The sequence below is a fragment of the Georgenia sp. genome (assembly GCF_054605595.1).
This window is the reverse complement of sequence record NZ_JBTSDU010000001.1, coordinates 1-57671: the sequence shown is the minus strand read 5'-3', so window position 1 is coordinate 57671 and position 57671 is coordinate 1. Positions and strand designations below refer to the sequence as shown.

Below are 57671 nucleotides of genomic sequence, written 5' to 3'. Positions count from 1 at the left end.
GGGTTCCCCGTTCCGCCGCTGCCCGGGCAGACCCTGCCGCCGTCGCCGCGGCGCCAGCGCGAGACCGCCGCCGCCGTCCCGTCCACCACCCCCAAGGAGGGTCAGGATGTCTGAGGAGAAGACCCCTCGCGACCAGGAGCTCGGGCGCGCCCGCAAGCACCGCGGGGAGGTCGCCGCGTTCGACCCCGCCGCGCTCGGCCCTGCCAAGAGGGGCCCGATCGGTTCGCTGTTCGCCCCGGTCGCCGGCTTCGGCGTGACCATCTCCTCGATGTTCCGCCCGGTCGTCACCGAGCAGTACCCGTTCGAGAAGCTGCCGACGCAGCCGCGCTTCCACGGCCGACACCAGCTCAACCGCTACGCGGACGGGCTCGAGAAGTGCATCGGCTGCGAGCTGTGCGCCTGGGCCTGCCCGGCGGACGCGATCTTCGTCGAGGCCGGCAACAACTCCCCGGAGGGCCAGTACGCCCCGGGCGAGCGGTACGGGCGCGTCTACCAGATCAACTACCTGCGCTGCATCCTGTGCGGTCTGTGCATCGAGGCGTGCCCCACCCGGGCGCTGACGATGACCAACGAGTACGAGCTCGCCGGCCCGACCCGGGAGGGCCTCATCTACGAGAAGCAGGACCTGCTCGCCCCGTTGCTCGAGGGCATGCTCGCCGCCCCGCACCCGATGGTCGAGGGCACCACCGACAGCGACTACTACCGAGGCGAGGTCACCGGCCCCACCCAGGGCCAGGTCGACTGGGTGCGCGAGCACCGCCCCGAGGACCCGACGCTGCCGTCCGCCCGCCCGGTCGCGGCCGCTGGGGGGAACGCCCGATGAACGCTCTCCCCCTCGCCGCGACGCTCGGGACCGCGGTCACGTTCTCCACGGGTGAGGCCGTGCTGTTCTGGGTGCTCGCACCCGTCATGGTGCTCGCCGCGCTCGGTCTGTTGTTCCTGCGCAAGTCCGTGTACGCCGCGATGTGCGTCGTCCTGATCATGCTGAGCCTGGCCGCGCTGTACGTCGCGCAGGGGGCACCGTTCCTCGGCGTGGCACAGGTCGTCGTCTACACGGGCGCGATCATGATGCTGTTCCTATTCGTGCTCATGCTCGTCGGCGTCGACGCGTCCGACTCGCTGACCGAGACCATCAGGGGCCAGCGCGGTGTCGCGGTGCTCGGCGGGCTCGGCCTCGTGCTGGTGCTCGTCGGCGTCGTCGCCACCGCGGTCATGCCCGACCCGGTCGGCGTGGACGCCGCGAACGCGGACACCAACCCCGTCGGGGTGGCCCGCCTGATCTTCTCCGACCACGTGTTCACGATGGAGATCACCGGCGCCCTGCTGATCGTGGCTGCGCTCGGCGCCGTCACGCTCACGCACGGCGAGCGGCTGCACAAGAAGCTCTCCCAGGCCGACACCGCCGAGGCGAAGATGCGGGCCTACGGCGAGGGCCGGGGCGGCATCCGCATGCTCCCGGCGCCCGGCGTCTACGCCCGGTCCAACTCCGCCGCCGTCGCGGCCCTGTCCGGTACCGGCGAACCCATCCAGGACTCGGTGCCGCGCGTGCTGCGCATCCGTGGCCAGGAGCGCCCCATCGGCGACGTCGCCCCCGAGGCCGTCGAGGCCGTGGCCCGGTCCCGGGCGGGGGACGAGGCGGCCGGCCTGTTCGGCGCCGCGGCGTCCCGGGGCGTGCGGCAGTCCGGCCTGCCCGGCATGCGCGGCGAACCCGCGCCCACCCCGGGCGTGCCCGGCGATCCCGTGGCCACCATCGAGCCCGGCGAGACCGCGGCCGAGATCACCGAAGGCGAGGAGGGCCGATGAGCCTGGTCAACTACCTGGTGCTGGCGGCGATCCTGTTCGCCATCGGCGCCACGGCCGTCCTGGTGCGCCGCAACGCGATCGTCGCCCTCCTCGGCGTCGAGATCATGCTGAACTCCTCGAACCTGGTGCTCGTGACGTTCGCCAGGCTGCACGGTGACCTCACCGGCCAGGTCATGGCGTTCTTCGTCATGGTCGTCGCGGCCGCCGAGGTCGTCGTGGGGCTGGCGATCATCGTGTCCATCTTCCGAACCCGCAGGTCAGCGTCGGTCGACGACGTCAACCTGCTGAAGCACTGACGGGGGCTGGCGTGAGCGCCACCATGTCTGGTTCTGTATTCCTGCCCGCGGGCCTCGACGCGGCCGCCCCGGCCGTCGCGGCCGACGGCACCGGCTCGGCGTCACTGATCTGGCTGGCTGTCGCGATCCCGATGGTCAGTGCCGGGCTGCTGCTCGTGCTCGGGCGCCGGGCCGATGCCTGGGGCCACTGGCTCGGCGTGCTCGCCACGACGGCGGGCTTCGTCGTCGGGCTGGCCACCACGATCCAGCTCGCCGGGCTCGAGCCCGCGCAACGGGTCATGGACGTCCACCTGTTCAGCTGGATCCCGGCGGGCGGGCTGAACGTCGACGCCGGCATGCGGGTCGACCCCCTGTCGATGACCTTCGTCCTGCTCGTGACGTTCGTCGGCACGCTGATCCACATCTACTCCGTCGCCTACATGGCGCACGACGGCGACCGGCGCCGGTTCTTCGCCTACCTGAACCTCTTCGTCGCCGCGATGCTGACCCTGGTCCTGGCCGACAGCTACGCGCTGGCCTTCCTCGGCTGGGAGGGTGTGGGCCTGGCGTCCTACCTGCTCATCGGGTTCTGGAACCAGAACCCCGACTACGCCACGGCCGCCAAGAAGGCGTTCGTGATGAACCGCGTCGGTGACATGGGCCTCCTGCTCGCGATGGGTGGCATGTTCGCCGCCTTCGGCGCGCTGGACTTCACCTCCGTGTTCGGCGCCGCCGCCGGCGCGAACGAGGGCGTGCTCACCACGATCGGGCTGCTGCTGCTGCTGGCCGCCACCGGCAAGTCCGCGCAGGTGCCGCTGCAGGCCTGGCTCGGGGACGCGATGGCGGGCCCGACCCCGGTCTCCGCCCTCATCCACGCCGCCACCATGGTCACCGCCGGCGTCTACCTCCTGGTGCGCTCCGGCCCCATCCTCAACGGCGCACCGACCGCGCAGCTCGTCGTCGCCGTCGTCGGTGCGGTCACGCTCCTGTTCGGGGCGATCGTCGGGTCGGCCAAGGACGACATGAAGAAGGTGCTCGCCGCCTCCACCATGTCCCAGATCGGGTACATGATGCTCGGCGCCGGGCTCGGCCCGATCGGCTACGCCTTCGCGATCTTCCACCTCATCACGCACGGCTTCTTCAAGGCCGGCCTGTTCCTCGGGGCCGGCTCGGTCATGCACGGCATGAACGACGACGTCGACATGCGCCGCCTCGGCGGGCTGGCGAAGTACATGAAGATCACCTGGGTGACCATGGGCCTGGGCTGGCTCGCGATCATCGGCATCCCGCCGTTCTCCGGCTTCTGGTCCAAGGACAAGATCATCGAGGCGGCGTTCGTCGGCGAGGGCTGGCAGCCGTGGGTCTTCGGCACCGCCGCCCTGCTGGGCGCCGGGATCACCGCCTTCTACATGTCCCGCCTGTTCTTCATGATCTTCCACGGCAAGGAGCGCTGGCGTGAGCTGCCCGAGGCCGAGCGGCCGCACCCGCACGAGTCCCCGGCCCTCATGACGATCCCGATGATCGTGCTCGCCGCCGGCTCCCTGGGCCTGGGCTTCGTGATGAACCTGGGTGGCGGCTTCGTGGACTGGCTCGCGCCGGTGACCGGGCAGGTCGAGCAGCACGAGCCCGTGCTGTCGGTGCCGGTGATCACGGTGGCCACCCTGGTGCTGGTGCTCGTCGGTGCGCTGCTCGCGTGGCGCATGTACGGCGCCTCGCCGGTCCCCGCGACCGCCCCGGCAGGAAACGCCCTCACCCGTGCGGCGCGGCAGGACCTGTACCAGGACGCCTTCAACGAAGGTGTGTTCATGCGCCCCGGTCAGTACTCGACCCGGGCCCTGGTCTACGCCGACTCCGCCGTGGTCGACGGTGCGGTCATGGGCGTGGCCCGTTCGACGTCCGGCCTCGGCACGGTCATCGGCAAGCTTCAGAACGGCTACGTCCGTTCCTACGCCGCCACCATGCTCGTCGGTGTCGTCGTCGCCCTTGTCGTCGTCCTCGCCTCGCGCGTGTAGAGCCCAGAGGAAGAGGTAGAGGAAAGTCATGCAGAACGTGAACGAGGCAACCTTCCCGTGGTTGACCGTGCTCATCGTGGTCCCGCTCGTCGCGGCCGCGGTGCTGTGGCTGGTCAAGCCGCTGCACAAGGTCGCCCGCCCCTTCGGGCTGGGTGTGTCCCTCATCGTGCTCGCCGGCGGCGTCGCGATGGCCACCCAGTTCGACGTCTCCGCTGCCGGAGAGCAGCAGTTCGGTGAGATCCACGGCTGGATCCCGCAGCTCGGTGTCTCCTACGCCGTCGGCGTCAACGGTCTCGGGCTGGCGATGATCCTCCTCGCCGTGCTCCTGGTGCCGTTGGTGCTGCTCGGTGCCTGGCGCGAGCAGGAGGTCGTGCCACCGGGTGCGATCCTGGAACGTCGGCAGATGGGCTTCGTCGCCCTGGTGCTCGCGCTCGAGGCCGTCATGGTGGCGGTCTTCGCCGCCCGTGACGTGTTCCTCTTCTACGTCATCTTCGAGGCCATGCTGCTGCCGGTGTACTTCCTCATCGGCAACTACGGCGGGCCGAAGCGGCGCACCGCTGCGCTGAAGTTCCTGCTGTACTCCCTCGCCGGCGGTCTCATCATGCTGGTGGGCGTCATCGCCCTGTACCTGCAGGGACCGGGCGGCGAGCAGGGCTTCCTCGTCGACAGCCTCGTCGGCAACCTCGAGATGACGGCGACGACGGAGCGGCTGATCTTCCTCTCCTTCTTCATCGCGTTCGCCATCAAGGCGCCCATGTTCCCGGTGCACACCTGGCTGCCCGACGCCACCCAGCAGGCCACGCCGGGCACCTCGGCGCTCCTGGTCGGCGTGCTGGACAAGGTCGGCACGTTCGGGATGATCACGCTGATCCTGCCGCTGTTCCCGGCGGCTTCGGAATGGGCCGCGCCGGTCGTCATCGTGCTCGCGATCGTCTCGATCCTCTACGGCGGCATGCTCGCCATCGGCCAGCGCGACATCATGCGCCTGATCGCGTTCACGTCCGTGAGCCACTTCGGCTTCATCGTCCTGGGCATCTTCGTGCGCGAGCAGGTCGCCCTGACCGGTGCGATGGTGTACATGGTCGCCCACGGTGTCTCCACCGCCGCGCTGTTCCTCATCTCCGGGTTCCTGACCCAACGGGGCGGCACGCAGGAGATCCCCGCGTACCGAGGCATGCAGCGGATCACCCCGGTGCTGGCGGGCACCTGGCTCGTCGCGGGCCTCGCCCACCTGGCGCTGCCCGGCCTGAGCGGCTTCGTGCCGGAGTTCCTGGTGCTGCAGGGCACGTTCCGCTACTCGATCGTCGCCGCCGCCTTCGCGGTGCTGGGCATCGTCCTGGCGGCGTTGTACATCCTGCTGCCCTACCAGCGCATCTTCACCGGCCCCAAGCTCGAGCGGCTCGAGGGGGCGCCGGACCTCGGCGCCCGCGAGAAGGGGATCGTCGCGGCCCTGGTCGTCGCGATGCTCGCGCTCGGCTTCTACCCGGCGCCCGTGGTCGACGCCGTCACCCCGGTGGCGACGTCCGTCGCCCTGGAGCGGCCCAGCGCGCTGGACGCCACCGCCGCGCCGGGCCCCGGCACGACCGACGTCGGTGAGCCGGGCAGCGGGGCCGACGGCGCCGCCGTCGCCCAGAGTGTGCCGACCGCCCGCACGGAAGAGGGAACAGCCAAGTGAACACGTTCGTCGCTCCCACCGTCGACTGGGCGGCGCTGACCCCGCTGCTGCTCGTCCTGGGCGCAGCCGTCCTCGGGGTGCTGGTCGAGGCCTTCGCACCGCGGACGGCGCGCCGGCCGATCCAGCTCGTGCTGAGCCTGCTCGCCACCGCCGCTGCCCTGGTCGCCGTCGTCTGGCGCTGGACCGTCATCCAGGACGCCGGTCCCGCCGAGCTCGTCGGCGGCGCGTTCATCCAGGACGGCCCCGCGCTCGCCGCACAGGGCCTGCTCGCCCTCTTCGGCCTCCTCGGCATCCTGGTGATCGCGGACCGCACCGAGACCGGCGAGGGCGCGTTCGCCGCCCAGTCCGCCACCCGCCCGGGCTCGCCCGAGGAGGCGGACTACTCCCGCGCCGGCTACGCACAGACCGAGGTCTTCCCCCTGACGCTGTTCGCGCTGGGCGGCATGATGCTCTTCGCCGGTGCGGGCGACCTGCTGACGCTGTTCGTCGCCCTCGAGGTCCTCTCCCTGCCGCTGTACGTGCTCTCCGGCATGGCCCGCCGTCGTCGCCTGCTCTCGCAGGAGGCGTCACTGAAGTACTTCCTGCTCGGCGCGTTCGCGTCCGCGTTCGTGATCTTCGGCATCGCCCTGCTCTACGGCTACTCCGGCAGCGTGCGTTTGGACGAGATCGCCCAGGCCGTCCCGGTCACCACCGGCATGGACTGGATGCTGCTGGCCGGCTCGCTGCTCGTCATCGTCGGCCTGCTGTTCAAGGTCGGTGCCGTGCCGTTCCACGCCTGGACGCCCGACGTCTACCAGGGCGCCCCGACCCCTATCACCGGCTTCATGGCCGCCGGTACCAAGCTCGCCGCCTTCGTGGCGCTGATGCGGTTCGTCTACGTGGTCCTGCCGGACATGTCCTGGGACCTCGAGCCGGTCCTCTGGGGCATCATCATCCTGACGATGCTCGTCGGCACCGTGCTCGGGATCATCCAGACGGACGTCAAGCGCATGCTGGCGTACTCCTCGATCGCCCACGCCGGCTTCGTCCTCATCGGCGTCATCTCGTTGAGCAGCAAGGGCATCGCCGCGGTGCTGTTCTACCTCCTCGCCTACGGTGTGGCCTCCATCGGCGCCTTCGGCCTGGTCACCCTGGTGCGCGAGCGCGACGGCGAGGGCAACGTCACGGGCGAGGCGACGCACCTGTCGCAGTGGGCCGGCCTCGGCCGGCGCAGCCCCGCGATCGCCCTGGCGATGGTCGTCTTCCTGTTCTCCTTCGCGGGTATCCCGCTGACGGCCGGCTTCATCGGGAAGTTCGCCGTGTTCTCCGCGGCGGTCGACGCCGGGGGGACGGTCCTCGTGGTCCTGGCGGTGCTCGCCTCGGCCGCCACGGCGTTCTTCTACGTACGCCTCGTCGTGCTCATGTTCTTCACCGAGCCCGACGGCGAACGCACCGCCGTGGTGTCCTCCGAGGGGATGACCGCCGTGGCCGTCCTGGTCTGCGCCGTCCTCACCGTGCTGCTCGGCGTCCTGCCCGGCCCGGTGCTCGACCTCGCGGCCCAGGCGGCGGTGTTCCTTCCTTGAGTACCCTTCCTCCCGTGACCGCGATCCTGCCGCTCGGCGACCCCGAGCTGGAGGCCCGGCTCGGGCCGCTCATGTCCGACGTCGAGTCCCGGCTGCTCGCCGGCGTCGTGGGCGCGGACGAGCTGGTGGACGCACCCGCCGTCCACCTCGCCCGCGCGGGCGGGAAGCGGTTGCGCCCCCTCCTGACGCTGCTCACCGCCCAGCTCGGCGGGGGCAGCAACGCGGAGGTCCTCACGGCCGCCGTGGCCGTCGAGCTGACGCACCTGGCGACGCTGTACCACGACGACGTCATGGACTCCGCGACGATGCGCCGTGGCGCTCCCGCGGCCCACGAGGTGTGGGGCAACTCGGTGGCCATCCTCACCGGCGACCTGCTCTTCGCCCGGGCGTCGCAGCTCGTCGCCTCGCTCGGGGCGGACGCGGTGCTCGTGCACGCGGAGACCTTCGAGCGGCTCTGCCTGGGCCAGCTGCACGAGACGCTCGGCCCCGCCGCGAGCGCCGACCCGGTGGCGCACTACCTGGGCGTCCTCGCCGACAAGACCGGCTCGCTCATCGCCGCGGCCGCCCGCTACGGCGCGACGTTCTCGGGCGCCGGCCCCGAGGTCGCGGACCTCGTGACGCGTTACGGCGAGAAGGTCGGCGTGGCCTTCCAGCTCGCCGACGACGTCATCGACCTCTCGGCCGACGCCGCCGCCACCGGCAAGACCCCCGGCACCGACCTGCGCGAGGGCGTCGACACCATGCCGGTGCTGCTGCTGCGCGAACGGGCCGCCGCCGGCACCATCGACCCCGCGGGCGCCGCGGTGCTCACGCGCCTGGGCGAGGACCTCGAGTCGGACGAGGCGCTGCGGGCCGTCGTCGCCGACCTGCGCCGCCACGCCGTCGTCGACCAGGCCCGCGAGCTCGCCACCACCTGGGCCCGCGACGCCGTCGCCGAGCTCGAGCCGCTGGCCGACGGCGCCGTGAAGCGGGCGCTGGCGTCCTTCGCCGGCATCATGGTGGACCGGCTCGCCTAGCGCCCCGGCCGGCGCGGTCGGGCCGGTGCGGTCGGGCCGGTGTGCTCCGGTCGAGGGAGTTAGGCCGTCCGGGCCCGGCGACGCAGGCCGTCGGCGGTGACGAGCGCGATCGCCACCCACACCAGGACGAACCCGGCCCACCGCTCGGGCGGCATGGGCTCGTGGAACACGGCCAGCGCGACGACCATCTGCAGCACCGGGGTGAGGTACTGCAGCATCCCCACCACGCTCAGCGGCAACCGCCGCGCGGCAGCGCCGAAGAGCAGGAGCGGCACGGCCGTGAGGGGCCCGGCGAGCAGCAGCAGCAGCGTGTGCTCGGGGCCCTGGGAGCCGAACGTGGCCGCGCCCGTGGCGGTCAGCCACACGAGGTAGCCGACGGCGACGGGGAGCAGCGCCGCCGTCTCCACCGCCAGGCCCGGCAGGGCGGCGACGGTGCGCCCCGCCCGGTTCTTCGTCAGCCCGTACAGGCCGAAGGACGCCGCGAGCGTCAGCGAGATCCAGGGCAGCTGCCCGTACCCGACGGCGATGACCACCACCGCCGCCGCACCCACCCCGACGGCGGCCCACTGCAGCGGGCGGAGCCGTTCCCCGAGGACGACGACCGCGAGCAGCACCGTGACGATCGGGTTGATGAAGTACCCCAGGGCGGCGTCCAGCGTGCGCCCCGTGTTCACCCCGTACACGTACACGAGCCAGTTGACGGCGACCAGGGCGGCCGCGAGGGCGAGGGTGGCCACCGCCCTGCGGTCCGCCAGCGCGGCCCGCAGCGTGGCGAAGGTGCGGGTCAGCGCCAGCACGAGCAGGCAGAACGCCAGGCTCCACACCGCCCGGTGGGCGACGATCTCCACCGCCCCGGCGCGCTCGAGCAGCCGGAAGTACAGCGGGAAGCCGCCCCACAGCAAGTAGCCGGCGAGCCCGAACGCAAGACCGGCGCGGTCCACGCCCGGCGGCCCGGCGGCGTCGGGAAGTGTCTGGGGGCGGGCCACCCGCCCACTCTGGCACGCCCTAGACTGGCTCCTGGACTTTCTCCGGGTGGTTGCCCCGCGCGGCCACCACCCCGACACACCCTGACGAGAGGTACCCGTGAGCAGTTCCCGCCCGCTGAGCGTCGCGCTCGTCGGTGCCGGCCCCGCCGGCATCTACGCCGCCGACATCCTGTCGAAGTCCGGGCTGGCGGTGAGCATCGACCTGTTCGAGCGCCTCCCCGCGCCGTACGGGCTGGTGCGCTACGGCGTCGCCCCCGACCATCCGCGCATCAAGCAGATCATCGTGGCGCTGTACAAGATCCTCCAGCGCGGTGACATCCGGCTCATCGGGAACGTCGAGGTCGGCCAGGACGTCAGCGTCGAGGAGCTGCGCCGCCACTACGACGCCGTGATCTTCTCCACCGGGTCCGACCGGGACGCCCCGCTGAGCATCCCCGGCGCCGACCTGCCCGGCAGCCACGGCGCCGCGGAGTTCGTCTCCTGGTACGACGGGCACCCGGACGTGCCGCGCACGTGGCCGCTGGACGCGCGGGAGGTCGCCGTGCTCGGCGTCGGGAACGTCGCGCTGGACGTCGCCCGGATCCTGGCCAAGCACGTCGAGGACCTCATGGTCACCGAGATCCCGGCGAACGTCGCCGAGAGCCTGGCCGCCAGCCCCGTGACCGACGTCCACCTGTTCGGGCGTCGCGGCCCCGCCCAGGCGAAGTTCACCCCGCTCGAGCTGCGGGAGCTGGGCAAGGTGCCGGACGTCGACGTCATCGTCTACGACGAGGACTTCCAGTTCGACGAGGGTTCGGAGGAGGCCATCCGCTCCTCCAACCAGACCAAGCAGGTCGTCAAGACGCTCATGGACTGGACCCTGAAGGATCCGGCGGAGCGCAGGGCGTCGCGGCGCATCCACCTGCACTTCCTGCACCGCCCGGTCGAGATCCTCGGCGACGGGCGCGTGGGGGCGATCCGCACCGAGCGCACCGAGCTCACCGGGGACGGCAGCGTGCGCGGCACCGGTGAGCTCGTCGACACCCCGGTCCAGGCCGTCTACCGCGCCGTGGGCTACTTCGGCTCCCCGGTGGCGGGCCTGCCGTTCGACGAGAGCGGCGGCGTCGTCCCCAACACCGAGGGCCGCGTCCTCGGCGACGACGGGGAGTACGTGCCCGGCGTCTACGTGACCGGCTGGATCAAGCGCGGACCGGTGGGTCTCATCGGCTCCACGAAGTCCGACGCCCAGCAGACGATCGCGCACCTCGTCGAGGACGCCGGGGCGGGGCTGCTGCGCGCCCGCACCGACGACGCCGCCGAGGTCGGCCACGACGCCATGCTCGGCGCGCTCGACGCCGCGGGCGTGCGGTACACGACGTGGCAGGGCTGGGAGCTGCTCGACCAGTTCGAACGCGCCCTCGGGCAGGCGTTCGAGGGTGTCGAGCGGGAGCGGGTCAAGGTCGTCCACCGCGAGACCATGACGGCGATCTCGCGGGGCGAGGAGCACGACGGCCGCCTGCTCTGACGGCCCGCCGACCGGGTCGCGGACGCGGCCACCCGGGCCTGGCTCCGGCGGGGTGTGGCGCCGGACCCCCTGGTCCGGGGCGGGGGCGTCAGGAACCCGGGCGGGTCGGCGAGCGTTGGAGCGGTAGGAGCACGGGACAGGAGCGCACATGACCGATCGTCACCACAACGGGCTGAAGACCACCCTGCTGCTCGGCGGCATGTGGGCCGTCCTGCTCGTCATCGGTGCGCTGATCGCCTCGAACACCGGCCGCTCGATGTTCTTGTGGCTGTTCGCGGGCCTCGGCGTCGCCACCACGTTCTACAGCTACTGGAACTCCGACAAGCTCGCGATCCGGGCCATGGCCGCCAGGCCGGTGAGCGAGGCGGAGGCACCTGGCTTCTACGCCATCGTGCGCGAGCTCGCGACGGCGGCCCGCCAGCCCATGCCGCGGCTGTACATCGCACCCATGGACCAGCCGAACGCGTTCGCCACGGGCCGCAACCCCCGCAACGCCGCCGTCTGCTGCACCGAGGGCATCCTGCGGCTCCTCGAGCCCCGGGAGCTGCGGGGCGTGCTCGGCCACGAGCTGATGCACGTGTACAACCGCGACATCCTCACCTCCTCCGTGGCGGCGGCGCTGGCCGGGGTCATCACCGCCATCGCCCAGTTCCTCATCTTCTTCGGCGGCAACCGCGGCCGGGGCGGCAATCCGATCGCCATGCTCGCGACGGCGCTGCTCGCCCCGATCGCCGCCTCACTCATCCAGCTCGCCGTCTCCCGCACGCGCGAGTACGACGCGGACGAGGACGGCGCCCGGCTCACCGGTGACCCGCTCGCGCTCGCCTCGGCGCTGCGCAAGATCGAGCGCGGTGCCGCGGCCCGGCCACTCGCCCCGACCAACCGCGTGGAGAACGTCAGCCACATGATGATCGCGAACCCGTTCCGCGCGGGCGGGGTCAGCCGGCTCTTCGCCACGCACCCGCCGATGGACGAGCGCATCGCCCGGCTGGAGCGCATGGCGGGCTACTGAGCCCGCGGCCCGTCCCGGCCGACGCCCCTGGCGCCAGGACGAGCGCCGGCCGATCTTCGGCCACCGGTCAGGTCCGGGATGGCACGATGGATCCAGGTCCCGAACACGTCGATCGGGACCGATCCATGGCGAGGGAGCTATGAGCCTGCTGGAGCGGGAGGCGCGCCGCGTGGCCACCGACGCGGCGGTGGGCCCACCCCGCGGCGGCGCCGGATTCACAGTCGGTCCTACCGATGCTCGAATCTAGGACGCCTGGCGCGAGCGCGCGGGCGCAGCTGGCTCGGCTCCGACGCACCCGACGCACCCGCCGGTGGGCGGCCGGACTGACCGTGGTGCTGGCGGTGGTGACGGTGGGCTCCGCGCTGTCCCGCCCGCTACGCGGACGGCTGGAGGTGCTGCTGGAGGTGCTGCCGTTCCCCCTCCTGCACGCGTCGGCGACCACCACGGTGTTCGCCGGTGTCGCCTTGGCGCTGGCCGCCCGGGGGTTGCGGTTCGGGCATCGGCTCGCCTGGGTCGCGACCGTCGCCCTGCTGGCCACCACGGCCGTGCTCAACATCGTCAAGGGCCTGGATGTGGAGGAGGCCCTGATCAGCGTGGCCCTGGCGGCGTGGTTGGTGGCCCGGCGGGACGCGTTCGGTGTCCTGCCGACCCAGGCCCAGGCTCGGCGGGCGCTGGTCGGTGCTGCCACCGTCACTGCCGTCGCCATCGTCACGGCGACCGTGCTGACGTTGACCTTGGGCCGCCACCACCACCCCAGGCCCGGCGAGACGGTCCGGGCGGTTGCCGAACGGCTCGGCGGGGACACGGCGCTGCCCCTGTCGTCGACTCCCACGGCCGGGCCGGTCCTCACCGCGGTGGGGCTCGGTGTCGTCGTCGTCGGCCTGTGGTTGCTGCTGTCGCCGCGGCGGGCGCCGACCAGTACGCGCGCTGATCGCGAGCGCGCTCGGGCGATCGTCTCCCGGTACGGCGGGGGCACGTTGGACTACTTCGCGCTGCGTGACGACAAGGACTGGTTCTTCACCGGTGACGCGGTGGTGGCCTACGCCGTGAGCGGGCGGGCGTGCCTGGTCTCTCCCGACCCGATCGGGCCCGCCCGGGACCGATACCAGACCTGGGCGGACTTCATGGACTTCGCCACGTCCCACGGATGGGCCGTGGCGGTGGTGGCGGCCGCCGCGGACTGGCGCCCGGTGTACGAGCACGCCGGGTTGCATTGCAGCTACCTCGGTGACGAGGCGGTGGTCGACGTGGCCTCGTTCACGTTGGTGGGTGCGGCGATGAAGAGCCTGCGCCACGCGGTGGGCCGGGTCGAGCGCGCCGGGGTGGTCGCCGAGTTCATCGATCCGTCCGCCGCACCGGCGCAGGTGCGTGCGGGGGTGCTCGCGATCGCGGAGATGTCCCGCCGTGGCCACGACGAGCGGGGCTTCTCGATGACCCTGTCCCGGTTGTTCGACCCGGCCGACACCGGCCTGCTGCTGGTGAGGGCGGTTGATGCGACCGGTCGGGTCCTCGCGTTCATCCAGTGGGTGCCGGCCGCGGACCTTCCCGGATGGTCCTTGGACGTGATGCGCCGGGACACGGGTGCAGACGTCCCGAACGGGGTGACGGATTTCCTGATCGTCAAGACCCTCGAACACGCGGTCGCCCAGGGTGCGCGGGGCATCGGCCTGAACTTCGCGGTACTGCGCCAGACGATGATCCGCACCCCCGAGGGGGCGACCGAGCGTGTCCGGCACCGCGTCCTGGGCGTCGTGGCCCGGCACTCCCAACTGGAGTCGCTGGGCACGTTCAACGAGAAGTACCGTCCGGTGTGGGTGCCCCGGTACGTGGCGCGTGGGACGGGTGACGAGCTGGCCGCGGAAGCGATGACGGCCGCCCGGGCCGAAGGGCTCGTGAACGTCCCGGTCCTGGGCCGCAGGCACTGATGGGCGTCTCGCTGGCCGCTGCGCTGCTGGCCGCGCTGGCCATGGGGGCCGGCGCGGTGGCCCAGGCCGTGGCGGCACGCCGGGCCACGGGAGTCAGGGTGCTGGTCCATCCGGCATATCTGGTCGGCACGGGGCTCGACCTAGGCGGGTGGGCGCTGTCCGTCCTGGCCATGCGACACCTGCCGCTGCTGGCCGTGCAGACCGTCCTGGCCGGGTCCTTGGCCGTCACCGTCGTCCTCGGGGTGCCGGTGCTGGGGGTACGACCGTTGCGCCGCGTCTGGACGGCGGTGCTCGTGGTGTGCCTGGCCGGTGCGGTGGTGGTGGTCGCGGCGCAGCCGGGCCCGCCGAGCCCCGCCCCGCCCGGGTTCACTCCCGCGCTGGTGGGGGCGCTCCTGGTCGTCGGCGCCGTCGCCGTCTCCCGGTACCGGCACTCGACCACGGTCGGGTTCGCGGTGCTGGCCGGCGTGGGGTACTCGGGAGCAGCGGTGGCGGCACGGGCGGTGCACGGAGCCCCGGTCCAGGTCCTGGCCGGGGAACCGTTGGTGTGGTTGGTGGGCGGGTTCGCCCTGTTCGGTGCGGTGATGTTCGCCCGGGCCCTGGAGACCCGGGACGACGCGGTCAACCTGGCCTCCGCCTGGCTGTGGGTGGTCGAGATCGTCGTCCCGTCCTCGGTCGGCGTGCTCGTCCTGGGGGACCGTGTGCGGCCGGGGTGGTCGGTCCCGGCGCTGCTGGCGGTCGCGGCGACGGTCGCTGCCACGACGCGGATCTCCGGGGGAGTGACCCGGTGAACCCACAGCCCACGCCCGATCCGACCACCACGCTCCCGCCGGACGTGCTCCGCGCGCTGGCCGCCCAGTCCGGGTGGTTCGACTCCTGGTGGCTGGTGGCCGTGCTGGCGCTCGTCGCGCTCGCGCTCGTCGCGCTCGTGGTGCGTGCAGCGCGCCGACGACTCCGACGGGTCTGGATCTACGCCACCGTGGCACTCGTGGTGCTGGTGGTGACGGCCGCCGCGGCTGCCAACGCGTACTCGGGGTACGTTCCCGACCTGTGGGCAGCCCGCTTGCTGCTGGTCGGTCAGGGCACCGCGCCCGACTCCCGGACGCCTGCTCGTTCGGGCTCACCCACCGAAGGAACGTTGCGCGGCGTCTCGGTCCCGGTACCTGCCGCACTGGCCATGCCGGCGTCGACCACCTGGGTCTACACCCCGCCGGGCTACGACCCCACCGGGGCGCGTTACCCGGTCGTGTACCTGATCCACGGAGAGCCGAGCACGTCGGTCTCGTGGTTCGCGGCCGGTCAGGCGGCCCGCGTCCTGGACACCCTGATCGTCGCGGGCACCATCCGTCCGATGATCGTGGTGGCCCCGGACGTCAACGGGCGAGACCGCGGGGACACCGAGTGCCTGAACTCCACCAACGGTGGGTCCCAGGTGGAGACCTACCTGCACACGGTCGTGGCCTGGGTGGACCAGCACCTGGCAACCGTGCCGGACCCGGGTCACCGGGCCATCGGCGGGATGTCCTCCGGGGGGTACTGCGCCCTCGACCAGGGCCTTCGTCACCAGGACGTCTACGGCACGATCCTGGCGATCGAGCCCTACACCGACCCCGGTGGCGGCGGCCGGGCGATGCTCAGCAGTCGGGCGGAGTTCGCGGCCCACGACGTGCTCGCCTACCTCCCCACGACCAGCTTCCCGCGGACCCTGAACGTGTTCGTCGCCGTACCGGGCGAACAGGTGAGGTCCGCCGAGGCCGTCGGTGCCGCCAAGGCGGTCGACCTGCTGCGCGTCGCCGGTCAGCGCGTCGAGTACCGGGTGGAGCCGGGGGCCGGCCACACATGGCGGATGGCCCGTGCGGCGCTGCCCTATGCCCTGGTGTTCGCCTCCACGAACATGCCGGCCGGTCGAGTGGGGGCTCAGGTCACCGACCTCCCGCTCGGGGCGGAGGACGGGAAGCCCGCTTGGTAGGCGCAGCCCCGGTTCGGCGGCTCGGCTCAGCGGTAGTTGACGTATGGGGACACGAGCGTCGGTCGTTGACTTCGGTCGATCGAGAGTGCGGCCGACCTGCTGGGACAGGTAGGCCTTGGCGACCCGCTCGAGGAGCCGCAAGAACTCCTCGTGGCGGTGCCGGTCATGGCAGGCGTCGGTGACCTTCCCGGTGGAAACTTCCAGCGCGGCGCACAGCGTGGTCGTGCCGTGCCGGACGTAGTCGTGGGTGCGCGAGGCCGGCAGGCCGGACCGGATCGGCAGGATCGGGGCGGTGCGGTCCGGGGCTTGGATCTGGGACTTCGTGCGCCGCGAGGCGCCGCGTTACCGAGCGGAGGTGGAGGGACTCCACCGCCGGGCCGTCGCAGCGGCTTGGTGAAGCTGAGGGCAGCCTGACCCGGGAGACGCCGGTGAGGGTGGCAGCAGCCCTGACAACGACGGGACGTCGTCGGCTGATCGGGCCGGGGCGTGGCGGTGTCGTCGTGATGGTCCGAGGCCGGGAGAGCCGGTCAGACGGCGAAGGGCGGCAGCGAGTTCGCAATGTAGGTACTGGGATGGCAGGAGATCGACGGTGAATACCCACGCGCTGTGGCCCGAGCTCGACTGGGCCGAGGGACAGGTACTGCGAATCCAGACCAAGTTGCGCCAATGGGCGACCAACGATCCTGATCATTGCTTCGATGACCTGTTCAACGTTGTCTACGACCCAGCCGTCCTCGTCATTGCGTGGGCGCGGGTGCGGGTGCGGGGCAATCGTGCCCGCTCCGGGGTCCCCAGGGCTCGGACCGGCCGTGTGCCGCACTCGAACCGGGCCGTGCCCCCTCCGGGCAGCACCCGGCCACCGGTGTGCCGGGTGACGGATCGTCAGTCGCTCACGTCACACCTGTGTCTCGCTGATCTCTGCAGCGATGGACTTGGCGGCCTGCTCGAGCACGGGGACCGCGCGAGCCACCGCCGCGGCCGTCATCGGGACTGCGGGCCAGAGATGGACATCGCAAGTCGGACGGGACCCGGCACGGGCACGGCAACGCAGCTGACCCCGAGCTCCTGCTCCTCCTCGTCCAGGGCGTAGCCCCGGCGGCGGACCAGGTCCATCTCCGCGACCATCACGGAGATGTCGGTGATGGTCCGAGGGGTGACGGAGTGCATGCCGGTCCGCGCGAGCACCGACCGGACCTCGTCGTCCGACATCGTGGACAGGATGGCCTTGCCCACGCCGGTGGCGTGAAGGTCCGCCTCGTTGCCGACCTGGTTGAACATGCGCATGGAGCGGGTCGACGGCACGTGGCCGATATAGCGAGCGCGGTCCCGATCCATCATGGCGATGCTCGCCGACTCGTGCAGGTCGTCGACTCGTGCAGCTCGCCGACTCGTGCAGCTCGTCGACGACTGCGAGCTGCGTGCGTCCGTTCGTCCCGAGCGAGGTGCCGGCGCTTCGGCTCAAGGGGATCAGGGGGGCTCCAAGGCCGTACCGGCGGCGCGGGGTGCACCTCTCCGTGGATCGAGGGCGGCCGGCGGTGGTGGGCGGCGCGGGGCCAGAGCGTGCAGTTCAAGCCGCCACAAGCAGTCGAACTCCACGCCGTTAGGGGGCTGTTCCCGTTGAGATCGCCCGTCGCGACTCTCCCGAGCCGCTCAGGCGGGCTCCCCAGCATACGAGAGGAACTTCCAATGGCCGGAAGCACTCTTCCACTATCGCAGCCACGGGTGTTACCGTACGTGTGGGTTGACGCTGGAGGCTGACGGTCCTGGTCCAGCTCATCGACGAGCGTGGGCTCATGTCTTCAAAGGAGAGGGTTCGCCGTGGAGGACGGCTCCGAACTGGTGGTCGTGCGCGGCGGATGGTCACCACGGAGGGTGAGGTCTCCGGCAAGCCGGGCCGGACGCAGTGGGAGGGACGGGCCAGCAGAGGGGATCCCCTACGTAGTATTCCCGGGAAGTATTGGCGATGACACGTCGCTGACCGTGGTCATGCAGAAACTGCAGGGTTCCGTGGAGTAGAGCACACGGGTTTGGATGAACCTCAAGAGTTCACCGCTCTCGCGGGAATCCGCTTTCCTTGAAGAGAGGCGCTTTCTAAAGGCGCTCCCAACTAGATGTTTCAACCCACAACCTGGAGGTAGATACAATCATGAGCGGCTATAACGTGACGAGTGCAAGAAACACGGAGACTGCTCCGAGAAGTCCAGTACATGCACAAACTGTAGCCTTCTCGCATTATAACAATCTTTCCGCTCAACTTCCGATCGACCCGAAATCTGGGGACATCGTCGTCGGCGGTGTGAAAGAGCAGGCGGGACAGTGCCTCGACAATATCAAGGCAATCCTGGAAAGTATCGACCATGTCATGGACGATGTCGTGAGGATCACCGTATTCCTCAAGAACATCGCCGATGTTGATGCTGTAGACCAAGTTTGCGCAACGTACTTCCCGAACTATGTGCCTACCCGGACAACAGTTGCAGTTGCAGCTTTGCCCATGAATGCTCTGGTGCAGATCGAGGCACTCGTCTCGCACGGTGAGGGTTCGATTCCGGGAGCTCCACAGGCAGGCGACCTGATCAAAATTGCCAGAAACGTAGAGGGTGCGCCAAAGAGCTCAGCATCTACACAAACTGTAGCCTTCTCTCATTACAACAACCTTTCCGCTCAGCTTCCGATCGATCCGGAGTCCGGGGACATCGTCGCCGGCGATGTAAAAGAGCAGGCAGGGCAGTGCCTCGACAACATCAAGGCAATCCTGGAAGGCATCGACCATGTCATGGACGATGTCGTGAGGATCACCGTATTCCTTAAGGACATTGCTGATGTTGATGCTGTAGACGAAGTTTACGCAACATACTTCCCAGGCTACAAGCCTGCACGGACAACAGTTGCAGCAGCAGCTTTGCCCATGGATGCTTTGGTGCAGATTGAAGCAGTCGTGTCACACGGAGACGGGACCCCCCCGCAACTTCCTGAAGACACGCGCAACCTCGTCATTGAAGCGAACAATACGGCAAACGCACCGAAGAACTCAAGCTCCACACAGACCGTAGCGTTCTCTCACTACAATCACATCTCAGCTCAGTTGCCCTTGGACCCAAAGACCGGTCAGATGGTATCCGGCGGAGTAAAAGTTCAGGCCGAACAGTGCTTGAGTAATATCAAGGCAATTGTTGAATCCGTCGATCACCTCATGGATGATGTTGTGAAGATCAACATCTACCTTAAGGACGTCGGAGATGTTGACGCTGTAGACGAAGTTTACACAACATTCTTCCCCAGCTATGTGCCTGCAAGGAGAATAGTTGGCGTATCAGCTCTACCGAAGGATGCTCTCATCCAGATCGATGCAGTCGTGTCAAACGCTGAAGGAACACCTCCAGAAGCATGACCGCACGGGTGTCCCGCCTGTAGCAACAGTGCTGGCCGGTGGGGGGTTGTTGGTGGGGCGCAGGATGGTGACGGCGACGGATGGGTGGAGATCGGGATTCGTGCCGGCCGGCGGCAGAACGGTCAGCTACGCGGCGATCTACCGGTTCATTCACGCCCTGCCAGGGGCGAGGTCGCCGCGCACGCCGGTCATGCTGTGTTCCAAGCGCACCCGGCGGCGTCCGCCCAAGCCGCTGGGCCGGCGTGGCGCCCCTGGTCGTGGGGATGGTCTCCATCGACGACCGGGGTGACCTGGGCGAGCGGCGCGTGCCCGGACACTTAAGGAAGGTGATCTGATCATCGGCGCCCACGCCCCGCTCCGCTGCCGCGACCCTGGTCGAGCGGACCCGCGAGGTTGACCACGATCCTCGCGCTGCCTGCGGGCAAGGACAGCGGGCACCTCGCCGACGCCCTGATCGACGCAACCGACGAATTGCCCGGCATGACGGGCAAGGCTTGACCTGGGACCAGGGCTTCGAGATGGCCAGACACGCCGCCCAGACGCTGGCCACGAAGATCCCGGTCTATGTCGCCCACACCCGCACTCCCTGTGGGAGTGCGGCACCAACGAGAACACCAACGGCCTCATCCGCGAGTACCTGCCCAAGGCCACCGCCATCCCGGACCACCATCCCTACCTGACCTCGATCGCCGAAGGGCTCAACGAACGCCTCCTGACCGACAGCGTTGCCCCGACGGGTTGACACCGCCCACGTCACCAACGAGCAAATCGTTCACCGTCACGGAGGTACCCACGACATCAAGCGTGAACCGCACCCACCGTGCCAGGCCAGCCCTCCACTCGGCGGTCAGAGGCGAAGCCTCGCTGGAAGAGACATGTTGCTCTCCCTTCTCGCACCTGCCACTTGTTACGAGATTGTTACGGCAAGCCCTGCGTACGTTGGCACGCGCGCGTAGTTTCGAATTGTCCTCTGTTCCTCCAGCAGGGAGGACTGCGGTCGGGAGGGCAAACGCTAGGGAGACCGACATGAGTGCTCATTCTTGCCGGCTGATGGCGACAGCCGCCTTCGCGGTAGCGGCACTGGTCCTGTCTGGGTGTACTGGCGGAGGTGATAGCGGGGACGGCGCCAGCAGCAGCGACGGCGGCGACGCCACTGCCCCCCTCATCGTATGGACCCTGGAGGCGCTGCCCGAGCGCATCATCGTCCAACAGACGATCATCGACGCGTTCACCGCCAAGACCGGCATCAAGGTCGACCTTGTCGGCGCCGACGAGGACCAGGTGAACAGCCTGGTGCAGTCGGCTGCGATCTCTCAGGATCTGCCGGACGTCATCGGTGCTCTCACGCTTCCCTTGGTGCGGCAGTACGATAGCCTCGAGTTGGTCGACGCCGATGCCGCGGCAGCGGTCGTCGACACGCTCGGCGAGGACACCTGGGCCCCGGCGGCGCTTGCCCTCACTCGCGACGGGGACCGGCAGCTGTCGGTTCCCTCAGACGGTTGGGGCCAGATCATCCTCTACCGCACGGACCTCTTCAAGGCTGCGGGGCTCAAGCCGCCCACCACGTACGAGGCCCTGGAGACGGCCGCTCGGACGCTGACCAAGGACGGCATGTTCGGCATTACACTGGCGACCGACGCGGCCGCGGTCTTCACCGCTCAGACGTTCGAGAGCATCGCCCTGGGCAACAACTGCCAGCTCGTGGACGAGGGTGGGGAGATCCTCCTCGATTCGCCCGAGTGCATCGAGACCTTCGACCTGTACGGGGCTCTCGCCAAGGACTACTCGCCGGCCGGCACACAGACGGTCGAGTCCACCCGGGCGACGTATTTCGCGGGGCAGGCGGCGATGGCGATGTGGTCGACCTTCATCCTCGACGAGCTCGCCGGCCTCCGTGACAACGCGGCGCCGTCGTGCCCTGAGTGCGTGGCGGACCCCGGCTTCCTCGCGACCAACACCGGGATCGTCTCGGGCATCTCCGGCCCGATGGGCGAGAGGGCCACATTCGGTGAGATCACGTCGTGGACGATCTTGGACGGCGCTCCCTCGAGCGCCCGGACCTTCGTCGAATACATGATGAGCGACGGGTACGTCGATTTCCTGAGCATGGCCCCCGAGGGCAAGTTCCCGGTCCGGGAAGGCGATGGGACGAACCCCAGCGCATACACCGACGCTTGGGCAACGCTCGAGACCGGTGTCGACCGGAGGGCGAAGCTCTCCGACTTCTATGACCAGAGCACGATGGACGCCATCACCGGCGTGGCAACCTCGATCGACAGGTGGGCCATCCCCCAGGGCCAGGGCGCGCTCCTCGGCCCGGTGATCGCCGAGCTGCCCATCCCGAAGGTCATCGCCGAGATGAGCACCGGGGGCCTCGACGGCGCCGGAGCCGCTCGGAGGGCCGCGACGGACGTCAAAGAGATCGCATCCCGCTGATGTCGAGTGAGACCGCTCTACCGGCGGAGCCGCGCGCCGCGCGGCTCCGCCGGCCTCGGGTGTCGAAGGGGCAGCGCAGGGAGTCGAGGTTCGCCTGGTGGGCCGTCTCGCCAGCGACGATCATCATTATCGCGGTGATCATCGTTCCGGTCGCGTGGAACGCTGTGCTCACCTTCCAGGACGTCACGTTCCGTGATCTCGCCGATGGCCGCATGACGGGCCCTCTCACGCTGGAGAAGTTCCTCGACACCCTGACCAGCGGTGGCTTCTGGCGGACCCTCTGGGTCACCGTCGGGTACTCGGTGGCCTCGACCTTCGGTTCCATCCTCGTCGGCCTGCTAGCCGCCCTGGTGTTCCGCAGGGCCTTCCCCGGCCGCGGGGTATTCCGGGCCATCATGCTCCTGCCGTACGTGGCCCCCGTCGTGGCCGTCACGTTCGTGTGGACCACGATGCTCAACCCGCAGTTCGGCATCGTGAACTACTACGGCACGCGGTGGCTCGGATGGGACCAGGCGATCGACTTCCTCGGACGCTCTCCCTATGCCCTGCTGACCGTGATCGGGTTCGAGATCTGGCGCTACTCCCCGTTCGCGTTCATGTTCCTCACCGCGCGCGTCGGCGCGCTCCCTGCGGACATCGAGGAAGCGGCACTGGTGGACGGGGTGACACCGACCCAGAACTTCCGGCACATCGTCCTTCCGCAGCTCATGCCGACGATCGCGCTGCTGACAGTACTGCGGCTGATCATGACGTTCAACAAGTTCGACGACGTCTTCCTGCTCACCGGTGGCTCGGCGGGCACGGAGGTCGCCGCAGTCCGCGTCTACACCAGACTGATGGGCAGCTTCGACATCGGCGGGGCAGCGGCCACGGCGCTTGTCATGGCCATGATCCTGGGCATGTTCCTCATGATCTACACGCGACTGACGAGCAAGAAGGAGGCGTAGCCATGGATCGCCTCAAGGTCGAGACGAGGGTTCTCAAGGCCCTGAGATGGCCAGTCATCATCATCCTGGCCTTGGTGTCGCTCCTCCCCTTCTACTACATGCTGATGCTGAGCTTCATCCCCACGCAGGCGCTTCTCATCAATCCTGGGCGCTTCTTCGTGCCGCCGGACCTGTTCACGTTAGATACATACGCTGACGTCCTGGCTCCGCTGGACCAGGGTGGCCAGGGCTTCGGCGGGTTCATGCGAAACTCGGCGATCGTCTCCCTGGCGACGACCCTCCTCACCCTCCTCGTCGTCGTTCCCGCCGCATACGCGGTCTCCAGGGTCGACTTCCCGGGAAGGGAGAAGGTCGCCTCGCTGTACTTCGCGGTCTACCTGTTCCCGGCGATCATCCTCGCGATCCCGCTGTTCGTCGCGTTCTCGAGGCTGGGGATCCGTCAGTCCTACATCGGGCTGATCCTCGTCTACATCGCCCTCACGGTGCCCGTGTCGATGCACATGCTGCGCAACTACTTCGACACGGTCCCGATATCCATCGAGGAATCGGCGCGGGTCGATGGGTGCTCGCGCTTCCAGATCATGATGAAGATCACGCTCCCGCTCTCACGGCCGACCATCATGTCGACGGCGCTGTACATCTTCATGATCGCGTGGAACGAGTTCCTCTTCGCGCTCCTGTTCCTCACGGCAAAGGACAACCTGTGGACGGTCTCGCTCGGGCTCGCGCAGCTCTCCGGCGGGATCGAGGTCTCCAAGACCATCCTCATGGCCGGATCGGTGCTGCTGACCGTGCCGATCATCCTGCTCTACAGCGTGGCGGAGCGGTTCCTCGCTGAGGGGCTTACCAGCGGCGCCGAGAAGGGCTAGCTCGGCCCCCGCGCCGCCGCGCGGGGGCAGTCACCCGGGGCCGGCTTGCCAGCGGCAGGTGTCGTCATGACCACATCAGGAGTGGCGTCGGGCCCCAGGGCAGCGAGCAGGCCCCGGGGCCCTTCGCGAGACGAGGAGAGAGCATGGACCGCGCCGAGTTCGAGAGCACGATCACACCCTTGCTCGAACTGATCTACCCGGAAGCCTGGGACACCGCGAAGGAGAGGCTGCTCGAGCTCACCGATGGGTTCGTCACGGCTTCGGGGCAGGGGGCCGTCGAGGTCCCGAGCGAGAAGACGTCGGTCCTGATCACCTACGGGGACGCGATCCGGCGCGACGGCGAGGCACCGTTGGCCACCCTCCGGCAGGTCCTGCACGACACGATCGGGCAGGTCGTCCCGAACGTGCACATCCTGCCGATGTTTCCGTACACCTCCGACCCCGGCTCCGCCGTCGTCGACTACCGCGTCGTCAACCCGGACCTGGGCGGCTGGTCCGACATCGAGGCCCTCAGCCAGGACTACGCGCTCATGTTCGACTTCGTGGCGAACCACGTCTCGGCCAGCTGCCCGTGGTTCACCGAGTGGCTTGCGGGCAACCACCGCTTCGACGGGTACTTCATCGAGTACAACCCGGAGTTCGACGCCTCGATCGTGACCCGGCCCCGGACGTCGCCCCTCTTCCACGAGTACCCACGGGCGGACGGCTCGACGGCGAGAGTCTGGACCACGTTCAGCGGTGACCAGATCGACATCAACGTCGCCAGCATCCCCACACTGATCGAGATGACCGACATCCTGCTGCTCTACCTGGCCAGAGGCTCGACGATGATCCGGCTGGATGCCATCGGCTTCCTCTGGAAGGAGTCAGGCACCACGTGCATGCACCTGCCGCGGACCCACGCGGTCGTCAAGCTGTGGCGCGCCGTCGTCGATTACGTGCGCCCGGGCGCGCAGATCGTCACGGAGACGAACGTCCCCCACCGCGAGAACGTCTCGTATTTCGGAGACGGCCAGGACGAGGCCCATCAGGTCTACCAGTTCGCGCTCCCCCCGCTGGTCATGCTCGCGTTCGTCCAGGGCGATGCCTCGGCGCTCAGCGAATGGGCGAGCACGGTCACGCCCGTGAGCGACTCCGGGACGTACTTCAACTTCCTCGCCAGCCACGACGGCGTCGGGATGCGCGGGTCAGAGGGCCTCCTGACGGATGCCGACCGCGAGGCCATCGCCGAGCGCGTGATCGCCAACGGCGGTCGGGCCTCGATGAAGAGCAACCCGGATGGGACACAGTCCGTCTACGAGCTCAACATCAACTACCTCGATGCCCTTGTGACGACCGACGAACTCGCCGTCCCCGAGTTGGTCGCGGCCAAGGGGCTCGCGGCGCACAGCATCCTCTGTTCGATGATGGGCGTCCCAGCGATCTACTACCACTCGCTCTTCGGCTCGGGCAGCGACATCCCGGGCATGGAGGCGAGCGGCATCAACCGGCGTATCAACCGCGAGATCCTCGACGCGGACGTCCTCACGGCGGAGCTGGCGAGCGACCGTCGCCGCAAACTCGTCCTCGAGGGGATCAAGCACCTGCTGGCGAAACGCTCGGAGCACCCGGCGTTCAACCCGTACCAGGCCCAACAGGTACTCAGGCTCGACCCGCGGGTGTTCGCCGTTCGTCGCGGTCAGGGCACGGACGACGAGCTGCTGAGCCTCACGAACGTCACCAGCCAGGAGGTGGCGGTGGAAGACGTCTCGGGCACCGACGTCCTGACCGGCGCGACGCGGGACCGCCTCGTGCTGGCGCCGTTCGAGTACGTCTGGCTGAAGTGACGTGGGCATCAAGGTCGTCGCGGCCATCGACTCGTTCAAGGGCTCGGTGAGCAGCAAGGGGGCTGGGGAACTCGCGTGTGCGGGGGTGCTGCGAGCCGACCCGACGGCAAACGTGGGGGTCGCCGAGGTCGCGGACGGGGGAGAGGGCGCGCTGGCGGGCCCTCCTGAGCGCGAACGTCGGCGAGGCGGTCGACGTTGCCGCGTGCGACGCGCTCAACCGGGCGCGGCAGGCGCAGATCGGGGCGTTCCAGCAGATCGGGGCGTTCCACAGGGAGGGCAACCGGCGGGCAGTCGTCGAGTCGGCGCGGACGGTCGGGATCGACCTCGTCGTCGTGGACGACAGCCTGCCGCGCCTGGGCAACTCCTACGGCCTCGGCATGCAACTCGTCGCGGCGTGTGACACGAACGTGGATGAGGTGCTCGTCGCCCTCGGTGGATCGGCCACTACCGATGGCGGAACGGGCATCTTCCTGGCGCTGGGAGCCAAGATCTTCGACGCTGTTGGGGACCGGATCGGGCCGGACGAGAACCCGCTCTGGCGGTTCGCGGAGGCCCTGAGCGCGACCCGTGGCCGGGACGTCTCCGACGTTCCCGGCGCGGGTGCCGCGGGCGGGGTTGGCGGCGCGCTCCTGGCACTCGGGGGCCGAATGGAGTCTGGCTTCGGGCGGGCCGCGGCCGAGATCCGGCTCGCGAGCCGGATGCGCGGGGCGGACCTCGTCCTCGCCGGCGAGGGACGCCTCGACTCGCAGGCCGCGCACGGAAAGGTCCCGTCCGGCGTCGCGGCGCTCGCCCGGTCGGCGGGGGCGCTGGTCGTGGGACTCGCTGACCTGGTGACCAGAACGACAAGAGCCGGATGAACTGAGAGGTTCACGTCCGGATCTGTGGGAGCCGGGGGGTGCGATTCCCCCTGGCTACCCGGCTACACAGCACACACTTGACCTTGTGAACTGTCAGAGTACTCTGAACTATGTGACTCCTACAAGAGATGGCGACCCGCGATGGGACGGGTCCTCCCGTGTCCCGACACCGAGCGATGCGGACCGCGACCCGGAGGTTGCCGAGCGTCTGGCTGACTTCGTCGAGGAGTTCGGGATCGGCCTGGAGGCGTCGGGGCTGCCCCGGGCGGCGGGCCGGATGCTGGCGTGGTTGATGGTCTGCAGCCCCACTGAGCAGACAGCTGACGACCTTGCGACCGCCTTGCAGGCCAGTGCCGGCGGAGTGAGCACGAACGTGCGGTTGCTGATGCAGATGCAGCTGGTCGAGCGTGTGGGCAGGGCGGGGGTGCGCCGCTCGTACTACCGCGTGGCGCCGCGAGCATGGGATCAGGCGATGGCCGCCCAGGAGAAGCCGACGGCCCGATTACGGCAGGTCGCCGACAAGGGCCTGGAGGTCCTGGCCGACGCCGAACCGGACCGACGCCGGCGTCTGGTCGAGATGCGGGACTACCTGGCGTTCATGGAGCGCGAGATGCCGGCGCTGCGGCGCCGCTACCACGACGAGAGAGGCATGGCCCGATGAGTCAGAACGAGGTGATCCGTACGAGCGGGTTGACCAAGGTGTTCGGTGACCTGGTAGCCGTGGACGACCTGGACCTGCAGGTGGACGCGGGGGAGATCTTTGGCTTTCTCGGCCCCAACGGGGCCGGTAAGTCGACCACGATCAGGGTGCTGCTGGACCAGCTGCGGGCCAGCGCGGGCACCGGGCAGGTCCTTGGTCTGGACATCCGCGACGGCTCCCTGGAGATCCGGCGCCGGATCGGGTATGTCCCCGGTGATCTGGCCCTGTACCCCAAGTTGACCGGTCGGCAGACGCTCGAGTATTTCGCCGGGCTGCGCGGTGGGGTGGACATGGGCTACGTGGACCAGTTGGCCGAGCGTCTGGACGCCGACCTGTCGCGCAAGGTCGGGGAGTACTCGACCGGTAACCGGCAGAAGGTCGGCCTGATCCAGGCGTTCATGCACAAGCCCGAGCTGTTGATCCTCGATGAGCCGAACGCGGGTCTGGACCCGCTGGTGCAGCAGACCTTTCACGAGATGCTGCGCGAGGTCCGTCAGGACGGGCGCACCGTGTTCTTGTCCTCGCACACCTTGTCCGAGGTCGAGCGGGTTGCCGACCGGGTCGGGATCATCCGCCACGGGCGCCTGGTGGTGGTTGAGCGGGTCGCCGAGCTCAAGCGCAAGGCGATCCGGCAGCTGGACTTCGAGTTCGCCGTCCCGGTACCGCAGGACCTGTTCGCCCGGGTGGAGCAGGTCCACGACGTGGACATCGACGGGGTGCACGCCCGCATCTCGTATGAGGGATCGGTCAACCCGGTGCTGCAGGCGGCGATGGCCTACGAGGTGGTCAACCTGCACTCGCGCGACGCCGACCTGGAGGAGATCTTCCTTGCCTACTACCGCGACACCGATGACAAGGAATCTTCGGAGAGCGGCTCGAGCCGGACCGGAGGGCTCGCGGGCGAGTCCAACGAGCAGGGGGCCGGTCGTGTCCGCTGAGCTGCTCGTCCACGAGGTCCGCAGCCGACGGGTCGGCGCCGGGGTCCTGGCCCTGATCCTGGCGGCATTCGGGGTCCTGGCCCTGGTGGTCGCCGACGCGATCGGTGGCCTGATGCAGGAGATCACCGACGGCTTCCCCGAGGCGCTGACCGCGTTCGTCGGCGCGGGCGCCCCCGGTGGGTACGTCGTGGGTGAGATGTTCAGCCTGGTCTTCCCGATCGCGGTGGTGGTGTTCGCCGTGCTGGTGGGTGCCGGCGCCCTGGCCGGTGAAGAGCGTGACGGCACGATGGCGATCCTGTCGGCCCAGCCGGTCTCACGGACCCAGATGCTGTGGGCCAAGGCCACCGGGATCGTCCTGGCCCTGGTCGTGGTCGTGGGAGTCAACTGGGTCGCGATGGCCGCGTTCATCGCCGCCGACGCCACCGAGCTGACCCTGGCCGGGCTGACCGGCGGCACGGTGCACCTGTTCTTCCTGGGACTGGCGTTCGGGTCCCTCGCGTTCGCGGTCGCCGCGGCGACCGGCCGCCCGGGTCTGGCCTCGGCCGTGGCAGGCGGCGTGACCGTGGTGGCCTACCTGATGGCAACCATGCTGCCCATCGCCGGCCTGGACGACTGGGCCCGCCTGAGCCCCTGGCACTACTACCTGAGCCGCTCCGACCCGCTGACCAACGGCATCGACGTCGCCGACCTGGGCCTGTTCGCGGCCATCGCGGCCGTCTGCCTGGCGGTCGCGGTGCTCACCTTCCGTCGCCGCGACCTGAAGGGCTGAGACATGACGACCACCACCGCACCGTCGGGGCGCGCACAGCGCCCCGCAACCGCCCTGCCGGCGGTATCGATCTGGCGGACCGTCTACCGGCGCGCCCTGGCCGACAAGACCACCCTGGTCGGCGTCCTGGCCTTCTACGGGTTCGCCGTCTCCATCGGCGTCGGCGCACTGTGGCCACCAATGAAGGACACCTTCGCGGCCATCGCCGAGGACTTCCCGGCAGCGTTCGACTCCATGCTCGGCGGACTGTCCCTGGCCACCCCGGCCGGGTGGATGAACGCGGAGCTGTTGTCCATCATGGGGCCAGGGTTCCTCATCGCCACCGCGATGATCTCCGCCGCGTCGGCCACAGCCGCAGAGGAGCAGGCCCGCACCCTGGGCCTGGTGCTCTCGACCGGGACCCCCCGCACCACGTTCCTGTCCGCCAAGGCCACCGCCATGGTCACCCACGTCCTGATCGTGGGCGCGGCGATCTTCGCCGGCATGCTGGCCGCGAACCCGATCGGGGACCTGGGCATCCCGACGTCCGCCATGGTGGCCGCCACCGTGCAGATGGTCCTCATCGCCCTGGTCTACGGCGCACTGACCCTGCTGATCGGTGTGCTCACCGCGGACAAGCGGCTGTCGCTGGCGATCCCGGGCGGCATCTTCGCGGTGTCCTTCATCGCCGCGAGCTTCCTCGGCCTGGCCGATTCCCTGGTGTGGCTGTCCAAGCTCAACCTCTGGTACCCCTACCTCGCCAACCCGGCGTTTGCCAACGGCATCGACTGGGGCTTCACCACGCTCATGGCCGCCCTCGCCGTCGGAATCGGCGCGAGCTCCTTCGTGGCCTTCCACCGCCGAGCCGACCTACGCGGCTGACCTTCCGCCACTGTTCCAACCGAACGAAGGAGAACATCATGGACACCACACGCTTCGCCGCTCAGACCGCCATCGTCACCGGTGCCGGCTCGGGGATCGGCCGCGCGACGGCGCTGCGGATCGCCGCCGAGGGCGGCCGCGTCATCGCCTCCGACCTGGTCCCCGACCGCGTGACCGAGACCGTCATGATGATCGCCGACACCGGCGGATCGGCCGTCGCGGTGCCCGGCGATGTCACCGACCAGGCCCACATCGATGCCGTGGTCGCCGCATGCGACGGCAGCGTCGAGGTTCTGGTCAACAACGCCGGCATCATGGACGGGTTCCTGCCCACCGGGGAGCTGGACGACGCCACCTGGGAGCGTGTGCTCGCGGTCAACCTCACCGCCCAGATGCGTACGATCCGTGCGGTCCTGCCCCTGATGACCGCGGCAGGTACGGGCGCGATCGTCAACGTCGCCTCGGAAGCCGGGATGAAGGGCGGCGCATCGGGTACCGCCTACTCCGTCTCCAAGCACGGGGTGATCGGTCTGACCCGCTCCACCTCCGTGTTCTACAGCGGATCCGGAATCCGCTGCAACGCCGTCCTTCCCGGCGGGGTGGCCACCAACATCGGCGAGACCTCCGCCCCGAAGTCGGAGTTCGCCTGGTCCGTGCTCAGCCCACTGATGGCCACGATCCCCGGCGCCGCGCAGCCCGAGCAGCTCGCCGCCGCAATCTGCTGGCTCGCCAGCCCCGACTCAGCCAACGTCACCGGCGCCCTGCTGCACTCCGACGGCGGCTGGTCGGCCATCTGAGACGCCGCACTCCACGGCCGCCCGACCCGCCGCCACGCCGCTCGCGGGTGCCCCTGGTGCGAGCCTGCCCGGCCCGCCCGCTTTCGTGCTGGGCGGCGGGGCGAGCTTCGGAGCAGGGCAAGTGGGAATGCTGCACGCCCTGGCCGACGCAGGCATCCAGCCCGACCTGGTCGTGGGCACCTCCGTCGGGGCCCTGAACGGCGCACTGCTGGCCGCATCTGCGCACGACGCGGTGGACCGGCTCGAAGAGACCTGGACCCAACCCCAGCGCCGCGACGTGTCTCCCAGCAACCTGCTCAGCGTCCTGTGGCGCCTGACCCAGTCCACGACCCACCTGGTCGAAGCCGCCGGCATCGAACAGGTCGCGGCCAGGACCCTGCACGCGCGGGACTTCGCGGATCTGGAGCTGCCTTTCGCTGCGGTCACTCTCGACCTGGGCACTGGGCACTGGGCACTGGGCACTGGGCACTGGGCGCGTCAGGGTCCTGGACCACGGCTCGCTGCTCCCGGTGCTGCTGGCCAGCGTCGCGATCCCCGGTCTCTTCCAGCCCGTCCGCGCTGCCCGAGGTGGCCGCGCAGGTCCCGGTCCTCTACCTGGCCGGCCCCCCGGCCAGGCACGCCTCGCCCTTCGACTTCGACCAGACCAGTGCCCTGATCCATCACGCCACCCTCGCCACGAGTGCCCAGCTCGCCACCCCGCACGTGCGAGGTCCGGCCTGTACGGCGACCCCGACACCCGATACGGCGACGACGTGGATCGAGTCGCCGAGCCGGTGGCGACCCCCATGCCGGCGAGGCCGTAGGCGACCATGCCCGAGCTGGCTCGCGGGCACCCGGGTGCCTGCGAGGACACCGTCGTAGCCGCCGAGGTCCTCGCCGAACTCCTGAACACCCCAGGAACCGCCACCTGATGGACCCGAGACGCCGGAGGCGACTGGTCCCGCTACGCCGCCGAACTGGCCCGCAGACACGATCACCAACCATGACGAATAGCCAGGTCAACACGTCAGCCACGGAAGCCATTCGACCGGATCCGAACACTGCTGGTTACCAGTATCGCCGAGAAGTGCGACGTCGTGACGGTGCAGCGGGCGCTCGGGCACACCCAGCCGGGCATCACGCTCAACGTGTACTCCCACCTGTGGCCGTCCGCAGCGGACAAGACGCAGGCCGCGGCCAAGACCTTCATGACGGCGGTCCTGGACGATCCTGCGGACTCTGTGCGGACTTCGGAGGCGTGGCCGCAGGTCAGAGGCTCATCTCAGCGGTAGTTGACGAACTGCAGCGCCGCGTCGATGCCGTCGGCGCCCTTGAGCAGGGCGATGACCTCCTGCAGCTCGTCCCGGCTCTTGGAGGTCACGCGGACCTCGTCCCCGGTGATCTGCGTCTTGATGCCCTTGGGTCCCTCGTCCCGGACGAGCTTGGTGATCTTCTTCGCGACGTCCTGCGCGAGCCCCTCCTTGAGAGAGCCGATGAGGCGGTACTCCTTGCCGGACGCCTTGGGCTCACCGTCGCCCAGGTCGAGGGCCTTGAGCGAGATACCGCGCTTGATGAGCTTGGTCTGGAGCACGTCCAGCACCGCCTTGACCCGCTCCTCGGAGTTCGCGGTCATCGTCACGGCGTCACCGGCGAGCGTGACCGTCGCACCCACGCCCTTGAAGTCGTAGCGCTGGGAGATCTCCTTCGCGGCCTGGTTGACGGCGTTGTCGACCTCCTGGCGGTCGATCTTGGAGACGATGTCGAAGGACGAATCGGCCATGGGAGCTCCTTGTGCAGTTCCCGGCGCGCGGGCCGGGGTGGTGGGCGGGCCGGCGGGGAGCAGCGGACGGTGTGATGTTCCTCGCCACGGCCCGGTTTCACGTATCCCCACCGGTTGTTGCTATCGTCCATCTTGCACCTCACGGGGTGCTCGGCGAGTTGCCCGAGCGGCCAAAGGGAGCTGACTGTAAATCAGCCGCGTAAGCTTCGCAGGTTCGAATCCTGCACTCGCCACTGACCGGCCCAACACCTGCCCTGCGCGGTGCTGGGCCGTTGTCATCGGTGCGGCCGCCGGCGGCCGCGGGGCCCGATGGGGCCGGTAACTCGCCCTCGGGGCCGCCACGGCCCTGTGAGCGGGCTCACGCGGTTCCGGGTCGGTACGGATTTCATGATCGCTGCGGGCTGCCTGTAGGCTCGTCCGCGCTGCCCCGATAGCTCAGTCGGCAGAGCGTCTCCATGGTAAGGAGAAGGTCAAGGGTTCGATTCCCTTTCGGGGCTCTGGTCTACGGATCACCATCACCACCGGATTTACGGGTATCGTGGTGCGGTCCGTGTGACGCGGCGGGGTAGCTCAGTTGGCGAGAGCGCACGACTCATAATCGTGAGGTCGCGGGTTCGAGCCCCGCCCCCGCTACCGAACCAGTGACAAACGAAGAGCGGCGGCAGCTGCTCGCCCGAACGTGAGGAACAGCCGTGGCCAAGTCCAGCGATGTCCGCCCCAAGATCACCCTCGCCTGCGAGGTGTGCAAGGAGCGGAACTACATCACCAAGAAGAACCGTCGGAACAACCCCGACCGGCTCGAGCTGGCCAAGTTCTGCCCGCGCTGCAACGCCAAGACGACGCACCGCGAGACCCGCTGACCCTCCCGGATCGCGCACGGCTTAGGCTGGTGCGGTGACCGAGACCAGCAACCGCCCCACCGGCGTCGACGAGACGCTCGTGGGGCGTTCCTATGCGCCGACGGAGACCTACGAGGTCGCGCGGGTGAAGATCGCCGAGCTCGCGGCCGCGACGGGCGCCACCCACCCCGCCCACACCGATCCGGACGCCGCCTGGGCGCTGGGCTACGCCGACGTGGTCGCCCCACCGACGTTCGCGACCGTGGTCGCCAACCGGGCCGAGCGGCTCTATGTCGCCGACCCCGAGTCGGGTATCGACTTCTCCCGCGTGGTCCACGCCGAGGAGCGGATCACCCACCACCGGCCGATCGTCGCGGGCGACAAGCTGCGCACCACGTTGCACGTGGACAAGATCGTCGCTCGGCCCGCGCTCACGCTGGTGACCACGCGTGCCGAGATCGCCGACGAGGCCGGCGCGCCCGTCGCCACCGTCCTGTCCACGCTCGCCGTCCGGGGGGAGGGCTCATGAGCGCCCCCGAGCTCACCGACCTCGAGGTCGGGCAGGAGCTCTTCACCCGCACGTTCGAGATCGACCGCACCCTCCTCGTGCGGTACTCGGGGGCGGGCGGGGACTTCAACCAGATCCACCACAACGAACGCGTGGCCCGCGAGGCGGGCCTGCCGGGCGTGATCGCCCACGGGCTGGCCACGATGGCCATGGCGGGCACCGCCGTCGAGGACTGGGCCGGGGACCCGGGCGCCGTCGTCGAGTACGGCGTGCGCTTCACCCGTCCCGTCGTCGTGCCCGATCCCGGGTACGCCGAGATCACGGTGACGGGTACGGTGCTCGAGCTCGATCTCGCCGCCCGGACGGTCCGGCTGAACCTCACCGTGACGTTCGAGGGGGCCACCGTACTCTCCAAGGCGCAGGCGACCGTCCGGCTTGGCTGAACCCCTGCCCCGCGCCGCCGTTCCGCCCTCACCGGTCGCTGCCGCCCGGGCGGCCTGGGCGACGTTCGCCGCCTTCGCCCTCAACGGCCTCGTCTTCGCCAACTGGGTCTCCCGGCTGCCTGCCGTCCGCGACGCCCTCGGCCTGAGCCCGGCCGAGCTCGGGGCGCTGCTCCTCGTCGGTGCTCTCGGCTCGGTCGTCGCGCTCCCGCTCACCGGGATGGTCGTGCAGCGCGTCGGCACCGCGCGCACCGTCGCCGGTGCCGCGGTGGTCAACGTCGCCGCGTTCGTCGTCGTCGCCCTGGCCGTCGGTGGGGGACAGGTCGGCCTCCTCGTCCCTGCCCTGTTCGTCGCCCAGATGGGGATCGCGGCCTGGGACGTGGCCATGAACCTCGAGGGTGGGCTCGTCGAGCAGGCCCTGGGCCGGGCGGTCATGCCACGGTTCCACGCCGGGTTCTCGCTGGGCACGGTCGTCGGTGCGGGCATGGGCGCGGCCGCGGCGTGGGCGGGGATCTCGGTGACCGTGCACCTCGTCGTCGTCCTGCTCGTCATCGGCGCGGCGGTGCTGGTGTGCGTGCGCGGCTTCCTGCCGGACCCGGTGCAGGCGCCCGCAGGCGCGCCTCGCGGCGGCGGCGCCCGGCAGGCGCTGCGGGCCTGGACGGAGGGGCACACCCTGCTGATCGGGCTCGTGGTCCTCGCCGCCGCACTGACCGAGGGGGCCGCGAACGACTGGCTCGCCCTCGCCGTCGTCGACGGCTTCGACCAGCCCGACTCCGTCGGCGCGATCGCGTTCGGCGTCTTCGTCGCCGCGATGACCACGATGCGGCTGCTGGGCACCGAGCTGCTGGAGCGGTACGGGCGGGTCGCCGTGCTGCGCCTGTGCACCGCCCTGGCCGTGGCCGGTCTGGTGATCTTCGTGCTCGCCCCCGCACTGCCGCTCGCCCTGGTCGGCGCCACGCTGTGGGGTCTGGGCGCCGCGCTCGGCTTCCCGGTCGGCATGTCCGCCGCCGGTGACGAGCCGATGCGTGCCGCGGCCCGCATCTCCGTCATCTCCACCATCGGCTACACGGCGTTCCTCGCCGGCCCGCCCCTGCTCGGCCTCCTTGCCGAGCAGGTGGGCTACCGGGACGCCCTGCTCGTCATCGGCGTGCCCCTGGTGATCGGGTTCTTCCTCAGCCCCGCCGCCGCCCCGCGCGGGACCGCCGCCCGGAGCGCAGCATCGCACCACGGTGCCGGCGTCCCGGAGTCGTAGCCTGGTGGGGTGCCCCAGCCCCCCGCCACCCCCACCGAGCGGGCCGAGCCCCGGCCCGGCGCCGTCACCACGCTCGCCGAGCTCACCACGCTGCGCGTGGGCGGGCCCGTGCGCCGCTACGTCGGCGCCACGACGGAGGCCGAGCTCGTCGACGCCGTCCGGACGGCCGACGAGGCCGGCGAGCGGCTCCTGGTCCTCGGCGGCGGCTCGAACCTGCTCGCGGCCGACGACCCCTTCGACGGCGTCGTCGTGCGGGACCTGCGCCGCGGTCTGGACGCCGTCGACGACGACTCCTGCGCGGGCGCCGCGGTCACCGTCCCCGCCGGGCAGCCGTGGGACGACGTCGTGCAGGCCTCGGTCGCCGAGGGCTGGATGGGCGTGGAGGCCCTCTCCGGCATCCCGGGCTCGACCGGTGCCACCCCGGTGCAGAACGTCGGCGCCTACGGCCAGGAGGTCGCCGGGGTGCTCTCCGCCGTCCGCGTCTACGACCGCCTCGAGCGCCGCACCCGCATGTACGCCGTCGGTGAGCTCGGCCTCGGATACCGCACATCCATGCTCAAACGGTCGCTGGCCGAGCCGAGCGGGGACCGCGGGTGGGGGCCGACGGGCCGCTGGGTCGTCCTCGAGGTCGGCCTGCAGATGCGGCTGGCCACCCTCGGGGCGCCGGTGCGCTACCCGGAGCTCGCCCGGACCCTCGGGGTCGACGTCGGCGCCCGGGTCCCCGCCGCCGACGTCCGCGCCGCCGTCCTCGAGCTGCGCCGCGGCAAGGGCATGGTCCTCGACCCCGCCGACCACGACACCTGGTCCGCCGGCTCCTTCTTCACCAACCCGGTCATGACGACGGCGCAGGCGCACGCCCAGCTCCCCCCGGACGCCCCCCGCTTCCCCGTCAACGACCACACCCGCATCGCCCAGATCGGCGCGGCCGCCCCCGTCGTCGACGGTCTCGTCAAGACCTCCGCCGCCTGGCTGATCTCCCACGCCGGCTTCGACCGGGGCTTCGGCCTCACCCCCGCGGCGACGCTCTCCACGAAGCACTCCCTGGCGCTGACCAACCGCGGGGGGGCGACGGCCGCGGACCTGGTCGACCTCGCCCGGGCGGTGCGCGACGGCGTGGCGTCGACCTACGGGGTCCGGCTCGAGCCCGAACCGGTGCTGGTCGGTCTCACGCTCTGACGCCTCGGGCCCGGGCGGGCGCCTCCGCCGGGGCCGCGAGCCACGCGTCGACATCGGCGAGCATCGCCCGCTTGGACCCCTCCGACGCCAGCGAGGCGTTGATCGAGCCGCGCGCGAGGCGGGCCAGGGCGCCGTCGTCGAGGCCGTGGTCCTCCCGCGCGATGCGGTACTGGTCCACCAGGCGGGAGAGGAACAGCAACGGGTCGTCGGCGCCGAGGGCCACCTGCGCACCGGCGTCGAGCAGCGCCTCGAGCGGCACGCGCGCGGCGTCGGGGTAGACGCCCAGGGAGACGTTCGACGCCGGGCACACCTCCAGCGCGATGCCGGCGTCGACGATCCGGGCGAGCAGGTCCGGGTCCTCCGCGGAGCGGATGCCGTGCCCCAGCCGCGCCGGCTTGAGGTGGGCGACGACGTCGCGCACGTGCTCGGGGCCCAGCAGCTCCCCGCCGTGCGGCACCCCGGCGAGCCCGCCGTGGCGGGCGATCCGGAACGCCGGGGCCCAGTCCGACGTGGTCCCGCGCCGCTCGTCGTTGCTCAGCCCGAAGCCGACGACGTCGCCCGGCCCGTCCCCGGCGTGCCTGACGGCCAGGCGGGCCAGGATGCGGGCGTCGAGGGGGTGACGGGTGCGCGAGGCGGCCACGATGACCCCGATCTCCACCCCGGTGGCGGCGCCGGCGGCCCGGGCCTCGTCGATGACGATCTCCAGGGCGGGGGTGATGCCACCGACGAAGGGTGCGTAGGAGGTGGGGTCCACCTGGATCTCGAGGCGGCGCGACCCCTCGGCGGCGTCGTCCGCCGCGGCCTCCCGCACGATCCGGCGCATCGCCGCCTCGGAGCGGACGACGGCGCGGGCGGTGTCGTAGGAGCGCTGGAACCGGAACCAGCCGCGCTGGTCGGCCGGCACGTGCAGCGGGTCGGCGTCGAGCAGGTGCTCGGGCAGCCGCCGGTCCTGCTCCGCGGCCAGCTCGGCCAGGGTGGTGGTGCGCATCGACCCGGTGAAGTGCAGGTGCAGGTGGGCCTTGGGCAGGCGGGTGAGGTCACGCACGAGGCCGAGTCTGCCATCCACCGACGCCGCACCCGGTGGTGGACGTGGTGAACTAGGCCCATGAGCGTTCCCGCGGCGGCCCTCCACGAACCGGCCGACGTCGCGCTGCTCACCGGTTCGGCGGCCGGCCCGATGCTCGCCGGCGCCCTCGAGGTCGAAGGGGCGCGCCTGGTGGGCTGGAAGGTCCACACCGTCCACCACCGTCCCGGCGCCGGGGTGACCGTGGGGTACACCGTCACCGTCGAGCGCGGCGCCGACGGTGCCACCACCCGCTCGGACGAGTACCTGTGCGCGACGACGGCGCACCTGACCCGGCCGCCGGGTCCGGGGCTGGTGCGCCTCGACCAGGCCGCCGACGGCCCGGTGGTCCACCTGTGGCGCCACCCCGCCGACCCCGAGCTGCCCGCCCTGGCCGTCGCCTGCAGCGCACCCGAGCTCACCGCCCGGCTCAGCACGCCCGTGACCGTGGAGCTGCTCGCGTACCGGCCCACCCGCCGCGCCGTCCTGCGCGTGCGACGCACGGACGTGGACGCCACCGCCTACGTCAAGGTCGTCCGGCCCTCCGGCGTGCACGTCTTCGCGGACCGGCACCGCCTCCTGACCGGCTCCGGGGTGCCCGCCCCGCGGGTGCTGCGCGTGGACGACGACGGGCTCGTCCTGCTCGCCGAGGGGCGGGGGACACCGCTGGCGAACCTGCTGGCCCGCGGGCTGGGCCACCGGGCGACCGGCGTGCTCGCCGCGCTGGTGGGCACGCTCGACGCGCTCCCCGCGGGGGTGCTCGACCTGCCCCGCCGCCCGGCGTGGTCGGAACGTGCCCAGCACTACGCGCACGCCGCCGCCACCGTCCTGCCCGAGCACGCCGCCCGGGCCCGGGCGCTCGCGGACGGCATCGAGATGCTGGTCGCCTCCGCCGACGCCGGCCCGGTGGTGCCCACCCACGGCGACTTCTACGAGGCCAACGTGCTCATGGACCCCCGGGAAGGTGTCGCCGCCGTCACCGCGCTGCTCGACGTCGACGCCGTCGGCCCGGGGCACCGCGTGGACGATCTCGCGTGCCTCCTCGGGCACGTCAGCGTCCTGCCCCATCTGGCACCGGCGACGTACCCGCACGTGCCGCCGGTGCTCGCGGAGTGGACCGCGGTGTGCGAGCGGCAGGTCGACCCCGTCGCGCTGCACGCGCGGTGCGCGGGCGTGGTGCTCTCTCTCGTCGCCGGTGCCAAGCGCACCGACGGCGCCCCGTGGCGCGCCGACGCCGAGGGGCGACTGGCGTGTGCGGAGCGGTGGCTCTCCGCCGGGCGGGAGCGGCTCGCCCAGCGCGGCCCGCACGACGGCTGACGCCCGGCGTCTGCTCTCCTGGCCACCACGCATTCGGCCACCGCGGACTGCCGCGTCCCGCTCGCCGGCCGCGATAGTCTTCCGGGCCGGAGGTGGCGCATGATCGCGGTGGTCGGCCCGGGGGCCGTGGGTGGCCTGCTCGCAGCACTCCTGCACCGGGCGGGGGAGGACGTCGTCGCTGTCGCCCGTGCGGAGACCGCCGGGCGCATCGCGCGGGACGGCATCGTCGTGCGCTCGCAGAAGTTCGGCGACTTCACCGCGCCGGTCCCCGCCGGCACGGACGTGCCCCGGCACGCCGCCGTCCTGCTCACGGTCAAGACCTACGCCCTCGACGACATCCTGCCCACCGTCGTCGCGGCAGCACCGCGGCACGTGCTCGCCCTCCAGAACGGGATGGGGCACGCCGCCCGGCTCGCCGCCACCGGTCTGGACACCGCCGCCGGCGCCATCCAGGTCGAGGCCGCGCGAGAGGGTGACGCGATCGTCCACCGGGGCGACTACTGCATCGTGCGGGTGCCGGACGCCGTCGCCGGGTGGGGCCTCGTGGCCGCGCTCGGCCGCGCCGGTGTGACCGTGCGCCCGGGCGGCACCGAGGCGGAGCTGCTGTGGCGCAAGCTCAGCTTCCTCGCGCCCACCGCGCTGCTCACGACCCGGACGGATCTCCCGCTCGGCCCGGCCCTCGACCACGACCCGGCCACCACGGCCGCCGTCGTCGCCGAGGTCGCGGCGCTGGCCACCGCCGAGGGGCTGCCCCGGACGGCCGAGCAGCTCATGACGACGCTGCGGAGCCTGTCGCCGGAGCTGCGGTCCTCCCTCCAGGGTGACTTCCGACGGGGCGGCCCCACCGAGCTCGAGGCCCTCGGGGGTGACCTGGTGCGGCTCGGGGAGCGCCACGCGATCGCGACCCCGGCGCTCGCGGCCGTCGTGGCGGAACTGCGCCAGCGCGCCGGCTCGACCGGCCGGTAGCCCGTCCCGCGCACCGTGCGGGGGTGCGCGGCACCGATCAGGCGAGCAGGTCCTGGATGCGACCGACGCCCTCGGCGAGGTCGGCGTCACCGAGCGCGTAGCTCAGGCGCAGGAACCCGCTCGGGCCGAACGCCTCGCCCGGCACGACCGCCACCTCGACCTCCTCGAGGATCAGGGTGGCGAGCTCGGCGGACGTGGTGGGTGTGCGGCCGCGGATGCTCCGGCCCAGCACGCCCCGGACGGACGGGTAGGCGTAGAACGCGCCCTCCGGCGTCGGAAGCTCGACGCCGTCGATCGCGCGGAGCATGTCCGTCATCGTGCGGCGGCGACGGTCGAAGGCGGTGCGCATCTCGTCGACGGCGGACAGGTCCCCGCCCACGGCGGCGATCGCGGCGCGCTGGGAGACGTTGGCGACGTTGCTGGTCAGGTGTGACTGCAGGTTCGTCGCCGCCTTGACCACGTCGGCGGGGCCGATCAGCCAGCCCACCCGCCACCCCGTCATCGCGTACGTCTTGGCCACCCCGTTGAGCACGATGGTGGTCTCGGCCAGCTCCGGGGTGGCGCGCACGATCGGTGTGAAGACGTTGTCGTCGTAGACGAGGTGCTCGTAGATCTCGTCGGTGACGACCCAGATGCCGTGCTCGAGCGCCCACCGCCCGATCTCGGCGGTCTGCTCGGGGGAGTAGACCGCGCCCGTCGGGTTCGACGGCGAGCAGAACAGGAGCGCCTTCGTCCGCTCGGTGCGGGCCGCCTCGAGCTGGTCGACGGTGACCTTGTACCCCTGGTCGACGCCGGCGAAGACCTCGACGGGTCGCCCGCCCGCGAGCCGGATCGCCTCGGGGTAGGTGGTCCAGTACGGTGCGGGGAGCAGCACCTCGTCGCCCGGGTCGATGATCGCGGCGAACGCCTCGTAGACGGCCTGCTTGCCACCGTTGGTGACCAGGACGGAGTCGGGCGAGATCACGTAGCCGGAGTCTCGGAGGGTCTTCTCGGCGATGGCCTCCCGCAGTGCCGGGAGCCCCTTGGCCGGCGTGTAGCGGTGGTTGACCGGGTCTTTCGCGGCGGCGACGGCTGCCTCGACGACGTAGTCGGGCGTCGGGAAGTCTGGCTCGCCGGCGCCGAAGCCGATGACGGGGCGGCCGGCGGCCTTGAGGGCCTTCGCCTTGGCGTCCACCGCGAGGGTCGCCGACTCGCCGATCGATGCCAGGCGCGCGGACACGCGAGGCTTGGACACAGAAGAGGAGGATGCGCTCACCCCCACATCGTGGCACGGCCGGTCCGCACCGGCCTGGGCCGACCGGTCCTCGGAACGCGGTGGACGGGGCTCGGGGCGGCCGGAACCGAGGGGCGGGTGTGACGGGCCTCCCGCCGCCCAGGTTCGACCCGGGGGCCGGGAAGGACGTACACTCGACGCCGGTGGTTGACATCCGCCACGCTGGACGCTGCCCGTGCGGGCGGCCCGGGTCGTGGTCGGGTGGCCGGTCACTGATAGGGCAGTGGCGCAATTGGTAGCGCACCGGTCTCCAAAACCGGCGGTTGTGGGTTCGAGTCCCTCCTGCCCTGCTGGGACTCCTCCCGATCCGGGAAGCACGGATGTCCTGAGGTCTCGCCGTTCGGCGGGACATGTCGCCGGCGGGGAGTCGGACCTGACCGAGAACCGTGAGGAAGAACCTGTGAGCGAGTCTGCAAGCGCGACCTCGGGCCGTCCCGAGCGCGCCCGCAGCGCGTCCGGTGCGGACGGCAAGAAGAAGCGCGGCCTCTTCGCGAGGCTCGCGCTCTTCGTGCGCGAGGTGATCGCCGAGCTCAAGAAGGTGGTCCGCCCCACGCGCAGCGAGCTGTGGACCTACTTCGTCGCCGTCCTGGTCTTCGTGCTGATCATCATGGCGTTCGTGGGCGTGCTCGACCTGGGCTTCGGTCGGCTCGTGCTGTGGGTGTTCGGCTGAGCCTCATGACGTCGTCCGTCCGTCCGCTGCTGGGCGACACCCAGCAGACACCCCTACAGAGCAGAAAGCAGGTCCCGCGTGCCTGAGAACCTCGAGCCGACCGACGTCGACGAGGCTGCCGACGCCGTCGACGAGACCCCGACGGCCGACGAGACGCAGGCTGACGAGACGCCGGCCGACGTCGCCGCCGCCGCAGCCCCCGCTGACGGCGCGGCCGCCACCGACGAGGCGATCGACGACGCCTCCACCGACGACGCCTCCACCGACGACGCCTCCACCGACGACGCCTCCACCGACGACGCCTCCACCGACGAGGCACTTGCCGACGAGGCACTTGCCGACGAGGCACTTGCCGACGACACGGCCCCCGCTGAGGACGTCGACCCGGCCGCGGCCTTCCGCGACGAACTCCGCTCCCTGCCGGGCGAGTGGTACGTGGTGCACACCTACGCCGGCTACGAGAAGCGGGTGAAGGCGAACCTCGAGAACCGTACCCAGAGCCTCAACATGGAGGAGTTCATCTTCCAGGTCGAGGTCCCCATGGAAGAGGTCGTCGAGATCAAGAACGCCCAGCGCAAGGTCGTCAGCCGCGTGCGCGTGCCGGGCTACACGCTGGTGCGCATGGACCTGACGGACGAGTCCTGGGGCGCGGTCCGCCACACCCCGGGCGTCACGGGCTTCGTGGGCAACACCCACCAGCCCGTCCCTCTCACGCAGGACGAGGTCTTCTCGATGCTCGCCCCCGACGTCGAGGCCTCCGCCGGCACCCCGCAGGCCAAGGCCGCCGCGGGCGGCGCCGAGGCGACGCCGATCACGGTGGACTTCACCGTCGGCGAGTCCGTCACCGTGGTCGAGGGGCCGTTCGAGACGCTGCCCGCGACCATCTCCGAGATCAGCCCGGAGAGCCAGAAGCTCAAGGTGCTCGTCACGATTTTCGGCCGAGAGACCCCGGTCGAGCTGTCGTTCTCGCAGGTCACCAAGATCTGAGGGAACGTCCCGCAACACCGCCGGCGCCGTGGCGTCGACGGACCCGAGAGAAGAACCGTAAGGACCCGACATGCCTCCCAAGAAGAAGGTTTCCGGCCTGATCAAGCTCCAGATCCAGGCCGGCGCCGCGACCCCCGCGCCGCCGATCGGCCCCGCGCTGGGACAGCACGGCGTCAACATCATGGAGTTCTGCAAGGCTTACAACGCGGCGACCGAGTCGCAGCGCGGCAACGTGATCCCGGTCGAGATCACGGTGTACGAGGACCGCTCCTTCACCTTCGTCACCAAGACCCCGCCGGCCGCCGAGATGATCAAGAAGGCCGCCGGTGTGGCCAAGGGCTCCGGCACCCCGCACACGGTCAAGGTCGCGAAGATCAGCCGTGAGCAGGTGCAGGAGATCGCCCGCACCAAGAAGGAGGACCTCAACGCCAACGACCTCGAGGCCGCCGAGAAGATCATCGCCGGCACCGCCCGTTCCATGGGCATCACGGTCGAGGGCTGACCGATCACATCCGATGGACGCACCCCCAGGGGTGTGCAGTGGCAGGGTCCGCGCGGACCCGGAGACCACGACTGCTCAAGGAGAGAAGCAGATGACAACGCGTAGCAAGACGTACCGCAAGGCCGCCGAGAAGATCGTCGACGGCGAGCTCTACGCCCCGCTCCAGGCCGTGCGCCTGGCGAAGGAGACCTCCACCACGAAGTTCGACTCCACCGTCGAGGTCACCTTCCGGCTCGGGATCGACCCCCGCAAGGCGGACCAGATGGTCCGTGGCACCGTCAACCTGCCGCACGGCACCGGCAAGACCGCTCGGGTCCTGGTCTTCGCCGTTGGTGAGCGTGCGCAGCAGGCGATCGACGCCGGCGCCGACGAGGTCGGGGGCGACGAGCTCATCGAGAAGGTCGCCGCCGGTTACACCGACTTCGACGCCGCCGTGGCGACGCCGGACCTCATGGGCAAGGTCGGCCGCCTCGGCCGCGTGCTCGGTCCGCGTGGGCTCATGCCGAACCCGAAGACGGGCACGGTGACCATGGACGTCACCAAGGCCGTGACCGATATCAAGGGTGGACGGATCGAGTTCCGGGTCGACAAGCACTCGAACCTCCACTTCATCATCGGCAAGGTCAGCTTCGACGAGAAGCAGCTCGTGGAGAACTACGCGGCAGCCCAGGAGGAGATCCTCCGGCTCAAGCCCACCAGCTCCAAGGGCCGCTACATCACCAAGGCGACCATGTCCACGACCATGGGGCCCGGCATCCCGCTGGACGCGACCAAGACGCGCAGCCTCGCCACCGAGGACGCTTCCTGACGCCTGACGCACGGCCCGGCGCACCCACGGGGGCGCCGGGCCGCTGCCGTCCCCGCACGCACCCCCCCCGGCGGTGGAGCGCGGCCCCTGCCGCGTGCGACGTGGGGGACGCCACACCCGCCGCGTTTGCGGCCCGACAGCAGCGGCGGGTACAGTCGCCATTGCCAAAGACCGCCGGTCGCCCGTCTGCCAGACGGGGCCAAGTCCGCTCAGCGGAGCCAGCGCAGGTGTGTACAAAGTGAGCAACCTTCCCGGTGCGCCAGCGCCCCAGGGACATGCGAGCCCCGTGCCCTCCTGCACGGGGCTTCTGTCGTTCCCGGACACCGATCGCGCGGCACTATCGGAAGGAGGGCCATGGCGAGGCCTGACAAGGCAGCAGCGGTTGCCGAGATCACGGAGCTCTTCCGTGGGTCGAGCGCCGTCGTGCTGACCGAGTACCGCGGGCTCAGCGTCGCCCAGCTCAAGCAGCTGCGCCGCTCGCTCGCCGGTACCGCGAACTACGCCGTGGTGAAGAACACGCTGACGACCATCGCGGCGAAGGAGGCCGGCCTCGACTTCCTCGAGGGCGAGCTCTCCGGCCCCACCGCGATCGCGTTCGTGACCGGGGAACCGGTGGACGCGGCCAAGGTGCTGCGTGACTTCGCCAAGGCGAACCCCGAGCTCGTCATCAAGGGCGGCGTCCTGGAGGGCAACCAGCTCTCCGCCTCGGACGTCACCAAGTTGGCCGAGCTCGAGTCCCGCGACGTGCTGCTGGGCAAGGCGGCCGGAGCGTTCAAGGCCGCGCTGTTCCAGGCGGCATACATGTTCACCGCGCCGGCCACCAAGGCTGCCCGCACCATCGAGGCCCTGCGCGAGAAGCAGGCCGCCGAGGCCTGAGCCCACCCGGGCCCGGACCACGCCGGCGCACCCAGCCGCCGGCACGGCACGCACCACCCCCACCCACTGCTCGCGTAGCAGGCCAAGTTAGGAAGGAACGCCAACCATGGCGAAGCTCAGCACCGAAGAGCTCATCGAGGCTTTCAAGGAGCTCACGCTCATCGAGCTGTCGGAGTTCGTGAAGCAGTTCGAGGAGACCTTCGAGGTCACCGCCGCCGCCCCTGTCGCCGTCGCCGCCGCCGGCGCGCCGGCCGCCGGTGGCGCCGCCGAGGAGGTCGAGGAGAAGACCGAGTTCGACGTCGTCCTCGAGACCGTCGGCGACAAGAAGATCCAGGTCATCAAGGAGGTGCGCGCCCTCACGTCCCTCGGTCTGAAGGAGGCCAAGGACCTCGTCGACGGCGCCCCCAAGGCCGTCCTGGAGGGTGTCAGCAAGGACGCCGCCGAGAAGGCCAAGGAGGCCCTCGAGGGCGCCGGGGCCACCGTCACCGTCAAGTGACACCTGCCGGCCCCGGTGGGCGCGCTCGCGCCGCCGGACCGGGCCGGTGAACGCGCGAGGCCCGCACCGCCAGGGTGCGGGCCTCGCGCCGTGCCCGTCGTCGACGGGTGGCCGGGTAGCCACCCGGGAGTGCCGGTCCGGCCGCAGCAAGCGGCTGACCTGGCCGTTGGACAGTATAGCCAGATTTGGTTATGCTGACGCTTTGCGCTGACTTGTGCCTGTCGACAGGCTCCTCAACCGTCCCCCACGTGTCGGCGCGTGTGCCACCCATTCGCAGGGAAGGACCCCCTTTGGCTGCCTCGCGCACCTCTGCTGCACCAACTGCTGACGCTATCGCGACCCGAACCGCTTCGCGGCGCGTGTCGTTCGGCAAGATCCATGAGCCGCTCCAGGCCCCGAACCTTCTCGGCCTCCAGACCGAGAGCTTCGACTGGCTCCTCGGCAACGACGCCTGGCGCGAGCGTATCGCGTCCGGCGGCGGCAAGAACGTTCCCGCGGCCTCGGGTCTGGAGGAGATCTTCGAGGAGATCTCCCCGATCGAGGACTTCGGTCAGTCGATGTCCCTCTCCTTCCGCGACCACCGCTTCGAGCCCTCGAAGTACACGGCCGAGGAGTGCAAGGAGAAGGACTTCACCTTCGCGGCCCCGCTGTTCGTCACGGCGGAGTTCGTCAACTACACCACCGGTGAGATCAAGTCGCAGACCGTGTTCATGGGTGACTTCCCGCTCATGACCGACCGCGGCACGTTCATCATCAACGGCACCGAGCGTGTCGTCGTCTCCCAGCTGGTGCGTTCGCCGGGCGTCTACTTCGAGAAGGTCGCCGACAAGACCTCCGACAAGGACATCTTCACCACCAAGGTGATCCCGAGCCGCGGTGCCTGGCTCGAGTTCGAGATCGACAAGCGCGACGCCGTCGGCGTGCGCGTCGACCGCAAGCGTAAGCAGTCCGTCACCGTCTTCCTCCGTGCCCTCGGCATGACCGAGTCGGAGATCCGTGAGGAGTTCGAGGACTACCCGATCCTCATCGAGACCCTGGAGAAGGACAACGTCCACACGCAGGACGAGGCGCTGCTCGACATCTACCGCAAGATCCGTCCGGGCGAGCCGCCCACGGTCGAGGCCGGCCGCACCCTGCTCGAGAACTACTACTTCAACCCGAAGCGGTACGACCTCGCGAAGGTGGGCCGCTACAAGATCAACAAGAAGCTCGGGCTGACCACCGAGCTGAGCGACTCGGTGCTCCGCATCGACGACGTCGTGGCGGCGATCAAGTACCTCCTCGCGCTCCACAAGGGCGTCGAGGAGCTCCCCGGCACGCGCGACGGCGGGGCCATCCAGGTCCGCGTCGAGACGGACGACATCGACCACTTCGGCAACCGTCGCATCCGCGCGGTCGGCGAGCTCATCCAGAACCAGGTCCGCACCGGTCTGTCCCGCATGGAGCGCGTCGTGCGCGAGCGGATGACGACGCAGGACATCGAGGCGATCACCCCGCAGACCCTGATCAACATCCGCCCCGTGGTGGCCTCGATCAAGGAGTTCTTCGGGACGTCGCAGCTCTCGCAGTTCCTGGACCAGAACAACCCGCTCTCCGGACTGACGCACAAGCGGCGTCTCTCGGCTCTCGGCCCGGGTGGTCTCTCCCGCGACCGCGCCGCCATGGAGGTCCGTGACGTCCACCCGTCGCACTACGGCCGCATGTGCCCCATCGAGACCCCTGAGGGTCCCAACATCGGCCTCATCGGCTCGCTGGCGACATATGCCCGTATCAACCCGTTCGGCTTCGTCGAGACGCCGTACCGCAAGGTCGAGAACGGTGTCGTCTCCGACGACGTCGTCTACCTCACGGCGGACGACGAGGACCGGCACATCATCGCCCAGGCCTCGGCGCCGATCGACGAGACCGGCCGCTTCGTCGAGGACACCGCGCTGTGCCGGCTCTCCGGCGGTGAGCCGGCCCTCGTCGCGATCGACGAGATCGACTACATGGACGTCTCCGCGCGCCAGATGGTGTCCGTGGCCACCGCGATGATCCCGTTCCTGGAGCACGACGACGCCAACCGCGCCCTCATGGGCGCGAACATGCAGCGGCAGGCCGTCCCGCTGCTGCGCAGCGAGGCCCCGCTGGTCGGCACCGGCATGGAGCGCCGCGCGGCGGTCGACGCCGGCGACGTCATCGTGGCGTCCAAGCGTGGCGTGGTCACCGAGGTCTCGGCCGACTCGATCCACGTGGTCGCGGACGACGGCACCACGCAGCTGTACCGCGTGATGAAGTTCCGCCGCTCCAACCAGGGCAACTCCTACAACCAGCGTGTGCTGGTCGAGGAGGGGGCCCGCGTCGAGGTCGGCTCCGTGCTGGCCGACGGTCCCGCCACCGACGAGGGCGAGCTCGCGCTCGGCCGGAACGTGCTCGTGGCGTTCATGTCGTGGGAGGGCTACAACTACGAGGACGCGATCATCCTGTCCCAGCGCATCGTCTCCGACGACGTGCTGACCTCGATCCACATCGAGGAGCACGAGGTCGACGCCCGCGAGACGAAGCTCGGCGCCGAGGAGATCACCCGGGACATCCCGAACGTCTCCGAGGAGGTCCTGGCGGACCTGGACGAGCGCGGCATCATCCGCATCGGCGCCGAGGTCTCCGCCGGTGACATCCTCGTCGGCAAGGTCACCCCCAAGGGGGAGACCGAGCTCACCAGCGAGGAGCGCCTGCTCCGCGCGATCTTCGGGGAGAAGGCGCGCGAGGTGCGCGACACCTCGCTCAAGGTGCCCCACGGCGAGTCCGGCATCGTCATCGGGATCCGCGAGTTCAACGCGGACAACGACGACGAGCTGCCGCCGGGCGTGAACCAGATGGTCCGCGTCTACATCGCGCAGCGCCGCAAGATCACCGACGGGGACAAGCTCGCCGGCCGCCACGGCAACAAGGGCGTCATCTCCAGGATCCTTCCGGTCGAGGACATGCCGTTCCTGCCCGACGGCACCCCGGTGGACGTCATCCTCAACCCGCTCGGCGTGCCGGGCCGCATGAACGTCGGCCAGGTCCTCGAGCTGCACCTCGGGTGGATCGCCTCCCAGGGCTGGGACGTGACCGAGGCCGTCAAGGCGGCCGAGGAGTGGACCAAGAGGCTGCCGGAGTACGCCCACACGGCGGGGCCCCGGACCTCGGTCGGCACCCCGGTGTTCGACGGCATGGAGTACGACGAGCTGCGAGGCCTGCTGGCCCACACGTTGCCGAACCGCGACGGCGACCGCATGGTCGACACCGACGGCAAGGCCATGCTCTTCGACGGCCGCTCAGGCGAGCCGTACCCGGAGCCGATCTCGGTGGGTTACATGTACATCCTGAAGCTCCACCACCTGGTGGACGACAAGATCCACGCCCGTTCCACCGGCCCGTACTCGATGATCACCCAGCAGCCGCTCGGCGGTAAGGCGCAGTTCGGTGGCCAGCGCTTCGGCGAGATGGAGGTGTGGGCCCTCGAGGCCTACGGCGCCGCCTATGCCCTGCAGGAGCTCCTCACGATCAAGTCCGACGACGTCACGGGTCGCGTGAAGGTCTACGAGGCGATCGTGAAGGGGGAGAACATCCCCGAGCCCGGCATCCCCGAGTCCTTCAAGGTGCTCATCAAGGAGATGCGGTCGCTGTGCCTGAACGTCGAGGCGCTCGACGCCGAGGGCAACGCGATCGAGCTCCGGGACGCCGATGACGAGGTCTACCGGGCCGCGGAGGAGCTCGGGATCGACCTGTCTCGCCGTCCGGACGCGAGCAGCGTCGACGAACTCTGAGCCCGACGGGCCGGCCCGGACGGCCCGGGGGAGCGAACGGAACACGTTCCCCCGGGTCCCCGGGCCACTGGTGGCCCCGCCAGCGCTCCACCACAGCTGTACACGGTGTTCTGCCGGAGGAAGTAGGAACCCTTGCTCGACGTCAATGTCTTCGACTCGCTGCACATCTCGCTCGCGACGGCTGCCGATGTGCGGGAATGGTCGCACGGTGAGGTCAAGAAGCCCGAGACGATCAACTACCGCACGCTGAAGCCGGAGAAGGACGGCCTCTTCGGCGAGCAGATCTTCGGGCCCACCCGCGACTGGGAGTGCGCCTGCGGGAAGTACAAGCGTGTCCGCTACAAGGGCATCATCTGCGAGCGCTGCGGTGTGGAGGTCACCCGCTCCAAGGTCCGCCGTGAGCGGATGGGCCACATCGAGCTCGCCGCACCCGTCACCCACATCTGGTACTTCAAGGGCGTGCCCTCGCGCCTGGGGTACCTGCTCAACCTCGCGCCCAAGGACCTCGAGAAGGTCATCTACTTCGCCGCCTACATGATCACCGAGGTGGACGAGAGCGGCCGGCACGAGGACCTCACCTCGCTCCAGAACGAGATGGACCTGGAGAAGCACGCGGTCGAGACCAAGCGCGACACCGACATCGAGGCCCGCGCCCAGCGGCTCGAGGCCGACCTCGCCGAGCTCGAGGCCGCCGGCGCCAAGGCCGACGCGCGCGACAAGGTCCGCAAGTCCGCGGAGCGCGAGATGACGCAGATCCGCAAGCGCGCCGACCAGGACCTGGACCGCCTCGGGCGGGTCTGGGACCGGTTCAAGGGCCTCAAGGTCGGCGACCTCGAGGGTGACGAGCTGCTCTACCGCGAGCTCAACGCCCGCTACGGCATCTACTTCAAGGGCTTCATGGGTGCGGAGGCCATCCAGCGCCGTCTGGAGACCTTCGACCTCGTGGCCGAGGCCGAGTCGCTGCGCGAGACCATCGCCACCGGCACGGGCCAGCGCAAGACCCGGGCGCTCAAGCGCCTCAAGGTCGTCAATGCGTTCCTGTCCACCGGCAACTCGCCCATGGGCATGGTCCTGGACTGCGTCCCGGTCATCCCGCCGGACCTGCGCCCGATGGTGCAGCTCGACGGCGGCCGCTTCGCGACCTCGGACCTCAACGACCTCTACCGCCGCGTCATCAACCGCAACAACCGCCTCAAGCGGCTGCTGGACCTGGGTGCGCCGGAGATCATCGTCAACAACGAGAAGCGCATGCTCCAGGAGTCCGTGGACGCGCTCTTCGACAACGGCCGCCGCGGCCGCCCGGTCACGGGCCCCGGCAACCGGGCCCTGAAGTCGATCTCCGACATGCTCAAGGGCAAGCAGGGCCGGTTCCGGCAGAACCTGCTCGGCAAGCGCGTCGACTACTCCGGCCGCAGCGTCATCGTCGTCGGCCCCACGCTCAAGCTGCACCAGTGCGGCCTGCCCAAGCAGATGGCGCTCGAGCTCTTCAAGCCGTTCGTCATGAAGCGGCTGGTGGACCTCAACCACGCCCAGAACATCAAGGCCGCCAAGCGCATGGTGGAGCGTTCGCGCCCGCAGGTGTGGGACGTGCTCTCGGAGGTCATCCGTGAGCACCCGGTACTGCTCAACCGCGCCCCCACGCTGCACCGACTCGGCATCCAGGCGTTCGAGCCGCAGCTCGTCGAGGGCAAGGCGATCGCGCTGCACCCGCTCGTCTGCGCCGCGTTCAACGCGGACTTCGACGGCGACCAGATGGCCGTGCACCTGCCGCTGAGCACGGAGGCGCAGGCCGAGGCGCGCATCCTCATGCTGTCCTCGAACAACATCCTCAAGCCCTCGGACGGCCGTCCGGTGACCATGCCCACCCAGGACATGATCATCGGCCTGTTCCACCTCACGTCCGACCGGGCCGACGCCAAGGGCGAGGGCCGCGTGTTCGCGACCCAGGCCGAGGCGATCATGGCCTTCGACGCCGGCGACCTGGACCTCAACGCCGCCGTCCGGATCCGGATACCCGGGTTCGTGGCGCCGGCCGGGTGGGTCGCCCCGACCGGCTGGGAGGAAGGCCAGCAGGTCCTGCTCGAGACGACGCTCGGTCGCGCCCTGTTCAACGAGCTGCTGCCCGTGGACTACCCGTACATCAACGGCGTCGTCGACAAGAAGGTGCTCGGCGGCATCGTCAACGACCTGGCGGAGCGATACCCCAAGGTCGAGGTCGGGGCGAGCCTGGACGCGCTGAAGGAGGCCGGTTTCCGCTGGGCCTCCCGCTCCGGTATCACCATCGCGGCGTCCGACGTCGTCGCACCGCCCGCGAAGGCGCAGATCCTGGAGAAGTACGAGGGTGAGGCCGCCAAGATCCAGGAACAGTACGACATCGGTCTGATCACCGACGACGAGCGCCGCCAGGAGCTCATCGACATCTGGACCCAGGCGACCAACGAGGTCGACACCGCGATGCGGGCCAACTTCCCGGAGCGCAACACCGTCTTCCGCATGGTCTCCTCCGGTGCCCGTGGCAACTGGATGCAGGTCCGCCAGATCGCCGGTATGCGTGGCCTCGTGGCGGACCCGAAGGGCGAGATCATCCCGCGCCCGATCAAGTCCAACTACCGCGAGGGCCTGTCCGTCCTCGAGTACTTCATCGCCACCCACGGTGCCCGCAAGGGCCTCGCGGACACGGCGCTGCGGACCGCGGACTCCGGCTACCTGACCCGTCGTCTCGTGGACGTGTCGCAGGACGTCATCGTCCGCGAGCACGACTGCGGCACCCGGATGGGCCTGACCATGCCGATCGCCGAGGCCGACTCCCGGGGCAACCTGGTGCGCGCCGAGACGGTGGAGTCCTCCGTCTACGCCCGCACCATCGCCACGGACATCAAGGACGCGGACGGCAACGTCCTCGCCCAGGCCGGGGACGACGCCGGTGACGTGCTGATCGCCCGGCTCATCGCTGCCGGCATCACCGAGGTCAAGGTCCGCTCGGTGCTCACGTGCGAGTCGCGCGTCGGCACCTGCGCGAAGTGCTACGGCCGCTCGCTGGCCACCGGCAAGCTCGTGGACATCGGCGAGGCCGTCGGCATCATCGCCGCGCAGTCCATCGGCGAACCCGGCACCCAGCTGACCATGCGTACCTTCCACACCGGTGGCGCCGCCTCCGCGGAGGACATCACGCAGGGTCTGCCCCGGGTGCAGGAGCTCTTCGAGGCCCGTACCCCCAAGGGCGAGGCGCCGATCGCCGAGGCCGCGGGCCGGGTCAAGATCGACGACTCCGAACGCAGCCGCAAGCTCGTCATCACCCGCGACGACGGGCAGGAGGACGTGGTCTACCCGGTGACCAAGCGGGCGCGTCTGCTGGTCGAGGACGGCGAGCACGTCGCCGTCGGGCGTCAGCTCATCGTCGGTGCGGTGGACCCGAAGAAGGTCCTGCGCATCCTCGGGCCGCGTGCGACGCAGAAGCACCTGGTGGAGCAGGTCCAGCAGGTGTACCGCTCGCAGGGCGTGGACATCCACGACAAGCACATCGAGGTCATCGTGCGGCAGATGCTGCGGCGCGTGACCGTCCTCGAGCCGGGCGAGACGCGTCTCCTGCCGGGCGAGCTCATGGAGCGCTCCCGTTTCGAGGACGAGAACCGGCGCGTCGTCGGCGAGGGTGGCACCCCCGCTTCCGGCCGCCCCGAGCTCATGGGCATCACCAAGGCCTCGCTCGCGACGGACTCGTGGCTCTCGGCGGCCTCCTTCCAGGAGACGACGAAGGTGCTGACCGAGGCCGCCATGAGCGGCCGGCGCGACCCGCTGCTCGGCCTCAAGGAGAACGTCATCCTCGGCAAGCTCATCCCGGCCGGTACGGGGCTGCCCCGCTACCACGAGGTCGTCGTCGAGCCCACCGAGGAGGCCAAGGCGCGGGCGTTCAGCCGCCTCGGCTACAGCGACGTCGACTTCGGGCCGGCTGGCGGTTCGAACGACGCGGTGCTGCTCGAGGAGCTGGACTTCGGCCCCGACACGTACGGGTTGGAGTTCCGCTGATCCTGCCGGGTGCGTGTCGCCGTGCGGCGGGCGGACGGGCGATCGGCCCGGACGTCCGCCGCACGGCGGGCGTTGCGGCAGGTGTCGGCCCGGCCCTCCCGCCATGGCCCGGTCCGCCACCTGCCCCGCCAGAACGTGCAGCACATCACGCTCCGGGGACACTCCCACGCTTTGACGCGAGAATCCGCCGCAGAGTACTCTGGTCGGCGGTGCCCGCGACGTCGGGCTCTCGTGCGTGCGTCTCTCCCGCCGGTCGACCGAAAGGCGATCCAGGCTGGAGCGGGGTCCGCAGGCGTCTACGCCAGCTGGACAGCGGCGGCCGTCTTCCACTCAGGTTGGCAGACCCGCGGTGTCCGGTGCTGGTCGACACGCCCGACAACGGGGGCAAGGGAGCGAGCCTGGACAGGCCGCCTCGGCGACCCGGGCCGGTCGACCCCATGGTCGGGCGAGCAACATCATCGACAGCGAAGAACTTCGAGACGGAGACGTAGTGCCCACGATTCAGCAGCTGGTCCGCAAGGGCCGTAGCGTCAAGGTCGGAACCTCCAAGACGCCGGCCCTCAAGGGGAGCCCGCAGCGTCGCGGTGTGTGCACCCGGGTGTACACCACGACCCCGAAGAAGCCGAACTCGGCTCTCCGGAAGGTCGCCCGCGTGCGCCTGTCCAGCGGTATCGAGGTCACCGCATACATCCCGGGCGAGGGCCACAACCTGCAGGAGCACTCGATCGTGCTCGTGCGTGGCGGTCGTGTGAAGGACCTGCCTGGTGTCCGCTACAAGATCGTCCGCGGCGCGCTCGACACCCAGGGTGTCAAGAACCGCCAGCAGGCACGGAGCCGTTACGGCGCCAAGAAGGAGAAGAAGTAATGCCTCGTAAGGGCCCCGCACCCGCTCGTCCGCTCGTCGTCGACCCGGTCTACGGCTCGCCCGTGGTGACCCAGCTCGTCAACCGCGTGCTGCGCGACGGCAAGAAGTCCACCGCCCAGAAGATCGTCTACGACGCGCTCGAGGGTGTCCGGGTCAAGACCGACTCGGACCCGGCCACCGTGCTCAAGCGCGCGCTGGAGAACATCCGCCCGTCACTCGAGGTCCGGTCCCGCCGCGTCGGTGGCGCCACGTACCAGGTCCCGATCGAGGTGCGCGCGTCGCGCCAGACCACGCTGGCCCTGCGCTGGCTCGTGGACTACTCGCGCACGCGCCGTGAGAAGACCATGACCGAGCGTCTGATGAACGAGATCCTCGACGCCTCCAACGGTCTCGGCGCCGCGGTCAAGCGCCGCGAGGACACGCACAAGATGGCCGAGTCCAACAAGGCCTTCGCGCACTACCGCTGGTGATCCCGGCCGGCGCCCGGTGACCCCGGGCGCCGCCAGCACCGATCCTCCACGACCTACGACCGAAGAGAGCCTCACGTGGCACTTGACGTGCTGACCGACCTGACCAAGGTCCGCAACATCGGCATCATGGCGCACATCGACGCCGGCAAGACGACGACGACCGAGCGGATCCTGTTCTACACCGGCATCAACTACAAGATCGGTGAGACGCACGACGGTGCGTCGACGATGGACTGGATGGAGCAGGAGCAGGAGCGCGGCATCACCATCACCTCCGCGGCCACCACCTGCTTCTGGCACGACAACCAGATCAACATCATCGACACGCCCGGTCACGTGGACTTCACGGTCGAGGTGGAGCGCTCGCTGCGCGTCCTCGACGGCGCGGTTGCCGTCTTCGACGGCAAGGAGGGTGTCGAGCCCCAGTCCGAGACGGTGTGGCGGCAGGCGGACAAGTACAACGTGCCGCGCATCTGCTTCGTGAACAAGATGGACAAGCTCGGTGCGGACTTCTTCTTCACCATCAAGACCATCGAGGACCGCCTCAAGGCGATGCCGCTGGTCATGCAGCTCCCGATCGGTTCCGAGTCCGAGTTCTCGGGCGTCGTCGACCTGGTCGGCATGCGCGCGCTGACCTGGCGCGGCGAGGTCAAGATCGGTGAGGACTACGAGGTCGAGGAGATCCCCGCGGGGCTGCTGGCCAAGGCCGAGGAGTACCGCGCCAAGCTCATCGAGCAGGTCGCCGAGGCGGACGAGGAGCTGCTCGAGAAGTACCTCGGCGGCGAGGAGTTCACGGCCGAGGAGATCAAGCGGGGCGTACGCGCCCTGACGGTCTCCAGCCGGGCCTACCCGGTCTTCTGCGGCTCGGCGTTCAAGAACAAGGGCATCCAGCCCATGCTCGACGCCGTCATCGACTACCTCCCGAACCCGCTCGACGTCGGCGCCGTGCAGGGCCACGCCGTCGGCAACGAGGAGGAGATCGTCGAGCGTCACCCCACGGAGACCGACCCCTTCTCGGCCCTCGCGTTCAAGGTCGCCACGCACCCGTTCTTCGGCAAGCTGGTCTACGTCCGGGTCTACTCCGGCAAGGTCGTCCAGGGCGCCCAGGTGCTCAACTCCACCAAGGGGAAGAAGGAGCGCATCGGGAAGATGTTCCAGATGCACTCCAACAAGGAGAACCCGATCGAAGAGGCCCACGCGGGCCACATCTACGCGTTCATCGGCCTCAAGGACGTCACCACCGGTGACACCCTGAGCGCCCTGGACAAGCCCGTGGTGCTCGAGTCGATGAGCTTCCCCGAGCCGGTCATCCACGTCGCGATCGAGCCGAAGACGAAGGCCGACCAGGAGAAGCTCTCCCTCGCCATCCAGAAGCTCTCCGACGAGGACCCGACGTTCACCGTCAAGCTCGACGACGAGACCGGCCAGACCGTCATCGGCGGCATGGGCGAGCTCCACCTCGACATCCTCGTGGACCGCATGCGGCGCGAGTTCCGGGTCGAGGCCAACGTCGGCAAGCCGCAGGTGGCGTACCGCGAGACCATCCGCAAGACGGTCGAGAAGATCGACTACGTCCACAAGAAGCAGACCGGTGGCTCCGGGCAGTTCGCCAAGGTCCAGATGCGGTTCGAGCCGCTCGACACGGCCGAGGGTGAGCTGTACGAGTTCGAGAACAAGGTCACCGGTGGCCGCGTCCCGCGCGAGTACATCCCCAGCGTGGACGCCGGCATCCAGGACGCCATGCAGAACGGTGTGCTGGCGGGCTACCCGCTGGTGGGCATCAAGGCGATCCTGCTCGACGGCGCCTACCACGAGGTCGACTCCTCGGAGATGGCCTTCAAGGTCGCCGGCTCGATGGTGCTCAAGGAGGGCGTCCGCAGGGCGGACCCGGTCCTGCTCGAGCCGATGATGGACGTCGAGGTGCGTACGCCCGAGGAGTACATGGGTGATGTCATTGGCGACCTCAACTCCCGCCGTGGCATGATCCAGTCGATGGAGGAGGCGAGCGGCGTCAAGGTCGTGCGTGCCCTTGTGCCGCTCTCGGAGATGTTCGGCTACGTCGGCGACCTGCGGTCGAAGACCCAGGGCCGCGCGGTGTACTCGATGCAGTTCGACAGTTACGCGGAGGTCCCTCGGAACGTGGCCGAGGAGATCATCAAGAAGACCCGGGGCGAGTGAGTCCCACAGGTCGACCCCTGCAATAATCCATAACCGACCAGTAGGACCCACTCTGCCTCCGGCAGGAGCCTCCAGCTCCTGCCTGAAGCTGAGACAACTACCCAAGTCCCCAGGAGGACCCCAGTGGCGAAGGCCAAGTTCGAGCGGACCAAGCCGCACGTCAACATCGGCACCATCGGTCACGTCGACCATGGCAAGACGACGCTGACGGCGGCGATCTCCAAGGTGCTCGCCGACAAGTACCCCACCCTGAACACGTTCACACCGTTCGATCAGGTCGACAACGCTCCCGAGGAGCGTCAGCGCGGCATCACGATCAACGTGTCGCACGTCGAGTACCAGACGGAGAAGCGTCACTACGCCCACGTCGATGCCCCCGGTCACGCGGACTACATCAAGAACATGATCACCGGTGCCGCCCAGATGGACGGCGCGATCCTGGTGGTCGCGGCGACCGACGGTCCGATGGCCCAGACACGTGAGCACGTGCTGCTCGCCCGCCAGGTCGGCGTCCCCTACCTCCTGGTCGCGCTCAACAAGGCCGACATGGTCGACGACGAGGAGATCCTCGAGCTCGTCGAGATGGAGGTGCGTGAGCTGCTCTCCAGCCAGGAGTTCGACGGCGACAACGCCCCCGTCGTCCGCGTTTCCGCGCTGAAGGCCCTCGAGGGCGACCCGAAGTGGGTCAAGTCCGTCGAGGAGCTCATGGCGGCCGTGGACGAGAGCGTCCCGGACCCGGTGCGTGACATCGACAAGCCCTTCCTCATGCCCATCGAGGACGTCTTCACCATCACCGGCCGCGGCACCGTGGTCACCGGGCGCGTCGAGCGCGGCCAGCTCAAGGTGAACGAGGAGGTCGAGATCGTCGGCATCCACCCGACGAAGATGACGACGACCGTCACCGGCATCGAGATGTTCCGTAAGCTGCTCGACACCGCCGACGCCGGTGAGAACGTCGGTCTGCTGCTGCGCGGCACCAAGCGCGAGGAGGTCGAGCGCGGGCAGGTCGTCTGCAAGCCGGGCTCCATCACCCCGCACACCAAGTTCGAGGGCCAGGTCTACATCCTGGCCAAGGACGAGGGTGGGCGCCACAACCCGTTCTACTCGAACTACCGCCCGCAGTTCTACTTCCGCACCACGGACGTCACCGGCGTCATCACGCTGCCCGAGGGCACCGAGATGGTCATGCCCGGCGACAACACCGAGATGTCGGTGGAGCTGATCCAGCCCATCGCCATGGAGGAGGGCCTCGGCTTCGCCATCCGCGAAGGGGGCCGCACCGTCG

50 protein-coding genes, 4 tRNA genes and 2 pseudogenes (1 of these 56 running past the window's edge) are annotated in these 57671 nt (G+C 69.9%); 50 read left to right on the top strand and 6 right to left on the bottom strand.

The genetic code is table 11. The features are described from left to right. The 8 genes from nuoH to ACYC1Z_RS00245 form a co-directional block, all read left to right on the top strand. A protein-coding gene (gene nuoH, locus ACYC1Z_RS00280) for an NADH-quinone oxidoreductase subunit NuoH (RefSeq protein ID WP_461407566.1) crosses the window boundary here: on the top strand, positions 1 to 114 show its 3' portion. Its footprint begins 1230 nt before the window's first position; 114 of the gene's 1344 nt are visible here — the last part of the coding sequence; the start codon falls outside the window, past its left edge; its stop codon occupies positions 112 to 114. Then, positions 107 to 823, top strand: coding sequence for an NADH-quinone oxidoreductase subunit NuoI (gene nuoI / locus ACYC1Z_RS00275; RefSeq protein WP_461407552.1), 717 nt, complete (start codon positions 107 to 109; stop codon positions 821 to 823). The genes nuoH and nuoI overlap by 8 nt, the downstream gene beginning before the upstream one ends. Beyond that, positions 820 to 1803 (top strand): NADH-quinone oxidoreductase subunit J, encoded by a 984-nt coding sequence (locus ACYC1Z_RS00270; RefSeq protein ID WP_461407551.1) that lies wholly within the window; start codon positions 820 to 822, stop codon positions 1801 to 1803. The genes nuoI and ACYC1Z_RS00270 overlap by 4 nt, the downstream gene beginning before the upstream one ends. After that, positions 1800 to 2099 carry an NADH-quinone oxidoreductase subunit NuoK gene (gene nuoK / locus ACYC1Z_RS00265; protein WP_461407550.1) on the top strand — a complete coding sequence of 100 codons (300 nt, stop codon included), beginning with the start codon at positions 1800 to 1802 and terminating at the stop codon, positions 2097 to 2099. Before ACYC1Z_RS00270 ends, nuoK begins: the two co-directional genes overlap by 4 nt. Positions 2100 to 2122: 23 nt before the next feature. Next, a complete protein-coding gene (gene nuoL, locus ACYC1Z_RS00260; RefSeq protein WP_461407565.1) occupies positions 2123 to 4090 on the top strand; it encodes an NADH-quinone oxidoreductase subunit L in 1968 nt (655 codons plus the stop codon). 28 nt (positions 4091 to 4118) lie between these two features. Continuing rightward, the gene (locus ACYC1Z_RS00255; protein ID WP_461407549.1) at positions 4119 to 5765 is read left to right on the top strand and encodes an NADH-quinone oxidoreductase subunit M; all 1647 of its coding nucleotides are present in this window, start codon (positions 4119 to 4121) and stop codon (positions 5763 to 5765) included. Further along, positions 5762 to 7327 carry an NADH-quinone oxidoreductase subunit NuoN gene (nuoN, locus tag ACYC1Z_RS00250; RefSeq protein WP_461407548.1) on the top strand — a complete coding sequence of 522 codons (1566 nt, stop codon included), beginning with the start codon at positions 5762 to 5764 and terminating at the stop codon, positions 7325 to 7327. Before ACYC1Z_RS00255 ends, nuoN begins: the two co-directional genes overlap by 4 nt. Before the next feature lie 71 nt (positions 7328 to 7398). Beyond that, entirely contained in the window at positions 7399 to 8343 is a 945-nt protein-coding gene (locus ACYC1Z_RS00245) for a polyprenyl synthetase family protein (protein WP_461407564.1), read from the top strand. A gap of 59 nt (positions 8344 to 8402) precedes the next feature. Here ACYC1Z_RS00245 and rarD read toward each other — a convergent pair whose 3' ends face one another. Then, positions 8403 to 9329 carry an EamA family transporter RarD gene (rarD, locus tag ACYC1Z_RS00240; RefSeq protein ID WP_461407547.1) on the bottom strand — a complete coding sequence of 309 codons (927 nt, stop codon included), beginning with the start codon at positions 9327 to 9329 and terminating at the stop codon, positions 8403 to 8405. A 97-nt stretch (positions 9330 to 9426) separates the two neighbouring features. Between rarD and ACYC1Z_RS00235 the strand changes: the two genes are divergently transcribed. The 5 genes from ACYC1Z_RS00235 (at position 9427) to ACYC1Z_RS00215 (ending at position 15736) form a co-directional block, all read left to right on the top strand. Continuing rightward, positions 9427 to 10833 (top strand): FAD-dependent oxidoreductase, encoded by a 1407-nt coding sequence (locus ACYC1Z_RS00235; protein WP_461407546.1) that lies wholly within the window; start codon positions 9427 to 9429, stop codon positions 10831 to 10833. Between the two features lie 148 nt (positions 10834 to 10981). Next, a complete protein-coding gene (htpX, locus tag ACYC1Z_RS00230) occupies positions 10982 to 11845 on the top strand; it encodes a zinc metalloprotease HtpX (RefSeq protein WP_461407545.1) in 864 nt (287 codons plus the stop codon). A gap of 233 nt (positions 11846 to 12078) precedes the next feature. After that, positions 12079 to 13770: a bifunctional lysylphosphatidylglycerol flippase/synthetase MprF gene (locus ACYC1Z_RS00225; RefSeq protein WP_461407544.1), complete on the top strand. Its 1692-nt coding sequence runs from the start codon at positions 12079 to 12081 to the stop codon at positions 13768 to 13770. Continuing rightward, the gene (locus ACYC1Z_RS00220; protein ID WP_461407543.1) at positions 13770 to 14558 is read left to right on the top strand and encodes a hypothetical protein; all 789 of its coding nucleotides are present in this window, start codon (positions 13770 to 13772) and stop codon (positions 14556 to 14558) included. Before ACYC1Z_RS00225 ends, ACYC1Z_RS00220 begins: the two co-directional genes overlap by 1 nt. Next, positions 14555 to 15736: an alpha/beta hydrolase gene (locus ACYC1Z_RS00215; RefSeq protein WP_461407542.1), complete on the top strand. Its 1182-nt coding sequence runs from the start codon at positions 14555 to 14557 to the stop codon at positions 15734 to 15736. The genes ACYC1Z_RS00220 and ACYC1Z_RS00215 overlap by 4 nt, the downstream gene beginning before the upstream one ends. Before the next feature lie 108 nt (positions 15737 to 15844). On the opposite strand, the pseudogene ACYC1Z_RS00210 reads toward ACYC1Z_RS00215, so the two are convergent. Continuing rightward, positions 15845 to 16057: pseudogene (locus ACYC1Z_RS00210) on the bottom strand (IS630 family transposase); the annotation flags it as partial. 660 nt (positions 16058 to 16717) lie between these two features. Then, positions 16718 to 17098 (bottom strand): IclR family transcriptional regulator, encoded by a 381-nt coding sequence (locus tag ACYC1Z_RS00205; protein WP_461407563.1) that lies wholly within the window; start codon positions 17096 to 17098, stop codon positions 16718 to 16720. Between the two features lie 784 nt (positions 17099 to 17882). Here ACYC1Z_RS00205 and ACYC1Z_RS00200 point away from each other — a divergent pair. From ACYC1Z_RS00200 to ACYC1Z_RS00135, 14 genes and pseudogenes are all read left to right on the top strand, one after another. Then, a complete protein-coding gene (locus ACYC1Z_RS00200; RefSeq protein ID WP_461407541.1) occupies positions 17883 to 19127 on the top strand; it encodes a Rid family hydrolase in 1245 nt (414 codons plus the stop codon). 1026 nt (positions 19128 to 20153) lie between these two features. Continuing rightward, complete coding sequence (locus ACYC1Z_RS00195) at positions 20154 to 21563, top strand: ABC transporter substrate-binding protein (protein ID WP_461407540.1); 1410 nt, start codon at positions 20154 to 20156, stop codon at positions 21561 to 21563. Between the two features lie 134 nt (positions 21564 to 21697). Further along, positions 21698 to 22510: a carbohydrate ABC transporter permease gene (locus ACYC1Z_RS00190; RefSeq protein WP_461407539.1), complete on the top strand. Its 813-nt coding sequence runs from the start codon at positions 21698 to 21700 to the stop codon at positions 22508 to 22510. Positions 22511 to 22512: 2 nt separating this feature from the next. Beyond that, a complete protein-coding gene (locus ACYC1Z_RS00185) occupies positions 22513 to 23379 on the top strand; it encodes a carbohydrate ABC transporter permease (RefSeq protein WP_461407538.1) in 867 nt (288 codons plus the stop codon). Positions 23380 to 23522: 143 nt separating this feature from the next. Beyond that, positions 23523 to 25205 carry a sugar phosphorylase gene (locus tag ACYC1Z_RS00180; RefSeq protein WP_461407537.1) on the top strand — a complete coding sequence of 561 codons (1683 nt, stop codon included), beginning with the start codon at positions 23523 to 23525 and terminating at the stop codon, positions 25203 to 25205. Between the two features lies 1 nt (position 25206). After that, a pseudogene (locus ACYC1Z_RS00175) lies at positions 25207 to 25347 on the top strand (glycerate kinase); the annotation flags it as partial. After that, complete coding sequence (locus tag ACYC1Z_RS00170) at positions 25283 to 26062, top strand: glycerate kinase (RefSeq protein ID WP_461407536.1); 780 nt, start codon at positions 25283 to 25285, stop codon at positions 26060 to 26062. The pseudogene ACYC1Z_RS00175 and the gene ACYC1Z_RS00170, both read left to right, overlap by 65 nt. Positions 26063 to 26174: 112 nt before the next feature. Next, the gene (locus tag ACYC1Z_RS00165; RefSeq protein WP_461407535.1) at positions 26175 to 26723 is read left to right on the top strand and encodes a GbsR/MarR family transcriptional regulator; all 549 of its coding nucleotides are present in this window, start codon (positions 26175 to 26177) and stop codon (positions 26721 to 26723) included. Further along, on the top strand, positions 26720 to 27700 hold the full coding sequence (locus ACYC1Z_RS00160; protein WP_461407534.1) for an ABC transporter ATP-binding protein: 981 nt from the start codon (positions 26720 to 26722) through the stop codon (positions 27698 to 27700). The genes ACYC1Z_RS00165 and ACYC1Z_RS00160 overlap by 4 nt, the downstream gene beginning before the upstream one ends. Continuing rightward, positions 27690 to 28469 carry an ABC transporter permease subunit gene (locus tag ACYC1Z_RS00155; RefSeq protein WP_461407533.1) on the top strand — a complete coding sequence of 260 codons (780 nt, stop codon included), beginning with the start codon at positions 27690 to 27692 and terminating at the stop codon, positions 28467 to 28469. Before ACYC1Z_RS00160 ends, ACYC1Z_RS00155 begins: the two co-directional genes overlap by 11 nt. Before the next feature lie 3 nt (positions 28470 to 28472). Beyond that, positions 28473 to 29330 (top strand): hypothetical protein, encoded by an 858-nt coding sequence (locus ACYC1Z_RS00150; protein WP_461407532.1) that lies wholly within the window; start codon positions 28473 to 28475, stop codon positions 29328 to 29330. Between the two features lie 38 nt (positions 29331 to 29368). Then, entirely contained in the window at positions 29369 to 30127 is a 759-nt protein-coding gene (locus ACYC1Z_RS00145) for an SDR family NAD(P)-dependent oxidoreductase (protein ID WP_461407531.1), read from the top strand. Positions 30128 to 30212: 85 nt separating this feature from the next. Beyond that, positions 30213 to 30782, top strand: a complete 570-nt coding sequence (locus ACYC1Z_RS00140; protein WP_461407530.1) for a patatin-like phospholipase family protein — start codon at positions 30213 to 30215, stop codon at positions 30780 to 30782. A 421-nt stretch (positions 30783 to 31203) separates the two neighbouring features. Next, entirely contained in the window at positions 31204 to 31398 is a 195-nt protein-coding gene (locus ACYC1Z_RS00135) for a hypothetical protein (RefSeq protein WP_461407529.1), read from the top strand. Here ACYC1Z_RS00135 and ACYC1Z_RS00130 read toward each other — a convergent pair. Continuing rightward, entirely contained in the window at positions 31389 to 31886 is a 498-nt protein-coding gene (locus ACYC1Z_RS00130; RefSeq protein WP_461407528.1) for a YajQ family cyclic di-GMP-binding protein, read from the bottom strand. The genes ACYC1Z_RS00135 and ACYC1Z_RS00130 overlap by 10 nt on opposite strands. Before the next feature lie 152 nt (positions 31887 to 32038). Here ACYC1Z_RS00130 and ACYC1Z_RS00125 point away from each other — a divergent pair. From ACYC1Z_RS00125 to ACYC1Z_RS00090, 8 genes are all read left to right on the top strand, one after another. After that, positions 32039 to 32119: transfer RNA gene (locus tag ACYC1Z_RS00125), tRNA-Tyr, on the top strand. 191 nt (positions 32120 to 32310) lie between these two features. Further along, positions 32311 to 32383 (top strand) — tRNA-Thr (locus tag ACYC1Z_RS00120). A gap of 62 nt (positions 32384 to 32445) precedes the next feature. After that, positions 32446 to 32519 (top strand) — tRNA-Met (locus ACYC1Z_RS00115). Between the two features lie 59 nt (positions 32520 to 32578). Further along, positions 32579 to 32746: a 50S ribosomal protein L33 gene (gene rpmG / locus ACYC1Z_RS00110; protein WP_461407527.1), complete on the top strand. Its 168-nt coding sequence runs from the start codon at positions 32579 to 32581 to the stop codon at positions 32744 to 32746. Positions 32747 to 32780: 34 nt separating this feature from the next. Next, positions 32781 to 33254, top strand: coding sequence for an FAS1-like dehydratase domain-containing protein (locus ACYC1Z_RS00105; protein WP_461407526.1), 474 nt, complete (start codon positions 32781 to 32783; stop codon positions 33252 to 33254). Then, positions 33251 to 33676 (top strand): MaoC/PaaZ C-terminal domain-containing protein, encoded by a 426-nt coding sequence (locus ACYC1Z_RS00100; RefSeq protein WP_461407525.1) that lies wholly within the window; start codon positions 33251 to 33253, stop codon positions 33674 to 33676. Before ACYC1Z_RS00105 ends, ACYC1Z_RS00100 begins: the two co-directional genes overlap by 4 nt. Then, positions 33669 to 34925, top strand: coding sequence for an MFS transporter (locus ACYC1Z_RS00095; RefSeq protein ID WP_461407524.1), 1257 nt, complete (start codon positions 33669 to 33671; stop codon positions 34923 to 34925). Before ACYC1Z_RS00100 ends, ACYC1Z_RS00095 begins: the two co-directional genes overlap by 8 nt. 9 nt (positions 34926 to 34934) lie before the next feature. Further along, complete coding sequence (locus tag ACYC1Z_RS00090) at positions 34935 to 36101, top strand: UDP-N-acetylmuramate dehydrogenase (protein ID WP_461407523.1); 1167 nt, start codon at positions 34935 to 34937, stop codon at positions 36099 to 36101. Here the strand turns inward: ACYC1Z_RS00090 and ACYC1Z_RS00085 are convergent. Beyond that, positions 36091 to 37146, bottom strand: a complete 1056-nt coding sequence (locus ACYC1Z_RS00085; protein WP_461407522.1) for an adenosine deaminase — start codon at positions 37144 to 37146, stop codon at positions 36091 to 36093. The genes ACYC1Z_RS00090 and ACYC1Z_RS00085 overlap by 11 nt on opposite strands. Positions 37147 to 37206: 60 nt before the next feature. Between ACYC1Z_RS00085 and ACYC1Z_RS00080 the strand changes: the two genes are divergently transcribed. After that, the gene (locus ACYC1Z_RS00080) at positions 37207 to 38481 is read left to right on the top strand and encodes an aminoglycoside phosphotransferase family protein (protein WP_461407521.1); all 1275 of its coding nucleotides are present in this window, start codon (positions 37207 to 37209) and stop codon (positions 38479 to 38481) included. Between the two features lie 99 nt (positions 38482 to 38580). Then, positions 38581 to 39447 (top strand): ketopantoate reductase family protein, encoded by an 867-nt coding sequence (locus ACYC1Z_RS00075; protein ID WP_461407520.1) that lies wholly within the window; start codon positions 38581 to 38583, stop codon positions 39445 to 39447. Positions 39448 to 39484: 37 nt separating this feature from the next. Here ACYC1Z_RS00075 and ACYC1Z_RS00070 read toward each other — a convergent pair whose 3' ends face one another. Next, on the bottom strand, positions 39485 to 40681 hold the full coding sequence (locus tag ACYC1Z_RS00070; protein WP_461407519.1) for a pyridoxal phosphate-dependent aminotransferase: 1197 nt from the start codon (positions 40679 to 40681) through the stop codon (positions 39485 to 39487). Positions 40682 to 40937: 256 nt separating this feature from the next. Between ACYC1Z_RS00070 and ACYC1Z_RS00065 the strand changes: the two genes are divergently transcribed. The 13 genes from ACYC1Z_RS00065 to tuf all read left to right on the top strand — a co-directional run. After that, positions 40938 to 41010: transfer RNA gene (locus tag ACYC1Z_RS00065), tRNA-Trp, on the top strand. A 110-nt stretch (positions 41011 to 41120) separates the two neighbouring features. Then, complete coding sequence (gene secE / locus ACYC1Z_RS00060) at positions 41121 to 41390, top strand: preprotein translocase subunit SecE (protein ID WP_461407518.1); 270 nt, start codon at positions 41121 to 41123, stop codon at positions 41388 to 41390. A gap of 78 nt (positions 41391 to 41468) precedes the next feature. Continuing rightward, on the top strand, positions 41469 to 42377 hold the full coding sequence (gene nusG, locus ACYC1Z_RS00055; RefSeq protein ID WP_461407517.1) for a transcription termination/antitermination protein NusG: 909 nt from the start codon (positions 41469 to 41471) through the stop codon (positions 42375 to 42377). 70 nt (positions 42378 to 42447) lie between these two features. Next, positions 42448 to 42879, top strand: coding sequence for a 50S ribosomal protein L11 (gene rplK, locus ACYC1Z_RS00050; protein WP_461407516.1), 432 nt, complete (start codon positions 42448 to 42450; stop codon positions 42877 to 42879). A gap of 91 nt (positions 42880 to 42970) precedes the next feature. Continuing rightward, a complete protein-coding gene (gene rplA, locus ACYC1Z_RS00045) occupies positions 42971 to 43687 on the top strand; it encodes a 50S ribosomal protein L1 (RefSeq protein ID WP_461407515.1) in 717 nt (238 codons plus the stop codon). A 354-nt stretch (positions 43688 to 44041) separates the two neighbouring features. Further along, a complete protein-coding gene (gene rplJ, locus ACYC1Z_RS00040; RefSeq protein WP_461407514.1) occupies positions 44042 to 44563 on the top strand; it encodes a 50S ribosomal protein L10 in 522 nt (173 codons plus the stop codon). 106 nt (positions 44564 to 44669) lie between these two features. Continuing rightward, on the top strand, positions 44670 to 45059 hold the full coding sequence (gene rplL / locus ACYC1Z_RS00035; protein ID WP_461407513.1) for a 50S ribosomal protein L7/L12: 390 nt from the start codon (positions 44670 to 44672) through the stop codon (positions 45057 to 45059). A gap of 290 nt (positions 45060 to 45349) precedes the next feature. After that, a complete protein-coding gene (rpoB, locus tag ACYC1Z_RS00030) occupies positions 45350 to 48850 on the top strand; it encodes a DNA-directed RNA polymerase subunit beta (protein WP_461407512.1) in 3501 nt (1166 codons plus the stop codon). Between the two features lie 132 nt (positions 48851 to 48982). Continuing rightward, the gene (locus tag ACYC1Z_RS00025) at positions 48983 to 52873 is read left to right on the top strand and encodes a DNA-directed RNA polymerase subunit beta' (RefSeq protein WP_461407511.1); all 3891 of its coding nucleotides are present in this window, start codon (positions 48983 to 48985) and stop codon (positions 52871 to 52873) included. A 490-nt stretch (positions 52874 to 53363) separates the two neighbouring features. Further along, positions 53364 to 53738, top strand: a complete 375-nt coding sequence (rpsL, locus tag ACYC1Z_RS00020; RefSeq protein ID WP_461407510.1) for a 30S ribosomal protein S12 — start codon at positions 53364 to 53366, stop codon at positions 53736 to 53738. Then, positions 53738 to 54208, top strand: coding sequence for a 30S ribosomal protein S7 (gene rpsG / locus ACYC1Z_RS00015; RefSeq protein ID WP_461407509.1), 471 nt, complete (start codon positions 53738 to 53740; stop codon positions 54206 to 54208). The genes rpsL and rpsG overlap by 1 nt, the downstream gene beginning before the upstream one ends. A 75-nt stretch (positions 54209 to 54283) precedes the next feature. Beyond that, positions 54284 to 56386, top strand: a complete 2103-nt coding sequence (fusA, locus tag ACYC1Z_RS00010) for an elongation factor G (protein ID WP_461407508.1) — start codon at positions 54284 to 54286, stop codon at positions 56384 to 56386. Positions 56387 to 56509: 123 nt separating this feature from the next. After that, a partial coding sequence (gene tuf, locus ACYC1Z_RS00005; RefSeq protein WP_461407507.1) for an elongation factor Tu occupies positions 56510 to 57671 on the top strand: 1162 nt, incomplete at its 3' end.

Excerpts from the sequence above, each read along its gene's own strand:
- nuoI (WP_461407552.1), top strand. The coding sequence starts at position 107 with ATGTCTGAGGAGAAGACCCCTCGCGACCAGGAGCTCGGGCGCGCCCGC.
- ACYC1Z_RS00270 (WP_461407551.1), top strand. The coding sequence starts at position 820 with ATGAACGCTCTCCCCCTCGCCGCGACGCTCGGGACCGCGGTCACGTTC.
- nuoK (WP_461407550.1), top strand. The coding sequence starts at position 1,800 with ATGAGCCTGGTCAACTACCTGGTGCTGGCGGCGATCCTGTTCGCCATC.
- nuoL (WP_461407565.1), top strand. The coding sequence starts at position 2,123 with ATGTCTGGTTCTGTATTCCTGCCCGCGGGCCTCGACGCGGCCGCCCCG.
- ACYC1Z_RS00255 (WP_461407549.1), top strand. The coding sequence starts at position 4,119 with ATGCAGAACGTGAACGAGGCAACCTTCCCGTGGTTGACCGTGCTCATC.
- ACYC1Z_RS00245 (WP_461407564.1), top strand. The coding sequence starts at position 7,399 with ATGTCCGACGTCGAGTCCCGGCTGCTCGCCGGCGTCGTGGGCGCGGAC.
- htpX (WP_461407545.1), top strand. The coding sequence starts at position 10,982 with ATGACCGATCGTCACCACAACGGGCTGAAGACCACCCTGCTGCTCGGC.
- ACYC1Z_RS00225 (WP_461407544.1), top strand. The coding sequence starts at position 12,079 with ATGCTCGAATCTAGGACGCCTGGCGCGAGCGCGCGGGCGCAGCTGGCT.
- ACYC1Z_RS00220 (WP_461407543.1), top strand. The coding sequence starts at position 13,770 with ATGGGCGTCTCGCTGGCCGCTGCGCTGCTGGCCGCGCTGGCCATGGGG.
- ACYC1Z_RS00200 (WP_461407541.1), top strand. The coding sequence starts at position 17,883 with ATGAGCGGCTATAACGTGACGAGTGCAAGAAACACGGAGACTGCTCCG.
- ACYC1Z_RS00195 (WP_461407540.1), top strand. The coding sequence starts at position 20,154 with ATGAGTGCTCATTCTTGCCGGCTGATGGCGACAGCCGCCTTCGCGGTA.
- ACYC1Z_RS00185 (WP_461407538.1), top strand. The coding sequence starts at position 22,513 with ATGGATCGCCTCAAGGTCGAGACGAGGGTTCTCAAGGCCCTGAGATGG.
- ACYC1Z_RS00180 (WP_461407537.1), top strand. The coding sequence starts at position 23,523 with ATGGACCGCGCCGAGTTCGAGAGCACGATCACACCCTTGCTCGAACTG.
- ACYC1Z_RS00160 (WP_461407534.1), top strand. The coding sequence starts at position 26,720 with ATGAGTCAGAACGAGGTGATCCGTACGAGCGGGTTGACCAAGGTGTTC.
- ACYC1Z_RS00150 (WP_461407532.1), top strand. The coding sequence starts at position 28,473 with ATGACGACCACCACCGCACCGTCGGGGCGCGCACAGCGCCCCGCAACC.
- ACYC1Z_RS00145 (WP_461407531.1), top strand. The coding sequence starts at position 29,369 with ATGGACACCACACGCTTCGCCGCTCAGACCGCCATCGTCACCGGTGCC.
- ACYC1Z_RS00130 (WP_461407528.1), bottom strand. The coding sequence starts at position 31,886 with ATGGCCGATTCGTCCTTCGACATCGTCTCCAAGATCGACCGCCAGGAG.
- ACYC1Z_RS00100 (WP_461407525.1), top strand. The coding sequence starts at position 33,251 with ATGAGCGCCCCCGAGCTCACCGACCTCGAGGTCGGGCAGGAGCTCTTC.
- ACYC1Z_RS00080 (WP_461407521.1), top strand. The coding sequence starts at position 37,207 with ATGAGCGTTCCCGCGGCGGCCCTCCACGAACCGGCCGACGTCGCGCTG.
- ACYC1Z_RS00075 (WP_461407520.1), top strand. The coding sequence starts at position 38,581 with ATGATCGCGGTGGTCGGCCCGGGGGCCGTGGGTGGCCTGCTCGCAGCA.
- rplK (WP_461407516.1), top strand. The coding sequence starts at position 42,448 with ATGCCTCCCAAGAAGAAGGTTTCCGGCCTGATCAAGCTCCAGATCCAG.
- rplA (WP_461407515.1), top strand. The coding sequence starts at position 42,971 with ATGACAACGCGTAGCAAGACGTACCGCAAGGCCGCCGAGAAGATCGTC.
- rplJ (WP_461407514.1), top strand. The coding sequence starts at position 44,042 with ATGGCGAGGCCTGACAAGGCAGCAGCGGTTGCCGAGATCACGGAGCTC.
- rplL (WP_461407513.1), top strand. The coding sequence starts at position 44,670 with ATGGCGAAGCTCAGCACCGAAGAGCTCATCGAGGCTTTCAAGGAGCTC.
- rpsG (WP_461407509.1), top strand. The coding sequence starts at position 53,738 with ATGCCTCGTAAGGGCCCCGCACCCGCTCGTCCGCTCGTCGTCGACCCG.